General features: G+C 36.2%; 57 protein-coding genes, 9 pseudogenes and 2 riboswitches (1 of these 68 running past the window's edge). Of the genes and pseudogenes, 12 read left to right on the top strand and 54 right to left on the bottom strand.

Annotation, left to right across the window (positions count from 1 at the left end; translation table 11 throughout):
- Positions 1-223: 223 nt before the first annotated feature.
- The 21 genes and pseudogenes from recN to spoIIIAA all read right to left on the bottom strand — a co-directional run bounded on the left by recN (position 224) and on the right by spoIIIAA (position 18,417).
- The gene (recN, locus tag LC087_RS07090; protein WP_226540139.1) at positions 224-1,921 is read right to left on the bottom strand and encodes a DNA repair protein RecN; all 1,698 of its coding nucleotides are present in this window, start codon (positions 1,919-1,921) and stop codon (positions 224-226) included.
- Positions 1,922-1,964: 43 nt separating this feature from the next.
- Positions 1,965-2,414, bottom strand: coding sequence for a transcriptional regulator AhrC/ArgR (gene ahrC / locus LC087_RS07095; protein WP_226540036.1), 450 nt, complete (start codon positions 2,412-2,414; stop codon positions 1,965-1,967).
- 150 nt (positions 2,415-2,564) lie between these two features.
- The gene (locus LC087_RS07100; protein WP_226540135.1) at positions 2,565-3,401 is read right to left on the bottom strand and encodes a TlyA family RNA methyltransferase; all 837 of its coding nucleotides are present in this window, start codon (positions 3,399-3,401) and stop codon (positions 2,565-2,567) included.
- Positions 3,395-5,296, bottom strand: coding sequence for a 1-deoxy-D-xylulose-5-phosphate synthase (gene dxs / locus LC087_RS07105; RefSeq protein WP_226540034.1), 1,902 nt, complete (start codon positions 5,294-5,296; stop codon positions 3,395-3,397). The genes LC087_RS07100 and dxs overlap by 7 nt, the downstream gene beginning before the upstream one ends.
- Before the next feature lie 21 nt (positions 5,297-5,317).
- A complete protein-coding gene (locus tag LC087_RS07110) occupies positions 5,318-5,908 on the bottom strand; it encodes a CNNM metal transporter family protein (RefSeq protein WP_226540032.1) in 591 nt (196 codons plus the stop codon).
- A 739-nt stretch (positions 5,909-6,647) separates the two neighbouring features.
- Positions 6,648-7,535, bottom strand: a pseudogene (locus tag LC087_RS07115) (polyprenyl synthetase family protein).
- The gene (locus tag LC087_RS07120) at positions 7,532-7,768 is read right to left on the bottom strand and encodes an exodeoxyribonuclease VII small subunit (RefSeq protein ID WP_226540027.1); all 237 of its coding nucleotides are present in this window, start codon (positions 7,766-7,768) and stop codon (positions 7,532-7,534) included. Before LC087_RS07120 ends, LC087_RS07115 begins: the two are co-directional and overlap by 4 nt.
- Positions 7,761-9,108, bottom strand: a pseudogene (xseA, locus tag LC087_RS07125) (exodeoxyribonuclease VII large subunit). Before xseA ends, LC087_RS07120 begins: the two are co-directional and overlap by 8 nt.
- Complete coding sequence (gene folD, locus LC087_RS07130) at positions 9,105-9,959, bottom strand: bifunctional methylenetetrahydrofolate dehydrogenase/methenyltetrahydrofolate cyclohydrolase FolD (RefSeq protein ID WP_226540023.1); 855 nt, start codon at positions 9,957-9,959, stop codon at positions 9,105-9,107. Before folD ends, xseA begins: the two are co-directional and overlap by 4 nt.
- 35 nt (positions 9,960-9,994) lie before the next feature.
- Positions 9,995-10,385: pseudogene (gene nusB, locus LC087_RS07135) on the bottom strand (transcription antitermination factor NusB).
- A 154-nt stretch (positions 10,386-10,539) separates the two neighbouring features.
- Positions 10,540-10,932: an Asp23/Gls24 family envelope stress response protein gene (locus tag LC087_RS07140; protein ID WP_226540019.1), complete on the bottom strand. Its 393-nt coding sequence runs from the start codon at positions 10,930-10,932 to the stop codon at positions 10,540-10,542.
- Positions 10,933-10,935: 3 nt separating this feature from the next.
- On the bottom strand, positions 10,936-12,291 hold the full coding sequence (accC, locus tag LC087_RS07145) for an acetyl-CoA carboxylase biotin carboxylase subunit (RefSeq protein WP_226540016.1): 1,356 nt from the start codon (positions 12,289-12,291) through the stop codon (positions 10,936-10,938).
- Between the two features lie 14 nt (positions 12,292-12,305).
- The gene (gene accB / locus LC087_RS07150) at positions 12,306-12,806 is read right to left on the bottom strand and encodes an acetyl-CoA carboxylase biotin carboxyl carrier protein (protein ID WP_226540014.1); all 501 of its coding nucleotides are present in this window, start codon (positions 12,804-12,806) and stop codon (positions 12,306-12,308) included.
- Positions 12,807-13,177: 371 nt separating this feature from the next.
- The gene (locus LC087_RS07155; protein ID WP_226540012.1) at positions 13,178-13,765 is read right to left on the bottom strand and encodes a SpoIIIAH-like family protein; all 588 of its coding nucleotides are present in this window, start codon (positions 13,763-13,765) and stop codon (positions 13,178-13,180) included.
- 78 nt (positions 13,766-13,843) lie between these two features.
- Entirely contained in the window at positions 13,844-14,479 is a 636-nt protein-coding gene (gene spoIIIAG / locus LC087_RS07160) for a stage III sporulation protein AG (RefSeq protein WP_226540010.1), read from the bottom strand.
- Entirely contained in the window at positions 14,480-15,088 is a 609-nt protein-coding gene (gene spoIIIAF / locus LC087_RS07165) for a stage III sporulation protein AF (RefSeq protein ID WP_226540008.1), read from the bottom strand.
- An 11-nt stretch (positions 15,089-15,099) separates the two neighbouring features.
- Entirely contained in the window at positions 15,100-16,335 is a 1,236-nt protein-coding gene (gene spoIIIAE, locus LC087_RS07170; RefSeq protein WP_226540006.1) for a stage III sporulation protein AE, read from the bottom strand.
- A gap of 18 nt (positions 16,336-16,353) precedes the next feature.
- Positions 16,354-16,806, bottom strand: coding sequence for a stage III sporulation protein AD (gene spoIIIAD / locus LC087_RS07175; RefSeq protein ID WP_226540003.1), 453 nt, complete (start codon positions 16,804-16,806; stop codon positions 16,354-16,356).
- On the bottom strand, positions 16,760-16,966 hold the full coding sequence (gene spoIIIAC / locus LC087_RS07180) for a stage III sporulation protein AC (protein ID WP_226540001.1): 207 nt from the start codon (positions 16,964-16,966) through the stop codon (positions 16,760-16,762). Before spoIIIAC ends, spoIIIAD begins: the two co-directional genes overlap by 47 nt.
- Positions 16,967-16,993: 27 nt before the next feature.
- Positions 16,994-17,509, bottom strand: a complete 516-nt coding sequence (spoIIIAB, locus tag LC087_RS07185) for a stage III sporulation protein SpoIIIAB (protein ID WP_226539999.1) — start codon at positions 17,507-17,509, stop codon at positions 16,994-16,996.
- Positions 17,503-18,417, bottom strand: coding sequence for a stage III sporulation protein AA (gene spoIIIAA / locus LC087_RS07190; RefSeq protein WP_226539998.1), 915 nt, complete (start codon positions 18,415-18,417; stop codon positions 17,503-17,505). The genes spoIIIAB and spoIIIAA overlap by 7 nt, the downstream gene beginning before the upstream one ends.
- A 166-nt stretch (positions 18,418-18,583) precedes the next feature.
- Between spoIIIAA and proC the strand changes: the two genes are divergently transcribed.
- Positions 18,584-19,390: a pyrroline-5-carboxylate reductase gene (gene proC / locus LC087_RS07195; RefSeq protein ID WP_226539997.1), complete on the top strand. Its 807-nt coding sequence runs from the start codon at positions 18,584-18,586 to the stop codon at positions 19,388-19,390.
- A gap of 66 nt (positions 19,391-19,456) precedes the next feature.
- On the opposite strand, the gene LC087_RS07200 is transcribed toward proC, so the two are convergent.
- On the bottom strand, positions 19,457-20,074 hold the full coding sequence (locus LC087_RS07200) for an exonuclease/endonuclease/phosphatase family protein (RefSeq protein WP_306020472.1): 618 nt from the start codon (positions 20,072-20,074) through the stop codon (positions 19,457-19,459).
- Positions 20,071-20,388 carry an endonuclease/exonuclease/phosphatase family protein gene (locus LC087_RS07205; protein ID WP_306020474.1) on the bottom strand — a complete coding sequence of 106 codons (318 nt, stop codon included), beginning with the start codon at positions 20,386-20,388 and terminating at the stop codon, positions 20,071-20,073. Before LC087_RS07205 ends, LC087_RS07200 begins: the two co-directional genes overlap by 4 nt.
- Before the next feature lie 455 nt (positions 20,389-20,843).
- Here LC087_RS07205 and LC087_RS07210 point away from each other — a divergent pair, with 455 nt between their 5' ends.
- Positions 20,844-20,975, top strand: coding sequence for a hypothetical protein (locus LC087_RS07210; protein ID WP_264189876.1), 132 nt, complete (start codon positions 20,844-20,846; stop codon positions 20,973-20,975).
- 445 nt (positions 20,976-21,420) lie between these two features.
- Here the strand turns inward: LC087_RS07210 and efp are convergent.
- The 4 genes and pseudogenes from efp to LC087_RS07230 all read right to left on the bottom strand — a co-directional run bounded on the left by efp (position 21,421) and on the right by LC087_RS07230 (position 24,132).
- A pseudogene (gene efp, locus LC087_RS07215) lies at positions 21,421-21,977 on the bottom strand (elongation factor P).
- A gap of 26 nt (positions 21,978-22,003) precedes the next feature.
- Positions 22,004-23,065 carry a M24 family metallopeptidase gene (locus LC087_RS07220; protein WP_226539994.1) on the bottom strand — a complete coding sequence of 354 codons (1,062 nt, stop codon included), beginning with the start codon at positions 23,063-23,065 and terminating at the stop codon, positions 22,004-22,006.
- The gene (aroQ, locus tag LC087_RS07225; RefSeq protein ID WP_226539993.1) at positions 23,062-23,508 is read right to left on the bottom strand and encodes a type II 3-dehydroquinate dehydratase; all 447 of its coding nucleotides are present in this window, start codon (positions 23,506-23,508) and stop codon (positions 23,062-23,064) included. The genes LC087_RS07220 and aroQ overlap by 4 nt, the downstream gene beginning before the upstream one ends.
- 78 nt (positions 23,509-23,586) lie before the next feature.
- Positions 23,587-24,132 carry a YqhR family membrane protein gene (locus LC087_RS07230; protein WP_226539992.1) on the bottom strand — a complete coding sequence of 182 codons (546 nt, stop codon included), beginning with the start codon at positions 24,130-24,132 and terminating at the stop codon, positions 23,587-23,589.
- Positions 24,133-24,665: 533 nt separating this feature from the next.
- Here LC087_RS07230 and LC087_RS07235 point away from each other — a divergent pair.
- Both LC087_RS07235 and LC087_RS07240 read left to right on the top strand, forming a co-directional pair.
- A pseudogene (locus LC087_RS07235) lies at positions 24,666-25,623 on the top strand (DUF1385 domain-containing protein).
- 88 nt (positions 25,624-25,711) lie between these two features.
- On the top strand, positions 25,712-26,002 hold the full coding sequence (locus LC087_RS07240) for an SA1362 family protein (RefSeq protein ID WP_306020478.1): 291 nt from the start codon (positions 25,712-25,714) through the stop codon (positions 26,000-26,002).
- Positions 26,003-26,090: 88 nt separating this feature from the next.
- Here LC087_RS07240 and LC087_RS07245 read toward each other — a convergent pair.
- The 4 genes and pseudogenes from LC087_RS07245 to LC087_RS07260 all read right to left on the bottom strand — a co-directional run bounded on the left by LC087_RS07245 (position 26,091) and on the right by LC087_RS07260 (position 31,633).
- Positions 26,091-26,970, bottom strand: a pseudogene (locus LC087_RS07245) (patatin-like phospholipase family protein).
- 133 nt (positions 26,971-27,103) lie between these two features.
- Complete coding sequence (gene mntR, locus LC087_RS07250; protein ID WP_226539986.1) at positions 27,104-27,526, bottom strand: transcriptional regulator MntR; 423 nt, start codon at positions 27,524-27,526, stop codon at positions 27,104-27,106.
- A gap of 565 nt (positions 27,527-28,091) precedes the next feature.
- Positions 28,092-30,644 (bottom strand): vitamin B12-dependent ribonucleotide reductase, encoded by a 2,553-nt coding sequence (locus LC087_RS07255; RefSeq protein WP_226539985.1) that lies wholly within the window; start codon positions 30,642-30,644, stop codon positions 28,092-28,094.
- A 152-nt stretch (positions 30,645-30,796) separates the two neighbouring features.
- A complete protein-coding gene (locus LC087_RS07260; protein WP_226539984.1) occupies positions 30,797-31,633 on the bottom strand; it encodes a lipoate--protein ligase family protein in 837 nt (278 codons plus the stop codon).
- Positions 31,634-31,826: 193 nt separating this feature from the next.
- Between LC087_RS07260 and LC087_RS07265 the strand changes: the two genes are divergently transcribed.
- Positions 31,827-32,204 (top strand): rhodanese-like domain-containing protein, encoded by a 378-nt coding sequence (locus tag LC087_RS07265; RefSeq protein ID WP_226539983.1) that lies wholly within the window; start codon positions 31,827-31,829, stop codon positions 32,202-32,204.
- Between the two features lie 621 nt (positions 32,205-32,825).
- Here the strand turns inward: LC087_RS07265 and gcvPB are convergent.
- The 3 genes and pseudogenes from gcvPB to gcvT form a co-directional block, all read right to left on the bottom strand.
- A pseudogene (gene gcvPB / locus LC087_RS07270) lies at positions 32,826-34,285 on the bottom strand (aminomethyl-transferring glycine dehydrogenase subunit GcvPB).
- The gene (gene gcvPA / locus LC087_RS07275; RefSeq protein WP_226539981.1) at positions 34,278-35,624 is read right to left on the bottom strand and encodes an aminomethyl-transferring glycine dehydrogenase subunit GcvPA; all 1,347 of its coding nucleotides are present in this window, start codon (positions 35,622-35,624) and stop codon (positions 34,278-34,280) included. Before gcvPA ends, gcvPB begins: the two are co-directional and overlap by 8 nt.
- Before the next feature lie 11 nt (positions 35,625-35,635).
- Entirely contained in the window at positions 35,636-36,724 is a 1,089-nt protein-coding gene (gene gcvT, locus LC087_RS07280; protein WP_226539980.1) for a glycine cleavage system aminomethyltransferase GcvT, read from the bottom strand.
- A gap of 145 nt (positions 36,725-36,869) precedes the next feature.
- A riboswitch (glycine riboswitch) is annotated at positions 36,870-36,961 on the bottom strand.
- A 203-nt stretch (positions 36,962-37,164) separates the two neighbouring features.
- Between gcvT and LC087_RS07285 the strand changes: the two genes are divergently transcribed.
- The 4 genes and pseudogenes from LC087_RS07285 (at position 37,165) to LC087_RS07300 (ending at position 40,719) form a co-directional block, all read left to right on the top strand.
- Positions 37,165-38,838 carry a DEAD/DEAH box helicase gene (locus LC087_RS07285; protein WP_226539979.1) on the top strand — a complete coding sequence of 558 codons (1,674 nt, stop codon included), beginning with the start codon at positions 37,165-37,167 and terminating at the stop codon, positions 38,836-38,838.
- Positions 38,835-39,638, top strand: coding sequence for a YqhG family protein (locus LC087_RS07290; protein WP_226539977.1), 804 nt, complete (start codon positions 38,835-38,837; stop codon positions 39,636-39,638). Before LC087_RS07285 ends, LC087_RS07290 begins: the two co-directional genes overlap by 4 nt.
- A gap of 417 nt (positions 39,639-40,055) precedes the next feature.
- A riboswitch (cyclic di-GMP riboswitch) is annotated at positions 40,056-40,138 on the top strand.
- A 30-nt stretch (positions 40,139-40,168) separates the two neighbouring features.
- A complete protein-coding gene (sinI, locus tag LC087_RS07295; protein ID WP_226539975.1) occupies positions 40,169-40,306 on the top strand; it encodes a DNA-binding anti-repressor SinI in 138 nt (45 codons plus the stop codon).
- An 85-nt stretch (positions 40,307-40,391) separates the two neighbouring features.
- A pseudogene (locus LC087_RS07300) lies at positions 40,392-40,719 on the top strand (helix-turn-helix domain-containing protein).
- A 7-nt stretch (positions 40,720-40,726) separates the two neighbouring features.
- On the opposite strand, the gene LC087_RS07305 reads toward LC087_RS07300, so the two are convergent.
- The 3 genes from LC087_RS07305 to LC087_RS07315 all read right to left on the bottom strand — a co-directional run bounded on the left by LC087_RS07305 (position 40,727) and on the right by LC087_RS07315 (position 42,974).
- Positions 40,727-41,434 carry a TasA family protein gene (locus tag LC087_RS07305; protein WP_306020484.1) on the bottom strand — a complete coding sequence of 236 codons (708 nt, stop codon included), beginning with the start codon at positions 41,432-41,434 and terminating at the stop codon, positions 40,727-40,729.
- Between the two features lie 291 nt (positions 41,435-41,725).
- Positions 41,726-42,205, bottom strand: a complete 480-nt coding sequence (locus LC087_RS07310) for a hypothetical protein (RefSeq protein WP_226539972.1) — start codon at positions 42,203-42,205, stop codon at positions 41,726-41,728.
- 172 nt (positions 42,206-42,377) lie between these two features.
- On the bottom strand, positions 42,378-42,974 hold the full coding sequence (locus LC087_RS07315) for a CalY family protein (RefSeq protein WP_226539971.1): 597 nt from the start codon (positions 42,972-42,974) through the stop codon (positions 42,378-42,380).
- 390 nt (positions 42,975-43,364) lie between these two features.
- On the opposite strand from LC087_RS07315, the gene LC087_RS07320 reads away from it, so the two are divergent.
- Complete coding sequence (locus LC087_RS07320; RefSeq protein ID WP_226539970.1) at positions 43,365-43,649, top strand: hypothetical protein; 285 nt, start codon at positions 43,365-43,367, stop codon at positions 43,647-43,649.
- 369 nt (positions 43,650-44,018) lie between these two features.
- Here the strand turns inward: LC087_RS07320 and LC087_RS07325 are convergent, their stop codons facing one another.
- From LC087_RS07325 to comGA, 12 genes and pseudogenes are all read right to left on the bottom strand, one after another.
- On the bottom strand, positions 44,019-44,198 hold the full coding sequence (locus LC087_RS07325) for a YqzE family protein (RefSeq protein WP_226539969.1): 180 nt from the start codon (positions 44,196-44,198) through the stop codon (positions 44,019-44,021).
- A gap of 57 nt (positions 44,199-44,255) precedes the next feature.
- Entirely contained in the window at positions 44,256-44,747 is a 492-nt protein-coding gene (locus LC087_RS07330) for a shikimate kinase (RefSeq protein ID WP_226539967.1), read from the bottom strand.
- A pseudogene (murB, locus tag LC087_RS07335) lies at positions 44,744-45,662 on the bottom strand (UDP-N-acetylmuramate dehydrogenase). The gene LC087_RS07330 and the pseudogene murB overlap by 4 nt, the downstream one beginning before the upstream one ends.
- A gap of 623 nt (positions 45,663-46,285) precedes the next feature.
- Positions 46,286-46,441: a hypothetical protein gene (locus LC087_RS07340; RefSeq protein ID WP_226539965.1), complete on the bottom strand. Its 156-nt coding sequence runs from the start codon at positions 46,439-46,441 to the stop codon at positions 46,286-46,288.
- 159 nt (positions 46,442-46,600) lie between these two features.
- Positions 46,601-46,975 carry a competence type IV pilus minor pilin ComGG gene (comGG, locus tag LC087_RS07345; protein WP_226540124.1) on the bottom strand — a complete coding sequence of 125 codons (375 nt, stop codon included), beginning with the start codon at positions 46,973-46,975 and terminating at the stop codon, positions 46,601-46,603.
- Positions 46,975-47,460 carry a competence type IV pilus minor pilin ComGF gene (gene comGF, locus LC087_RS07350; protein WP_226539963.1) on the bottom strand — a complete coding sequence of 162 codons (486 nt, stop codon included), beginning with the start codon at positions 47,458-47,460 and terminating at the stop codon, positions 46,975-46,977. The genes comGG and comGF overlap by 1 nt, the downstream gene beginning before the upstream one ends.
- The gene (locus LC087_RS07355; protein WP_226539961.1) at positions 47,402-47,743 is read right to left on the bottom strand and encodes a hypothetical protein; all 342 of its coding nucleotides are present in this window, start codon (positions 47,741-47,743) and stop codon (positions 47,402-47,404) included. Before LC087_RS07355 ends, comGF begins: the two co-directional genes overlap by 59 nt.
- A complete protein-coding gene (gene comGD / locus LC087_RS07360; protein WP_226539959.1) occupies positions 47,709-48,098 on the bottom strand; it encodes a competence type IV pilus minor pilin ComGD in 390 nt (129 codons plus the stop codon). The genes LC087_RS07355 and comGD overlap by 35 nt, the downstream gene beginning before the upstream one ends.
- Before the next feature lie 164 nt (positions 48,099-48,262).
- Positions 48,263-48,376 carry a prepilin-type N-terminal cleavage/methylation domain-containing protein gene (locus LC087_RS19620; protein ID WP_371932658.1) on the bottom strand — a complete coding sequence of 38 codons (114 nt, stop codon included), beginning with the start codon at positions 48,374-48,376 and terminating at the stop codon, positions 48,263-48,265.
- A complete protein-coding gene (gene comGC, locus LC087_RS07365) occupies positions 48,348-48,641 on the bottom strand; it encodes a competence type IV pilus major pilin ComGC (protein ID WP_226540123.1) in 294 nt (97 codons plus the stop codon). The genes LC087_RS19620 and comGC overlap by 29 nt, the downstream gene beginning before the upstream one ends.
- A 14-nt stretch (positions 48,642-48,655) precedes the next feature.
- The gene (gene comGB / locus LC087_RS07370) at positions 48,656-49,690 is read right to left on the bottom strand and encodes a competence type IV pilus assembly protein ComGB (protein WP_226539956.1); all 1,035 of its coding nucleotides are present in this window, start codon (positions 49,688-49,690) and stop codon (positions 48,656-48,658) included.
- Complete coding sequence (gene comGA / locus LC087_RS07375; protein WP_226539955.1) at positions 49,680-50,747, bottom strand: competence type IV pilus ATPase ComGA; 1,068 nt, start codon at positions 50,745-50,747, stop codon at positions 49,680-49,682. Before comGA ends, comGB begins: the two co-directional genes overlap by 11 nt.
- Before the next feature lie 584 nt (positions 50,748-51,331).
- Between comGA and LC087_RS07380 the strand changes: the two genes are divergently transcribed.
- Positions 51,332-51,577 carry a DUF2626 domain-containing protein gene (locus LC087_RS07380; protein WP_226539954.1) on the top strand — a complete coding sequence of 82 codons (246 nt, stop codon included), beginning with the start codon at positions 51,332-51,334 and terminating at the stop codon, positions 51,575-51,577.
- Positions 51,578-51,777: 200 nt separating this feature from the next.
- Here the strand turns inward: LC087_RS07380 and LC087_RS07385 are convergent, their stop codons facing one another.
- Together LC087_RS07385 and LC087_RS07390 are read right to left on the bottom strand one after the other, a co-directional pair.
- Positions 51,778-52,650, bottom strand: a complete 873-nt coding sequence (locus tag LC087_RS07385) for an SAM-dependent methyltransferase (RefSeq protein ID WP_306020494.1) — start codon at positions 52,648-52,650, stop codon at positions 51,778-51,780.
- A complete protein-coding gene (locus LC087_RS07390; protein WP_226539952.1) occupies positions 52,647-53,282 on the bottom strand; it encodes an MBL fold metallo-hydrolase in 636 nt (211 codons plus the stop codon). Before LC087_RS07390 ends, LC087_RS07385 begins: the two co-directional genes overlap by 4 nt.
- A 217-nt stretch (positions 53,283-53,499) precedes the next feature.
- On the opposite strand from LC087_RS07390, the gene LC087_RS07395 reads away from it, so the two are divergent.
- The gene (locus LC087_RS07395) at positions 53,500-53,673 is read left to right on the top strand and encodes a DUF2759 domain-containing protein (RefSeq protein WP_226539951.1); all 174 of its coding nucleotides are present in this window, start codon (positions 53,500-53,502) and stop codon (positions 53,671-53,673) included.
- 253 nt (positions 53,674-53,926) lie between these two features.
- On the opposite strand, the gene LC087_RS07400 is transcribed toward LC087_RS07395, so the two are convergent.
- The 3 genes from LC087_RS07400 to LC087_RS07410 all read right to left on the bottom strand — a co-directional run.
- Complete coding sequence (locus LC087_RS07400; protein WP_306020498.1) at positions 53,927-56,167, bottom strand: hypothetical protein; 2,241 nt, start codon at positions 56,165-56,167, stop codon at positions 53,927-53,929.
- The gene (locus LC087_RS07405; RefSeq protein ID WP_306020500.1) at positions 56,160-57,155 is read right to left on the bottom strand and encodes a hypothetical protein; all 996 of its coding nucleotides are present in this window, start codon (positions 57,153-57,155) and stop codon (positions 56,160-56,162) included. The genes LC087_RS07400 and LC087_RS07405 overlap by 8 nt, the downstream gene beginning before the upstream one ends.
- A gap of 78 nt (positions 57,156-57,233) precedes the next feature.
- Positions 57,234-57,671 carry the 3' end of a glycoside hydrolase family 30 protein gene (locus LC087_RS07410; protein ID WP_264189874.1) on the bottom strand. 900 nt of this gene lie beyond the right edge of the window, so 438 of the gene's 1,338 nt are visible here — the last part of the coding sequence; its start codon lies off the right edge, out of view; its stop codon occupies positions 57,234-57,236.

Raw genomic sequence — 57,671 nt, forward strand, 5'->3', positions numbered from 1 at the left:
AAGTTCAGCCACGTCCTGTGGCTAACGTTGATGCTAAAACTTCCTGTTCATCGCACGTCCTGTGGCAACGTAGATCCACCTCCCTCCTGGAGGCGTCTTCTGGCTAGGCGCTGGAGCTAGACAGCAATGGTAGCACCTTCTTATAAAGGACAAAGTTTATACTTTCTTACTCTGTAAAGAAAAAAAGAACTCCTTTTTAAAGAAGTTCTTTTTTACGTATTTATTATGATAAAGTCGTGTATTTTATTGATTTTGCCATATCAAGCAATTCTTTTGCATGTTGTTTAGAAAGATTGGTAATTTCAGCACCTGCTAGCATTCGAGCAATTTCTGCTACTTTTTTCTGATTTGGTAAGGGTTCAACGTTCGTTGTTGTTCGATTATTATGAATGGATTTAGAGATTAACAAATGAGTGTCTGCCATTGCTGCAACTTGGGGCAAATGAGTAATACAAATGACTTGCGAACTGGAAGAAACTTTGTAAATTTTTTCCGCAATTGCTTGAGCCACTCTCCCACTTACACCTGTGTCTACTTCATCAAATATTATCGAGGTAACCTCTTGATGAATCGAGAAAATACTTTTCATTGCTAACATAATTCTCGATAATTCTCCTCCAGAAGCGATTTTAGAGAGAGGTTTCGCTGATTCACCCGGATTTGGAGATAAATAAAACGCTATATCATCTACCCCGTACTCTTTAAAATGTTCTTTTCGAGTTATAAATTCGATATAAAATTGGGTTTTTTCCATGTAAAGCTCTTTTAACTCTTGATGAATTTGCTTTCTTAACTGGTCTGCAAACTTTTTTCGAAGTACTGTTAAATTGTTTGCTTCTACACGTAAATCATCGGATATCGATTTAAGTTCATCATCCAGTTTGGACAAATGATTTTCACGGTTTAAAATCGTGTCAATTTCCTCTTCAATAACCGAGGCATAAGATAAAATTTCTTCAACGGTATGTCCATATTTTCTTTTTAACTGAGATATTTCATTCAATCGAGATTGTATTTCATCTAGCTTTTTAGGATCAAATTCAAGTTGATCTAACTCATTTCTCATTTGGAATGTTAATTCCTCAATCAAATAATAACTATTAGACATTTGTTCATACATGGTTTTTAATTCTTCACTAATTTGTGACACTTCTTCTAAATGGTTCATTGCTAGCCCTATCCAATCAAGTCCCCGTTGTTCTCCTTGCAGTGCTTCATAACTCACAGTGAGTTTTTTATAAACACTTTCAAAATTAGATAATTTATTTAATTCTTCTTCTAATCGTTCATCTTCTTGCGGTTGTAGTTGTGCATTTTCAATTTCATTTAGCTGAAATTGGATTAGATCTAACCGGTGAACCATCTCTTGTTCATTTTCAGAAAGCGATAACATTTTCTTCTTAAAGCTAGCGTATTTTTCATACAGTTCTTGATAAGCTATAAGTGCAGGTGAAATTTCTTCATGACAAAACTGATCAAGTAAGGAAAGGTGCTTTTCTTGATTCATTAGGACTTGGTTATCGTGTTGACCATGAATGTCAATTAAATGACTCCCTACCTCCCTTAAGATAGAAATCGTCACTAATTTACCATTTATACGGCACACACTTTTACCATTAGATGATATATGTCTTTGCATGACAATCATACCATCCAAAACTTCAATCCCAAATTGCTCACATTTATCAATACATTGATGTTGTTCATTATCCAATAAAAATAACCCTTCTAGTTCTGCTTTTTGCTCGCCATGTCGAACAAACTCAGAAGATCCTCTTCCTCCTGCTAATAAAAAAATTGCATCAATAATAATGGATTTACCAGCACCTGTTTCTCCTGTTAAAACCGTGAGTCCTTTTTCAAAAGAAACAGTAAGGCTTTCGATTATGGCAAAATTTTTAATTGATAATTCTGCTAACAGAATCTCTCACCTCACATATGTATTTCCGAAAGTTCATTTCATATTAAAGCATATCTAATAGACGATTGGATACTACCTCAGTATCCTCTTGTGTTCTGCATACGATTAAACACGTATCATCTCCGCATATCGTCCCTAAAATTTCTTCCCAATCAAGGTTATCAATTAAGGCTCCGATAGCGTTTGCGTTTCCAGGAAGAGTTTTCATGACAAGCATGTGACTGGCCCCTTCAATCTTAACAAACGCATCCATCATTAATCGCTTTAGTTTTTGTAGTGGATTAAATCGTTGATCAGCCGGAAGGCTGTATTTGTAGCGTCCATCCATCATTGGTACTTTTACTAAATGTAATTCTTTAATATCTCTTGAAACTGTAGCTTGAGTAACATTAAATCCTGCCTGCTTTAATAAGTCAACAAGATCATCTTGTGTTTCTATTTCAAGTGCTGTTATTAATTCTCTAATTCTTATATGTCTCTGACCTTTGTTCATGGTGTCACCCCTTGAATATTACTCCCTCAATAACATACTATACAATATCAGTAAAAAAGTACATGCTCTTTTATGAAAGTATACTCAATTTCATCTCCGTCCTATTCAAAAACCATATATAATAAATGACATAAAGAAACAGGAATAAACTTATTCCTGTTCTCTACTCTTTTTCAATTGTAGATGTGCATCTGTTACCACTTTATCGATCGAAGTCGGAAGAATAATGTCACCCTCTTCTTTTCCTTCCCATTTTAAATGAAGAAGGAATTCGATATTCCCTTCCCCTCCTGTGATAGGTGAGAAGGTTAAGTTAACACAATCAAAACCAATACTTGAAGAAAAAGTGGTAATATCATTTAAAACTTCAACATGGGTCTTTTTCTCACGAACGATTCCTTTTTTTCCTACGGAATCTCTTCCAGCTTCAAATTGTGGCTTTACTAATGCAATTACATGCCCCTTTTGTATTAATATCGATTTTAAAACAGGCAATATGATTTTTAATGATATAAATGAAACGTCAATAGAAGCAACATCCGGTAGTCCTTCAGCAAAGTCCAAAGGTTTTGCGTAACGAAAATTCGTTCTTTCCATTACGACAACACGGTTATCTTGACGTAATTTCCACGCTAACTGATTATACCCTACATCTACTGCATAGGAACCACGAGCCCCATTTTGTAGAGCACAGTCCGTAAAACCTCCTGTAGAAGACCCAATGTCTACTAATAGTTTCCCATTAAAGGAAATACCAAAAACCTCAATTGCTTTTTCTAATTTTAAACCTCCGCGGCTAACATATGGGTGCTCCGCTCCTTTAACCGTTAGAGGAATATCAACACTTACTTTTTCACCTGGTTTATCCAGTCTTTCTTCGTTGCTAAAAATAAGTCCAGCCATGATCGAACGTTTCGCTTTTTCTCTAGAATCCATTAAGCCTCGCTCAACCAATAATACATCTAATCTTTCTTTTTTGCTCATAATATTTTTTTTCGGTCCTTTTTCTGTATCATCAATCGTAAATTTTCCATTACCTTCTCTTTTGTAAGATCGATCTCTTCCAGCAATAAATTTACACTCCCATGTTCAACAAAATAGTCTGGAATACCCATTCTTTTAATTAACAATGGATCATACCCATTTTCCTGAGCATGTTCTAACACTGCACTTCCAAATCCGCCTTGCAAAGCTGCTTCTTCGATCGTTAATATTGGTAATCCTTCTTGATAAATTTCAGCTAACATATCCCCATCAAGAGGCTTGATAAATCGGCTATTAACCACACGTACAGATAACTTTAGATTTTTTTCCAGTTGGTCAGCTGCTTCCAGAGCCATTTGAATAGTCGTACCAAAAGTTAAAATAACTGCATCCGATCCATCCCTTAAAACTTCCCATGAACCAATTGGAATAACAGTTAATTGATCATCAAGCTCAACTCCTAGCCCATTGCCACGAGGATAGCGGAGTGCAATTGGACCATCATTGTATTTGATAGCTGTGTTCACCATATGTTGTCCTTCATTTTCATCTTTAGGCATCATAACAACAATATTCGGTACATGTCTTAAAAACGCAATATCATAAATTCCATTATGCGTTTCTCCGTCTGCTCCAACTAAACCAGAGCGATCAATGCCGATAAAAACATTTAAATTTTGTCTACAAATATCATGTACCATCTGATCGTATGCTCTTTGGAGGAAAGTAGAATAAATAGCTAAAAACGGCTTCATCCCCACCGCAGCCAAACCAGCAGCCATTGTTGTTGCATGTTGTTCGGCTATTCCTACATCAAACATACGATCTGGAAATTCTTTCGCAAATCCCTCCAACTTAGAACCAACAGGCATAGCAGGTGTAATCGCAACAATACGTCTATCTTCTCTTGCTAAGTTCCTTACGGTTTCAGCCACTAATTTACTCCATGATGGAGCAACTAGTTTCGGTTTTAGAAAATCACCCGTATCAATTTTATAAGGGCCGGTACCGTGCCATGTTCCTACCTTATCCTTTTCAGCAGGATGATAACCTTTCCCTTTTTTCGTCATGACATGTAATAAGACTGGACCTTTAGTTTTCTTCGCATAGTTTAAGTTTTCAAATAAATCATTAAAATCATGCCCATCAACGGGACCTAAATAGGTAAAACCCATTTCTTCAAAAAACATACCGGAAACGAATAAATATTTTAGGCTGTCCTTGACTCGTTCAGCTGTTGATGCAAGTTTTCCACCTACAGCTGGAACTCTTTTTATTAAATACTCAATTTCATCTTTTACCCAATTGTATTTGCCCGCTGTTCGCATTCTTCCTAGAACATTATGAAGAGCACCAACATTAGGGGCTATAGACATTTCGTTATCATTTAAAACCACAATAATATCCTTTTGTTCATGTCCAATATGATTCAAGGCTTCAAGTGCCATCCCACCTGTTAACGCTCCATCCCCTATGATGGGAACGATATGTTCATTTGATCTTTTTATATCACGAGCAATGACCATCCCCATTGCAGCTGACAAAGAAGTGGAACTATGGCCTGTTTCCCAAACATCATGTTCACTTTCCGCCCTTTTTGGAAATCCACTCAAGCCTTTATATTGCCTAAGCGTGTCAAAGTCCTTGGCACGACCAGTTAAGATTTTATGAACATAGGCTTGATGTCCAACATCCCAAAGAAATTTGTCCTTCGGACTGTCAAAAACTTTATGGAGAGCAATGGTAAGCTCAACGACTCCTAAATTAGGACCAATATGTCCGCCTGTCTTTGAAAGCTTTTCAATAAGAAACTGACGAATATCATAGCTTAGTTGCTCCAACTGTTCCTTAGATAAATGTTTAAGAAACTGAGGGTTTTCAATGTTGGTAAGATCCATCAGGATCACTCACTTTCGACTCTAGTTTCGCTTTTTCTTTTTATCGTTCAATAATACTATATTAAACCTTTCTTCAACAAAATAAAATATTTTGCCCACTTGTAAAATAATCTCCGTAGAAAAATGAATGGCCATCGTTTTACCAAATGCCTTCCCACCTACTGTTAAGGCAGCAACAACACTAGTAAAAATGACGGAAATGATGAATTCATTTAAAGAACCTTCATTATAATGTAAGGCTATAGCTAATTTTGCAATTACAAAAGCAGAAGCAGTTCCACTAATTATACCAGAAATATCACCAATGACATCATTACAGAAGCTAGAAAAGCGGTCTGCATTTCGAACCACTCTGATTCCTTGCCTCGCCCCTTTTACTTTTTTTGCTGCCATTGCATGAAAAGGAACCTCATCAGCAGCGGTAGAGGCAATCCCTAGCATATCAAAGAAGATCCCCATTAACACGATCGCAAGTACAATCATCATTCCTAAAAGGTAGCCTGCACCTTCTAGAATGGATGTTGAAATAACTGAAAAAAGAGCCGCTAACACTAACGTGATAACGGCAATTCCTAAAGTCCACTTTATTGAATGGCGTATTACTTCTCTCATTATCTCTTACACCTTTTATTATAAATTTAGAATACCTTCAAATAAGTATCTATGTAAGCGTTTACACAAATATACATTTAATGAATTTCAATATGTATTTGAAGTGGTCACTTACAGAGTAAAGTTTACGGCTTAGGTCCAGTAGGATTTCCCAAGTAGACACCATGCGTTGCCACTATGGCGGTTTCCCTTTAAGTCCACTTTAGTACTGTCACCAGGTACTAGACTGGATTACCACTTAGTCCGTACTATAATCCTCTATAAATGTCCAATGGAACAGTCTAGGAGATTTCCTCGGCAGCCTTCGACCAGCTCTTAGCCTCTTTTGCAGAGTTGATTTCATATAGTGTCATGAGGAGCCCTTTCATTGGCCACATGAAAAAGTTCCTAAACTATAATCCCCTCAAACTCCACTCAAGGCAGGCTACGCTATCCGTGATCCCTTTTCTAGAAAAGAGACGTAGATAGGTTCATACCCCATCCCATACAGTTTAATTGTACAGAAATGGGCCTCCGCGGAAAAAGGGTCAACGCCCACATGCCGTTGTGGATCGCCCTTCAACCTTAACTCCCAGCATCAACCCAAGGCTGGGCGCCTCAAGCCAACACAAGGAACTTCATCGATGTGCCCTTTAGCGGATTTTTAGGCCCGCCTTCAAAACTGGAGGACTGACTAGAATACTGCACCACTTCAATTGGTAAGTTCATTATATCATGAAAGATACAATATTGACAATTCCTAATGATCCCTATTCGCAATGAGGGCAGTAAATGACTGAAGCAAATGAGAATCAAACGGCAGGTGTTCAAGGATAGAACTTGCTTGTGAAATATGACTGTTCAGTTTGTCTTTACTCCTGGCATGGTTAAAAGAGAAGGGTATGTTGTTTTATCATTATTTGAATCTGATCCTACTGGCTTACCTAAAATTGCTTCAGATCCCTCAACATCTAATATATCATCGCCTATTTGGTATGCAATTCCTACATGATAAGCAAACTCCCTCAGCTTTTCCACTACTTCATCATCAACTTCAGCGATAATAGCCCCTGCAGCCAACACAGAATGTCAACAATTTTGACGTTTTTAGTTCGTGTATATTTTCTAACTGTTTTAAATTCAGTTCATTGTTTTCGGCTTCAATGTCTAACACTTGCCCGCCAACCATTCCGATTGCACCCGAGCACTCAGATAATTCACTAAGTAACCTAACTTTTATTATATCATTTAATAAGGTTGATTTCGCAATGAGGTTAAAGCTCTCTGTAAGTAAGGCATCACCCGAGAGAATGGCCATAGCTTCACCAAATTTTTTATGGTTAGTAGGCATCCCTCTACGTAAATCGTCGTCATCCATACAAGGCAAGTCATCATGAATTAACGAATAAGTATGGACCATCTCAACTGCAATCGCAACATCTAAACCTATATGCTCATCTATATCCAATGAGGACAACACAGCAAGAAGTAAAGTGGGTCTCAATCTCTTTCCACCTGCACATAAAGAGTAGAGCATAGATTCCTTAAGAGAGGAAGGAGCAGAAAGATTCTCTATATATGAAGGGATCTCTTCTTCTATTAAATTTTTTCTCGATCGTAAAAAGGTTAGGAAAGCGTTTTGGTTCACTCGTTTTCATCCTCCTGAAGATGAAATTGAGTCATCTCCCCGTTCTCTTTTAAAATAAAATCCATTTGTTTTTCAACATGTTGCAGTTTTTCATGACAAATTTTCGATAGTCCCATTCCTTCTTGATAATATTCAATTGCTTTTTCAAGCGGGACGTCTCCTTCTTCAAGTTTATTCACAATCTCTTCCAAACTCTTCATCGCTTCTTCAAAACTAATTTCTTTCTCAGTCATGCTCTCTAGCCTCTTTCCCTAAAATTTCTGTTCGTACCATCCCATCTTTTAATTGTATATCCAATTGTTCACCCGTTTTGGTTTCATGAATGCTTTTTACAATCTTTTTATTTTTAAAGGCTATACTATATCCTCTAGACATTATACTAAGTGGATTTAATGTTTCCATTTGACTTCTTATATACTCAAAGGACATTTGTTTCTTATCAATTGCGATTTGAGTATTCTTTTGCAGTTCTTTCAACAAGCGACTAAATTCTAGTTTTGATTGCTCTATTCTTTTATGAGGAGCTACAATTCTTTTTTCTATGTAAGAGAAGGTCTCTTTTTTTCTTTGTATGTTTAATCTGTTTTCGCGCTCAAACCTTTCAAACAGTTGATCAAACTGCTGTTCTTTTTGCAAGAATAATTGCTTTGGATATTTAAAGGCATAAGAGCGCTGGATGTGTTCTAACTGTACCTTCTTCCCATTAAACGTTTCTTTCATTGATCGAAAAAGCCGAGTCTTTCGTTGTTCTATTTTTTCATATACTTCTTGAAGGTGAGGAACAGCTAATTCTGCTGCTCTCTGCTGTTGGTGTAGGGGCTCTTAAGTCCGCTACAAAGTCAGCAATGGTAAAGTCCGTCTCATGGCCTACTGCACTAATCACAGGTATGTCTGAAGCATGTATTTCCCTAGCAACTATTTCTTCGTTAAAAGCCCACAATTCTTCTATAGAACCTCCACCTCTACCTACAATCAGAACATCAATGTCTGGCAATTCGTTGGCCTTCTTGATTTGATTAGCAATTGAAGAGCTAGCATTTACACCTTGAACGAGGGCCGGAAGAAGGATGACTTTGGCTATTGGGAATCTGCGTTTTACCGTTGTCATAATATCGCGAACAGCAGCACCTGTTGCGGATGTCACAACTGCAATCGTATGCGGGAACATTGGAATCGTCTTTTTATAACGTTCATCGAATAATCCCTCTTGTTTAAGCTTTCTCTTTAACTCTTCAAACGCTAAATATAAACTTCCTATACCATCTGGTTCTATTTCTTTCACATAGACTTGATAAGAACCTGCTGGTAAATAAACTGAAACTCCTCCTCTAAGTAGCACCTTCATTCCGTTTTCAGGTTTGAATTTTAAGTCACTTGCATTTCTAGCAAACATAACAGCCGAAATCTTTGCTTCCTCATCTTTCACTGTAAAATAAATATGGCCCCGACTATGTACCTTCACATTTGAAAGTTCTCCCTTTATCCAGATATCTGTTAAATGTGGGTCTACATCAAACTTATGCTTAATATATTTTGTCAATGCCCTTACAGTGACGTATTTCATTTCACTCATTTTCTAGCCCTTTTCTCTGCTGCTTTTACCGTATTGGAAATAAGCATCGTTATGGTCATCGGACCTACACCACCAGGCACGGGTGTAATATGGCCTGCATGCTCACTAGCTTCTTCAAAATGAACATCCCCACATAATTTTCCACTCTCTAAACGATTGACGCCAACATCAATGACAATAGCCCCTTCTTTAATTGCATTTCCTGGCAAGAAATTAGCTATACCAACAGCGACAACTACGATATCTGCTTGCTTCGTAAACTCTTCAATATTCTTGGTTCTTGAATGACAATAAGTCACCGTAGCATGTTCATTCAAAAGCATTTGTCCAACGGGTTTACCCACGATATTACTTCTCCCAATGATAACGGCATTTTTCCCGGAAATGTTTATATCAGAAGTTTTAATCAATTCGAGAATTCCTGCTGGTGTACATGGTAAGAAACAATCTTGTTGAGTCATCATTCTCCCAATATTAATCGGATGAAATCCATCAACATCTTTTTCGGGAGAAATTTTCTCAATCACTTTCGTTTCGTCAATATGAGCAGGTAAAGGTAATTGTACTAAAATCCCATCTACCATATTGTCGTTATTATATCGATCAATTAATTGCAACAAAGTAGCCTCTGTAGTTCCTTCATCCAAATGTTCTAAGGTAAAGTCCACTCCTGTTTCTTCTGCGGCTTTTTTCTTTCCTTTTATGTATGATAAAGAGGCCGGATCATTCCCGACTAAAATGATGATTAATTTAGGGACAACCCCTTGTGAACGAATTTCTTCGACCTTTTTCTTTAATTGAGTTCTCTTATCCTTTGCTACATCTTTCCCACTTATGATTGTTGCTGACATTAAACAGTTCCCCCTAGTTTGAATGGTTTTTATATTTAGTTTATAGTTTCACTAATACTAGATAAAACTCCATTAATAAATCGACTGGATTTGTCATCACCAAAAGTTTTTGCTAATTCTATGGCCTCATTTATGGAAACGTTCGCTGGTACATTTTCTACATACTTCATTTCAAAAACAGCCACTCTTAAAATCGATCGATCTACATTTGCTATTCGATTAATGGTCCCAATCTTTCAAATGATTCGTAATCATTTGATCGATTTCTTGCTGATGTTCAATCGCACCAAAGACAAGTCTGGAAAAAAAATCGTCTCCTTCTTGTCCATCTAGGGCATATTCAATCGCTTTTTTCGGTTCAATTTGTGAAACATCATATTGAAATAAAGCTTGGAATGCTTTTTCTCTTGCTGTTCTACGTTTCATGTTCATAATACTCCTTCTTCTCTGTAAATGTACTAAATAGAATATATCACAATTAGACACCGTTAGCACACACGTGGGTTATTATCTTGAAACAGAATAAAGCCCAACAGGAAATTTTCCCGTTAGGCTTTACGTGTTCTTTCGCTTTTCTTATTTACTCTTCTTCTTTGTCTTCCTCAGAAGAAGTTTCAAACTGCACACCTACAACATGAACATTTATTTCTTTTGTATCTAACGCTGTCATGTTTTTAAGGGACTGGCGAATATTCTCTTGAACCTTGCCTGCAACAGTCGGGATAGAAATGCCAAACTGAACCACACAATAAATATCAATCACAATTCCATCATCAGTTAAATCAACTTTGACACCTTTACCGTGATTCTTTAAACCAAAACGTTCGGCCACACCTGCAGCAAAGTTCCCTCTCATTTGCGCTAAACCTTCTACCTCATTTGATGCAATACCAGCAATGACTTCAATTACTTCAGGAGCAATCTCCACTTTACCAAGGCCTTCTTGACTCATCTCTAAAATATTTTCACTCAAGGTTTACTCCTCCTCCATAATATTATTTAACTCTAAAAATTTGGTATTATACTCATTACTTTTAAAGGAAGGATGATTAAAAAGTTTTAAATGAAAAGGAATCGTAGTTGGAACTCCTTCAATAACGTACTCACTCAAAGCACGCTTCATGCGGTCAATCGCTTCTTCTCTATTCTGACCATAAACGATCAATTTTGCAATCATTGAATCATAATAAGGCGGAATAGAATACCCCTGATACACAGCAGAATCTACCCTAACACCAAATCCACCTGGCGGTAAATACATTTCAATTTTACCAGGAGCCGGCATAAAGTTTTTATATGGGTTCTCTGCATTTATTCTACACTCTATTGCACAACCTGAAAAGGAAATGTCCTTTTGAGAATAGGAAAGAGGTTGACCTGAAGCGATCAAAATTTGTTCCTTAATTAAATCTACACCCGTGACAAGCTCAGTTACCGGATGCTCCACTTGTATCCTCGTATTCATTTCCATAAAGTAATACTTATTTTCTCGATAATCGAAAATAAATTCTACTGTTCCGGCACCCGTATACTGAACAGCTTTAGCCGCTTTAACAGCCGCGGCTCCCATATCTTCTCTTAGCTCAGAAGATAGCTTAGGAGATGGACTTTCTTCGACTAATTTTTGCAGACGACGTTGAATGGTACAATCTCTCTCTCCAAGGTGGATAGTTGATCCAAAATTATCTGCTAGTACTTGAACTTCAACATGGCGAAAATCTTCAATATACTTTTCAATATAGACACCAGGGTTCCCAAAAGCAGTGGCTGCTTCTTGTTGAGTAATGGCCATCCCTTTAATTAATTCTTCTTCATTTTTAGCTATTCGAATCCCTTTACCACCGCCACCAGCGGTCGCTTTAATAATAATGGGAAATCCTATTTTTACTGCGAGTGCAATAGCTTCATCATCACTTTCAACAATTCCTTTTGAACCGGGCACAACTGGAACACCAGCTTCTCTCATCGTTTCTCTTGCAACATCTTTTGTCCCCATTTTAGATATCGCTTGTGAAGTGGGGCCAATAAAAATGATGTTGCAATCATGGCAAAGTTCTGCAAAGTCAGCATTTTCAGCTAAGAAACCGTATCCGGGATGGATGGCGTTACAATTGGTTAGTTTAGCTACACTGACAATATTAGTTAAATTCAGGTAGCTCTCTTTAGACGATTGAGGACCAATACAGTATGCTTCATCTGCAATTTGAACATGTAGAGCATCTTTGTCAGCTTGAGAATATACAGCAACTGCTTCAATGCCTAGTTCTTTACACGCACGGATAATTCGAACAGCGATTTCTCCTCGATTTGCTATGAGTATTTTTTTGATCATCATTAAAACTCCCTTTATTCAGGCTTCACTAAAAATAATGGCTGACCGTATTCAAGCAGTTGACCATTCTCTACTAAGATTTCAACAATTTCTCCTTGAACCTCAGCTTCAATTTCGTTAAATAGCTTCATCGCTTCAATAATACAAACAACAGAATCCTTTTTTACTTTAGATCCTACTTTGACATAAGGCTCCGCTTCAGGTGAAGACGCTGAATAAAAGGTACCTACCATTGGTGAGGTAATCTCTTTCAAATTTTCTTCTGATCTCGCTATTTCCTTTTCTTTTGGTTGATTGTTTTCAACTGCTTTTGGTTGATTCGATTCGTTTTTTTCTTCAATAGGTGGAGTCGGTATTACTTCTTTCACTTGCTGTTGGGTAGCATTTTCACTTCTTAGGACCACTTCCCCTTTTTTCATTTTTACCGTTGTGCCTTCATTTTCATATGTAAATTCGTTAATCGTTGATTCATCAATTAGTTTGATAAGTTCTCGAATTTCTTGTACTTTTAACATTGCTTTGCACCCCTTTAAAGTATATGTAGGTTATTCGTTACTTCATGCATTTGTCGAGAATTTACCATATGTTTTGGAAAACTTATGGTAGTACATCAAAATCTTTTTTTGATAAAATTATAATCTAGTACTAAAGTCTACTACTATAACTACACTATACGATAACTACTTTTTAAACTCAAGAATAAAAAAACTTGTGTGTGTACCAACATCAAAGGTTTTATTAATTTTTGCTCTCTTTCCATTATAAGCTATTTTTTATTTTTTTTAAACGCTATCATTCCCAAGGTTTATTGATAATTTCATAAATAACTTCAACAAGAAAAAAACCGCATTTAGCGGTTTTTTTCTTAAAGTTCCATTAATTCCTATTACTTCTCAACTTCATATTGAACGGCTACATCTTGGATATCTTTTATTTCTGTTTTCACAAGCTGGATAATTTTATTTGCATCTGATTTTGATAGTTCATTAGACTTAACCGTTATACGTACATTGCCTTCACTTGCTCTTACAAGCGCTTCATCATACCCTTGTGACTTAATTAACGTCTCTAAAACTTTTTCTTTAGATGAAAGATCGTTTAACTCTCTCAATTCATCATATGCCTTATTTTTTTCTTGTGTTGTTGCCTCTGCTGATGCCACAACAGCTTCTAAATGTTCCTCACGTTCGCTTCTTTGTTCTTCTAATTCTAAACGAAGTGAATCAAAGACACTCTCACTTGATTCGCTTGAAATGATCGTTCCATCCTCCAATTGTTCTTTCCCTTCTCCCATCACATCTTTATCCTCTTCGCTTTTTTCTTGATCGTCTTTCACTAAATCTGTTCCTTTAGCTACTTCTTGATTAATTTGTTCAGGTGTAGCCATATCTTTTGGTGTGTTAATATAATAGATCGAAAGAACAATCACTAAACTCAACATTGTTAATAACCAAACCGTTTGTTTTTTTAACATTCTTAAATCCTCCTTATTTTTAAAAATAAAAATATTTTTTTGGTATGAATAATAATCGTTTTCTAAAACAAACCCCTGTCAATTTTTAGGTTGAACAGCTACTCGATGACTAGGTACATCTAGTGCTCTAGTGACAGCTTCTATGACCATTCTTTCAATCGCTATATTTTCAACCCCTCGTGCCACGACTAGCACACCAGAAATTGTTGGTTTTTCCATGCGGATAACTACAGGTTCCTCTCCATCTCCTTGCCTAATAATAACGACTTGTTCCTCGTTTGTTTGATCATCTACTTGTCTTTCCCCACCTTCTCGATCTGTTTCCTTTGTCGTTTGGTTTTGCGAGATACGATTTTTCTCAAGAACCTTTGAATAAGTAGAATCGACATTCACCATTACCGATACATCCTCTACTCCCGATATTTCCTCTAACATTTTTTTAAGCTGTTCCTCGTATGTTTTCTCATATTGAAAGATCTCTTGCTCTTCTGCTACTGCCCTTTCACTCGGAACTTGCGTGGTTTTCTTTTTTGCTGATTCAGCGATTGAACTGTCTTGATTTTGATCTTCACTATTAGCAAGGTTAATTGACATAAACAGAATCCCAATGAGTAGAACGATTAATAAATATGAAACCTTCTTATTTTTTTCCCCTTCTGTTTTATGAAAACCATTCTTTAATGACTCGAAGAAATTTGATACTTTATTTTTCATTCATCTTCCCACTCCCCTTTCAAAATGAACAGCAATGAGTTGTGAATCGATTTGCCACGTTTGTGATAAAACTTGAATGATTTGATTCTTCTCGGGATGATGTTGATTTTGTTCTTGAGGCCTAGAAACATCTATGTCAATTTCTTCAACCACCTCTATCGATTGATTTTCTACTTCATTTAAGTAAACATCAATTTTGTTAATATCATCTTGTGATTGAATCGGTAGATTTTTTTCTTCTATTTTTATAGAGGTTATTTGAAGATCATAATCTTCTATCAACTCCCTTTCTACCGCCATTTTCATTTGTACAGGCATTTGTTCTAATGTATATGCACGTTGGAAGTCTTGTATTTCTTTTTTCTGATTTTCAATAGAAGTTTTTGTTTGGGAAGTCATCGTGGGGTCGATCGTGTTTTCTGTTATCAATTTTGAGAGATCCATAGAAAACACGTTAAAAATAGGGGAAATAATAATAACCATCAATAGAAGACTGGTGACCATTTTGACATATTTCCTCATGCTTGAACTTGGCAAAAGCATATCAAGAATGATCGCAATTAATATAAATAAAATGATATTAGCAATCCACTCAGATAAAAAGGACACACCATCTCCTCCTATCGGACCATCAAGGACATATTTCCAGCTGCTATAATCACTGTTATACTTAGGAAAAACATTAACGACACAATCGCTAAAGCGGCAAAAATGTAAATAATGCTCTTACTAATAACATCAAGACAAGTAATAACAGGCCCTCCCCCTAGGGGTTGAAGAATAGCCGCTGCAAATTTATAAATAAAAGCAAGCGTTAATACTTTAATAGCAGGAAAAGCAGCAATAAATAATAAAATTAAAGCACCAGCAATTCCTATGGTGTTTTTTAGTAACATTGAAGCACTTAAAACCGTATCGGTAGCATCTGTGAACATTCTCCCAAGAACCGGTATGAAATTCCCTGCTATAAATTTAGCGGTTCGTAACGTTAAGCCATCCGCAACAGCTGAAGAAGCTCCTTGAACAGAAATGACGCCTAAAAATACAGTTAAAAATGTTGCCATAAGACCGATTCCTATATTCCTTAATAGCTGAGCCAACTGAGTAATTTTATATTGATCAGTCAAGGTACTTACAATATAGAGTAGTGCGGATAAAAAGATAAGTGGCAAGACAACCTTTTCTATTAGGATTCCACTCGTATTCATTAAGAAAATAAGAATAGGATGAAAAAAAGAGGCAGATATAACAGCACCTGAAGAAGCCATCAATGCAAGCAATAGCGGGATTAAAGCAATTAAAAAGTTGGTCATCCCTCCAATGGCTTCAAGCGTATAAGAATTTGCCACCTGAAAACTGTTCAAAGCTATAATGATTAACACCATATAAACAATTGAATAGGCAACCTTACTTACAGTGCTTTGTTGAAAAGCATTTTGTAATAACTGCAACATAACACTAAAAATAGTTAAAATAATTAGCATTCCTAAAAGCTTTCCATTCGCTATAATTTCGTGCATGAAAAATCGAAAAAATCCGTTCATCCATTCTTTAGCAGTAAATTCCTTCTCACCTGTTAAAAATTGAGTTAAACTCCCTTTTTGACTTTCAGGTAGAAACCCTCCATATTGATGAATAATATCATTCCAATATTCCGTTATTTCTGTTAAATCTAAACTTTCGACTTGTTGTTCTACTAATTGATCTGTTACATAGGTCTCTTCTTGTTTTAAAGTCTCTTCATCCTCGTTGGCTTGTACACTTACAGGTAAAACGAAAAATAAAATCATTACTACTAATAATAAAAGTGAATATGCAAAATCATAAAACGATAATTTATAAAATTCGCCACTCAACATATCACCTCTCTACTTCTATAAATTAGGAATCATATTAATAATGGTTTCAATTAACACTGTAAGTATTGGAATAGCCATTGTGAGGATAATAATTTTCCCACCTAACTCAATTTTAGAAGCGATCGCCCCTTGTCCAGCATCTTTTGTAATTTGTGAACCAAACTCTGCGATATAAGCAATTCCAATGATTTTCAAAATCGTTTCAACATAAAGGACATTGACATTCGCTTTCGTTGCAAGTGTTTCAATCATATGGATGATTTCAAAGATTTTATCCACTAAAAAAAGAAAAATGACACAGCCAGCAAAAACAACCAACATAAACGCAAACGTTGGCTTTTGTTCTTTCACAATTAAGGAAAGGAAGGTAGCAATTAAACCTAAACCGACGATTTGAATTATTTCAATAACAAATCCCCCCTTAACCTTGAAACAAAAAGACCGCTTTGATCTTCGTGAATAAATCATCTACAATTGATGCCACCATAAATAAAATATAGATAAATCCTATTAGGGTGACCCATTGTGCATATTCTTTTTTTCCCATTTGATCAAGTATCGTGTGCAAAAACGCAACGACAATTCCTATCCCAGCAATTTGGAATATCGTATTAATATCTACACCCATATCACATCCCCCTAATGATCAATTGACCTATATTAATAAGATGACGATCAATAGACCTGATAAAAACCCAAGACTCTTAACCATCTTTTCATACCTAGTCTGTCTTTCAATCGCATCCCCTTCTTCTCGTTCTAGATGATTGAGTGCCAACCTTATGTGTTTTTGTTGGGAGACAATATCATGTTGACCAAGAGTCTTTCCAAACTGAGTCAAAATTTCATATTCTCCTTGTTTAAATGATGTTTGTCTCCAAACTTCTTGTATACTTTCCTCCCATGCATCCATCACATTTGTTTGTTTAGACTGGAGCTTATGAGCGAAAGAATCAAACATCGTTGATAAAGGTTTTGGAATTTGCTTCGCTATTCGCATCGTTGCTTCAATTAAAGGTGTATGCCCGTATAATATCTCTACTTCTAAAGATTGTAGTGCGTTTTTTAAATATCGAAGATGCTTTGGGCGTTCTTTTAGTTGTTTTGCTACTTCAAACCCAATCCAAGTCGTTACCGTTATAATTAAGATGGAGCCAATGAGCTTTAACACCTGGGCATCACACTCAAACTCTTTCCTTCACTATCCATAACTTGTTGAATCGTTCCTGGTCCTTTTCTATTTGATAGTTCAACAACACGATGAAAAACTTTTTCGTCTAAAAGAGGTCTTATTGTTGGCCTTTTCATTAAATCTTTTATACTTTCGCCATGAGCGGTCACAATAATGGTCACTCCTGTATTGACAGCTTCCAACATGGCTTCCGTATCTTCTTTTCTGCCAATCTCATCAACAACAATGCAATCGGGACTCATTGAACGGATGAGCATCATCATCCCTTCTGCCTTTGGACAACTATCAAGCACATCGATCCTCTCACCGAAACAATGTTGCGGAACCCCGTGAACGGATCCTGCAATTTCCGAGCGTTCATCAACAATTCCCACCTTACTGGGAGAAATTAGAGATGACCCTGAACTAATGAATCGTGCTATGTCTCGCAACAATGTGGTTTTTCCTGTTTGTGGGGGGCCGACAATTAGTGTATTCAACCATTTTCTTTCATGTAAAAATGGGATTAATGGATTAGCTATGCCTATTTTTTGCCTAGCTACACGTATATTGAAAGAAGTAATGTAACGTAAGGCTTTGACTTGTCCCTTTTCGATGATGACTTTTCCTGCTAATCCAACTCTGTGTCCTCCCTCTACGGTGATATAGCCTCTTTTCAACTCTTCCTCTAATGTATAAAAGGAATAATCACTTAATTCATTTAAAAGTTGAGTACGATCATTTTGAGAGAAGCGGTAGGAGAACAAATAAGATTTCCCCGATGATATCATTTCGACAGGTCGATTAATTCTTAACCTTATTTCTTCTATTCTATTAAGCAAAGGCTGAGAGAAATGCTCCATTTCTTTTACTAGCTCTTTTGGTAATAATTTGAGCACCTCTTCCACACGCAATCCTCCTGTTCATTCTGGACTTGTTGAACAACCTCTTTTAGGCTTGTTTACTTTAAATGTATGCTACTCCACCCTTATTATGACCGTTAGAATCTTTAAAGTTAGTGATAGATCATATAACATGATATACTTTTCAATTAGCTAGGAAGGAGGATTTGATTTGAAAAAGACAAAAATTTTATTTTGTGGGGCAGGACGTATGGCTACTGCCATCATTTCACGGCTATATATGAATACTTCTTTTGAAATTGTTGTAACGAACCGAACAGATAAAGAAAGACTTGATTGGCTAGAGAAAGAATATAACGTTCAGTCTGTATCGCATTGGAAAGAAGCGATTCATGATTCAGACGTTATCATTCTTGCCATTCCACCAGATATACACAATGAAGTATTATCTGAAATGAACAGTTATATTAATGGTCAATTGATCGTAACAGTTGCTGGAGGTTTTGGTGTCAAAGCATTAGAGAAGGCTTTACCTGAAAAGACTCCAGCCGCTTGGGTGATGCCAAATACCGCGGCTAAACTTGGCGAGTCCATTACCCTTTATACATGTGGTGACGATGTATCGTTAAAAGAAAGAAAGATCCTTAAAGATATTCTTTCCTCAATTGGAGAGTATGAAGAATTTTCAGAAGAACAGGTCAAGAACTTAACAGCGATAACAGGTAGTGCACCTGCCTTCGTTTATTATTTTGCTGAGGCGCTTGTCGAATCAGCCATGTCTTATGGAGTTGAAAAAGATAAAGCAGAAAAGCTTGTCGCTCAAATGATTCATGGTTCTTCTCTTATGCTCAAAAAAGAGCTTAATCCAGTCATGTTACGAGATCAAGTTTCTTCCCCTGGTGGTTCAACATCCGCGGGAATTGACTCTCTACAAAATGATTTGTATAAAAGTATAGTTCACCGTGCCATTACCGAAACAACACGTAAAGCAAAAAAAATAGACAAAGATGAAAAATAGACAAAAAGCAGCCAAAAATAAGGCTGCTTTTGTTTTAAAATAGTTTTGAGAACACACTCACCATCATTATTTTATATAAATATTAGAGCTTATTCCAACATGATTTGATGGCCAAAGACCGGTTCGCGTTCTAGAAGACAAATCAATTCCTACTCTTGAAATACTTTTTATGTTTATATCTTTTTTGTTTCTATAGAAAATATAAATATCTCGTCTTGACAAAGTTGAATTAACATTTAAAAGATCATAGGTCTGACTAGAAGTAAAACCTTTATTTTTTCTTATTTGGCTCCATGCATCAATAAACCCATCATCTAACAACCTTGCGTACTCGGCAGAATCAGGTGAAAATTGCAAATCACCCGTTAGGAGTGCTGGTAACGCTGTATTAAGCGGTCCTCCCAATAATTCATTGATCTGTTCCATGATACTAACAGTCACAAAAGCTAGCTGAGTATTAATGATCCGTACCGTTTTTCCGTTCCTTGATACATCGATGGAAGAGTACGCAGCAAATGGATTATCTGTAAAAGTTTTAGAAACAATATTCGTTATTTTAATGTCTGCTCCTTTACGAACCAAAAAAACATCAAAATCTCTTAAACGAACTCGATTACCATTGGTTGATGGATAAGATTCATCTGCTTTTCCGGCAACTGTTACAAGTTCATAAGGAACGTTCATCTTTTTTTTAACGTGCAAAGTAATATATTTAAGAAGTCCGTTACTACTTTTGACGCTTTTGTTCCTTGAGGTGGAGAAAGAGTCCAGATTGCTACTTCTTGCAAGCCAATAATGTCTGGATTAATTTCTTTTATCTGTTTTGCAATTGCTCTTGCTCTTACTGGAAAATTCGTAGCTGAAAATTGTCGGTAAACTTCTTCCGTGATTTTAGGAAGCTCTTCCTTAGTTGGTGGGGGGAAAAACAACGGTACAATATTTGCTCCTAAATAAAGGTTCCATGTTAAAAAATTTAAATTAAATCCTTTTTGTATCATTAAATCCTCCTTAATAGAGTTCGATTTTGCATTCTTTTATATAATATGTGGTAGTTAACAAAAGGGGGGTGGACGTGTGCGGATTATTCGAAGAATTAGGTACACATTTTTAGATCTATTTTTATTTTGATGCAACTATTTTTTTATTTACAGCCAATTACCATATATCACTCTCAACTCCTATTTCCCCAATCTATGGGGATGACTAGCCTTAAAAATAAAAGTTAAAAGCAAATACTCACACTAAAATCAAGGTGGGTTTTTTCCATTGGTGTATTCGTCTAAGCAAAATAATTAATGTTACATAAAATAAAATTTATAAAAATAGGAGGTAAAAAAAACTGTATATGGATTCATCAACATCAAGTTCAATATGGAATTGATGTTGTTGTTGTTAAATCGGAAACACAACTATCAGTTTCACTCTGGCGGTCTTAAATGAGGAAGCAGAAGCGTTGGAACGAGGTTTACAAATTCAATTTACTTTTACAGACCCTAATGCTCTTGATGACATCGATATTCTCGCCGTCATTGATGCAGAACAAACACCAATTGAGTTCGAGAATGTTTTTTCAGGTCAGACCTAGGCGTGGTTGAACCTAATACAAGTCTAACAACATTGAGTAAGAAAATTTCAAAGTTGTTTTGTTCGTGTTTTTTGTTTGTTTTTTTTAGTTATGAAATTGATTTTCTTTTGAGCATAATAATAAAAAAAGGGTTTATAGTGCGTGTTCAAAAAGTAGGGGGAAAAGGGCCGAGAAGAACGAGGCGACGAAGCTACGAGCACCATAGTGTACGTACAGATGGCGGATCACAGGCTAAAAGCAACCACGTCGTGTGGTTAACGCCTGAGCTATCACATCGTGTGCGTCGAAGGAGCGTAAAAGCAATCCAACAAAGTTATTCAACCGACATTTTTTCAGGACTTTTTGAACAACCTCTTATAATGAATAGATTTTTTAAACTTCACATTAAAAACCGACTCGTTCTCTTTTACCAAAAAGAATGCGAGTCGGTCTATTTGATTGATCACTATGCTCTTGAAACGTAAGAACCGTCTGTTGTGTTAATAATCAAAACATCCCCTTCGTTAACGAAGAAAGGAACGTTAACAGACAAGCCTGTTTCTACTATTGCTGGCTTAGAACCACCGGAAGCTGTATCTCCTTTAATTCCAGGTTCTGTTTCTGTGACCGTTAATTCAACTGTGTTAGGTAACTCCACTCCTAACGTTTCCGCTTCATACATCATAATGGAAACTTCCATGTTTTCCTTTAAAAACTTTAACTCATATTCTATTTGATCTGCTGGCAATTCAATTTGCTCATAGTTGTTCATATCCATGAACACATGCATATTGCCATTAGCATATAAATATTGCATTTTTCTCGTATCAATTTGAGTTTTCCTACTTTTTCACCTGCACGGAACGTTTTTTCTTGAATCGCACCTGTACGGAGATTGCGAAGCTTGGAACGAACAAATGCTGCTCCTTTTCCTGGTTTCACGTGTTGAAAATCAAGTACTCGCCAAATCCCTCCATCTACTTCAATTGTTAATCCCGTTCTAAAATCATTTACAGATATCATGTTAAAATAATCCTCCTAAAATCTATTTACAGTATAATTAACTCTTTTGGTGAATGTGATAACGATTCGTTGCCACTCTCGGTTATCACCGTATCGTCTTCGATTCGAACACCACCTATACCAGGAATATAGATTCCTGGTTCAACCGTAACAACCATCCCCGGAACTAATTCTTCATCTGAACGACTAGAAAGACCCGGTCCTTCATGAACTTCCATACCTAGTCCATGACCAGTTGAATGTCCAAAATAGTCACCATAACCCATTTCAGTTATGTAATCCCTTGTAATCGCATCCGCTTGCTTGCCTGTTAAACCAGGTTTAATTTCCTGCATGCCTTTTAGTTGAGCATTTAAAACGACATCATAGATTTCACGCAATTTTTCGTTTGGTTCACCAACAGCCACTGTTCGTGTAATGTCAGAACAATACCCTTTATAGTAGGCTCCAAAATCGAGTGTCACAAACTCTCCCGACTGAATGGTCTTATCACTTGCAACCCCATGAGGAAGCGCGGAACGATGACCAGAAGCAACAATTTTATCAAACGAGGAAGAAACAGCTCCGTTTTTGCGCATAAAAAATTCTAACTCATTTGATACATCCGTTTCTTTTACACCCGGTTTTATGTATGACAAAATATGATCAAAAGCATCATCTGCTATTTGTACAGCTTCCTTTAATATCTTAATCTCTGCCTCAGACTTAATCAAGCGTAACTTTTCCACCGCTTTTGAAACCGGAGCAAATTGAATATCTTCCATTTCCTCTTTGTAGGCTGAGTAAGTCGCATAGTTAAGTGAATCTTGTTCGAATCCTAATTTTTTAATGCCTGTTTTACCAATAAATTTTGCTACTTCTTTTATAAGAGATTGCTTATGTTCTATGATTTCATACCCTTTTACTTGTTCAGTAGCTTGCTCCATGTAGCGAAAGTCTGTAATAAAAGCTGCATGGTTTTTTGTAATAATTGCCACACCTGATGATCCTGTAAACCCCGTCATATATTGACAATTATAAGAATTCGTAATTAATAACCCCTCTACTTCTAACTCATCTAGGCGCGTTCTTAATCTTTCTAACTTCATTTATTTACTCCCCCTATTCTATTTTTCAGTGCTAATACGGCTAACTTATATCCATAAAAACCCAAACCTATAATTTGGCCAACCGTTACAGGTGCTGTAACAGACTGATGCCGAAATTCTTCTCTGGCATGAATATTAGATAGATGTACTTCAATGACTGGGATAGAAATGCTTGCGATAGCATCACGAATCGCAATGCTATAGTGTGTATACGCTCCAGGATTGATAACCACACCATCAAAAAGCTCTTCACTTTCATGTATCTTATCAATGAGAATCCCTTCTACATTCGATTGAAAAAAAGCAATTTGACATTGATTCGATTTTGCAAACTGCCTGAGTTCTTTTTCTAAATCTATTAACGTTTTTGCACCATAATGATTCGGTTCTCGAACACCTAACCTATTTAAATTAGGACCATTAATTACCAAAAACTCACTCACCCAATTGCTACCTCCTGAAAAAGAAAAAAGTAGAATGCACAGATAAGAACATTCTACCATACTCTATTTGCATTCTCATTATTGTTCCACTTCTTTTCCTTGATGATTTTGAATTTCATTCGCTTCAAAAGAGATAGAATAACCTACAAAGACGCCAAAAAGTAAATAGGTGCAAATAGTTGTTACATTCGTATTAATCCCTATTTTTGTAATCGGCTCCATATCTGGAAATAACGGCTTTAATACAATGAAAACAAAGCCCCATAATACAAGCCCATACATTGCACCGACCCATATAGACTGAAACCTTTTTAACGTTACATAGTACAATAATGCAACTAAAATACTAACTAATCCAATCGCTAGAATTCCTAACAAGTGCCCCAGTGTTTCATATTTCCAATCACCAACGGCAAAGGGAATAAGAATCATATTGGGACCAATTGACGTAAAATTAAAAATATGCGCAACATAAGCTAAAAAACTCCAAAAGACACCACCAAAAAAACCAGTAATCATCACACGGCTAACAAACGATAAAGGTGGCTCTTGTTTATTTTGCTCAAGCTGACCTTCCTGCTTTCCTTTTTCACGACTTTTTTGAACTTCTTGTTGATTGGTCATATGTAGTCACCTCACAAATAGTATGTCCGAAAAAAAGACGAGCATGACAGTAGATAAAAATGACTATTTTACAATTTATTTGTCCATACTATAGGTTATAAGCATCGAAACTACCAAAAGAATAAAAGGATTATTTACTAGAGGTTTACAGAAAACTCTTGTAGAATATATACTATTAAGATTCATATAATCTAACTTAGAACCTTTAAGTGCGTGTTCAAAAAGTAGGGAGAAAAGGGCCGAGAAGAACGAGGCGACTCCTTAAAGGAACGCAGGCTAAGTTCAGTCACGTCCTGTGTCAACGCCTGCGCTAGCCCGTCCTGGGCATCGAAGCACCACAGTGTACGTTCAGATGACGGATCACAGGCTAAAAGCAACCACGTCGCGCGAGTTAACGCCTGCGCTAGCACATCGTGTGCGCCTGAGGAGTGGAATAGCGAGACAACAAAGTTATTCGACAGCAATTTTCCATGACTTTTTGAACAACCTCTTTAAGTGAAGATACACTGAAAAAGAAGGTAGGTAGGTGTCAAATGACAAATGAAAGCAAACCTGTTTATGGGGGGCAAGCAGTGATTGAGGGCGTTATGTTTGGCGGGAAAAACCATTACGTAACAGCAATCAGACGAAATGATCAAACATTGGATTATTTTCATCTTCCAAGAAAACAGCAACCCATTTTATCATTCTTCAAAAAGATTCCTTTTTTAAGAGGGATTGTTGCCATATTAGAAGCTAGTGCAAATGGGTCGAAGCACTTAAATTTCTCATCAGAGCGTTATGATGTGGACCCAAGTGAAGATTCAACGATTGAAGAGAACCAGCAACAATCAAAGTTAACATTGATTTTAGGTATTGCCGTTGTTGGAATTTTATCGTTCATATTTGGGAAAGTCATATTCACTTTAGTACCTGTTTTTTTTAGCGGAACTCTTTAAGCCTATTTTCCCAAGTGATTCAGCACAAGTCTTTATTGAAAGTCTGTTTAAACTTTGTTTACTTTTGGGCTATATTTACGCGATTTCTTTTACACCTTTGATTAAACGCGTCTTTCAATATCATGGTGCCGAACATAAAGTGATTAATACTTATGAAAATAATCTTTCTCTAACTGTTGAGAATGTTCAAAAACAAACAAGGCTTCATTATCGATGTGGGAGTAGTTTTATTTTATTTACAGTGATTGTTGGGTTCTTTATCTATTTACTCGTACCAACCGATCCTCTTTGGCTTCGGGTTGTGAATAGATTGGCTTTAATTCCTATTGTTTTAGGCGTCTCATTTGAGGTTTTACAATGGACGAATAAATTGCGTGAGATTCCTTTTCTTAAGTTTCTTGGCTACCCAGGTTTATGGCTACAATTATTAACAACAAAAGAACCAAATGATGATCAAGTTGAAGTGGCGATTGCTAGTTTTAATGCATTACTTAAACTAGAAGAAAAATCTGCACAAGAACAAATTAACCTTAAAGATACACAAATTGGGTAGGATTTATTTAGAAAACGACATAAATTTGGTCTGAGAATGCTAGATTTTTAACTCTTTCAATAAAGCTGTTGGGTGGAGGTGGCTTACATTGAATAAAATAATAACCTATTGGATTTTTTTACTGATTATTTCTTTAGCAACCATTGGTTTGCTGTTTTCAATCCTGTATGATACGAAAAATTTTTTTAGTACACTATTAGTATGGATAATTGTGATTAGCATTATTTTCTTAGTGATCAGATTTATTATGAGCAAAAACAAAGGAACGGAATATCAATCCTTTGTTAAAGCTGCAAAAAAATCAAAAAAACGACATAATAAGAATAGACCTTCTGTTAAAAGAAGAGAATTTAACAAGAAGCTCAACTCCTGCCATTAGAAAACGTCGAGATCATAGTCATTTAACTGTCATCGAAGGGAAAAAAGGCAAGAAAAAAAATAAGGCTCTTTTTTAAAATGTGTAAAATCTAATATGTCCACCTTAAAAAGAAATCGGTTGTTTTTCGGTACCCTAAATTGATTAACACCGATTTTTTTTTCGTCTGTCAAATCAAATTCTGTTGTTAAAGAGTGATCCATTGGGATAAACACAATGTTCTGTTCATGCCTTCTTGATATATGCCTTGCGTCATGCGCGTCCTTCATTGTCGTAAATAAAGCTCCAAACATCTCAAAAGCATTAGTAATTTTATTTCCTGGCATTTCTTCTGAATTTTGACTAAGTTTAATACCTAAAACAGGTCGCTGCCTCTTTTCTTCATCGAAAAGCCATATTGGAAAATTACTTAACACACCGCCGTCCACAATAATATGTTCTTCTCCTTTATTGACTAGTTTTACCGGACGAAAGAAGTAAGGTAAACTACAACTCATTCGAACAGCCCTAGCAACAGAAAATTGATTTGGATTCAGACCATAGCTTGATAAGTCATCAGGAAAAACGACTAAATTCCCTCTCGTTAAATCTGATGCAATTATTTTCAAACGATTGTGAGGCAAGTCAGCAAAAGTATAAATTCCTTTTTTATTTAAGCAAACACGAAGCCATTTTTCTAGCTCTTCTCCCTTATACAAGCCCAATTTCCAATAAAACAGCAGCCATTTCGTAAATCGAAGAGGCCAAATTTTGTGATGTCCATTTAAAAAATTCTCCACTACAATATCTTCCATTAATTTCTCTATTTCTATGCTTGAATAACCTGCAGCAATAAATGAGGAGATAATTGATCCTGCACTCGTTCCAGCTAACCTAACATATCGAAACCCCTGCTCTTCAACAGCTTTAAGAGCTCCAATTAAAGCAAATCCCTTGATGCCTCCTCCCGAAAAAACACCATCAATGTCCATTGAAATCCCCCCATACGTTACTTAACACTATTTTAAGTAAAGGTTATAGGAAAAAGACCTTTTTCACACGAAAAAAGATGAACATCTTGGAAATCAAGTCTGTCCACCTTTTTAATATCTGCATCACTAATATTTATTCTTTCTCATTTCTTGTTTGAACTTCTTTAAGGGAATTCACTCTCTGGTCATCTTCTTCAAAATAATCTACGAGATCTCCAATTCGTGCGATGGCATCCCAACTAATATGATGCTCAATTCCTTCCACATCATTATAAATTTTGTCCTCTTGCACACCAATGATTCTCATAAACTTTTCTAACAACTCATGGCGATATACAAGACGTTCACCAATCTTTTTCCCCTTTGCTGACAAGGCTAATCCTCTATATCGTTCATAATTAAGATAGTCATCTTTATCTAGTTTTTGAACCATTTTTGTAACGGAGGAGGGATGTACAGACAAAGCATCTGCAATGTCCGATACACGGGCGTATCCTTTATCCTGAATGAGTAAATAAATTTGTTCTATATAATCCTCCATGCTCGGTGTTGGCATGTAATTCCCTCCCATAAAGGTATTGTTCATCATTAACTGTTATGCAAGGTAAGCTAGTTAACCTTCATTTATGTATAAATATTTGTTAACCTTTCAATCTATTCATTATGTAGTTTTAAGAGGTTGTTCAAAAAGTCCTGAAAAAATGTCGGTTGAATAACTTTGTTGGATTGCTTTTACGTTCCTTCGACGCACACGATGTGCTAGCGCAGGCGTTAACCAAACGACGTGGTTGCTTTTAGCCTGTGTTCCGTCATCTGTACGTACACTGTGGTGCTTCGATGCCCAGGACGGGCTAGCGCAGGCGTTAACCACAGGACGTGACTGAACTTAGCCTGCGTTCCTTTAAGGAGTCGCCTCGTTCTTCTCGGCTCTTTTTCCCTACTTTTTGAACACACACTTTAAGTAATTGTATTTATTTTTTGTTGAGTCATAAAAGCTGGAAAGCGCTTTTAGTCAACCAACTAAAGTTTACACTACATCAAATAGCAAAGCAAGTTGTTATTGATGATCCTTCTTTTACATGGAAAAGGAATCGAGATGGCTCGATTCCTTTCAATAATTATCACAGTCCACATTTAAGCTGAGCGCCACACTTCACACATGTGTTGCAACCACCAACTTCTTCTACCGTTCCTTTGCGACAAACAGGACAAGTGTTCCCTACTTCATTTCCAATCAATACATTTGTAGAACGTACATCTTGCACCGTGTTCATTAAGACCACTTTTTCTGTTTTTTTGTCAAACACCATTTCATCCATCGTATTTTCTTCTGCCTTAAGCGTTAAAACTTGTGAATCACGACTACCATCAACGTAGACTGTCCCGCCTTTGGCACCGCCTTTATACAAACGTTCATAAACCTTCTCAACTTGTTCTACTGAATAACCTCTAGGCGCATTAACCGTTTTACTAATGGAGCTGTCAATCCACCTTTGAATCACACATTGAACATCTGCATGAGCTTCGGGAGATAAATCCATTGAGGATATAAACCAATGTGGTAAGTTTTCTGGATCAACCTCTCTGTTAGCAGATAAATATTCTTGTACTATATCCGCTTTTACTTCAATAAACTTTCCTAAACGACCGCTCCGATAATAAGAGAAAGAAAAATATGGTTCTAATCCAGTCGAGACACCAACCATTGTTCCAGTTGAACCTGTCGGCGCAACAGTTAGGAGATGTGAGTTACGAATTCCATGCTCCAAAATTTGTTCTCTGATTGCATGAGGCATTTTTTGCATATAACCCGATTCAGTAAAAGCGGTTCTCAAACGAGCCGTTTCTTCATCGCTCTTACCTACTAAAAATGGAAAGCTCCCTTTTTCCTTCGCCAATTCAACTGAAGCTTGATAAGCTGTTGTCGCAATCGTTTCAAATACTTGGTCAATTAATTGGTTTCCTTCTTCTGAACCATACTCTGTTTCACAATATATGAGGAGATCATGTAACCCCATAACACCAAGACCTAGCCTTCTTTCTCCTAAAGCTTGTTGTTTATTTTCTTCTAGAAAGTAAGGAGTGGCATCAATAACGTTATCTTGAAGTCTTACTCCAACTGAAACCGTCTCTTTTAGTTTTTCAAAATCCACTTTTTTATTTTGTTTATCCGCCATTTCAGCCAAGTTAATCGCTGCGAGGTTGCACACAGAAAATGGCGCTAGAGGTTGTTCACCGCATGGATTAGTTGCTACAACTTTTTGTCCATAACTTTTAGCATTCGTCATTTCATTTGCATTGTCAATAAAGAAAATACCTGGTTCAGCAGAATAAGTGGCGCAAATGTTAATTAAATTCCAAAGCTCTTTTGCTTTAATTTCACGATACGTGCGAATCGCATATCCCATGCCTTCCCACTCTCTGACATCCCCAACTTCATGCCACTTTTCGTTATAATCCTTCATTTCTTCTTTGGTATACTTTTCAACATCAGGAAAACGCAGCTTGTACATATCGTCATTTTCAACTGCCTGCATAAATTCCTTTGTTAAACAAATCGATATATTAGCACCTGTTAAGAAATCCTCTTGGTGTACACTATACTTTCCACCTTCACGTAGCATGGATTCTGCTTCAGCAATCACCTGCTCCGTAAATCCTCCTTGACCAGGAACAGCCTTGAAATTGACAATGCCTTGGTACATGTCTCTCTCTTGCTCCTTGAGAGGTGTAAATTTCAATTTATCTTGAGCTGCTTTCTTGATTTGATCATCGTTTGTACTTTCAACTAAAAAGCGTAAAATTTTTGGGTTTTGCATCTTTGAAATAATAAACTCAATGATATCAGGATGCCAGTCCGTTAACATAATCATTTGTGCACCTCTACGTGAACCTCCTTGTTCGACAAGGTGCGTCAACTTGGCAATATCATCTAGCCATGAAACGGAACCAGAAGACTTTCCATTAACCCCTTTAGCTAACGTATTTCGAGGTCTTAGCGTTGAACCATTTGTTCCTACTCCGCCTCCCCGACTCATAATTTCCATTACTTTTTTCCTATGTTCTGAAATACCTTCTCGTGAATCTTGAATATAGGGCATCACATAACAGTTAAAATACGTTACATCTGTACCAGTTCCCGCCCCATAAAGAACACGACCTGCTGGAATAAAATTTTTATTTTTTAATTGTTGGTAAAACTTTTCATACCATTCATTCTTTTTCTCTTCCGTATTTTCTACTGCTGCTAATCCCGTTGCATTCCTCCTAGCAATTTGTTCATAAAAAATTTCTAAAGGCTTTTCAATGACATTTAGCGACCGTTTAATTATCCCTGTCTCTATTTCTTCTTGCGTGTCTAATGAATGACGAAATTCTTCCTCTACTAAGACAGTAGCGGTTTTCTCAAGCCAATCAATCGCTTGGATGATTCCTAATCCTCTCGCAGGAAATTTCGGATCTTCTTTTATCGTTAACACAACAAAATCCCCACTTGTTAACGTAAGTTTCTCCGTATCCTTAAAAGAATATCGATCGATCATCACGAGTCGAGAAACACCGCTGTGGGTAATCTTCATGTCTTCTTCTATAGGGTGAACTTGCGAAAATTGACGAATGTCCTTGTTTAGTTTGTTCACATCAATGGTATTCTTTATTATTTCTTTCACAGCCATGACCAAAACGCTCCTTTATCAATCTATACAATAAAAATCAATATGTCGTATTATAGATGATAGTATATCACAACATATTGATTGTAGGTAGATCTTTTTTTAAGAAAAATAGATCTATTTCATTATGTAAATCGACCATTAAATGCAATTGTTTAACGTTTAAAATTCCATTCATCACTTGCATATTTTTCTTTAGCTAACTTTTGTACATAAAATTTTTCTTTTTCATTTAATTCGTAAGGTTCGAGGTTAATATTCAATCCTAGTTCGAACCCTTTTTTAAATGCTGTTTTAGCTTCGTTGATAGAAATCTCCCTTTTAGCCAAATCATTTGTTGCTACTGCTTTATTTTTAAACCCTTGTTTCATTCGTTCTTTCACACGTTCATTAGGGAAGTTGAATAGATCGAACAATTGATCCTCATCCATATTTAATAAAATGGATCCATGTTGTAAAATCACACCTTTTTGTCTCGTTTGCGCACTACCTGCTACTTTTCTCCCTTCTACAATCAATTCATACCAAGATGAAGCATCAAAACATACAGAAGAGCGTGGGTTTTTCAATCCTCTTTTTTCTTCTTCAGAGCGAGGAATGGAGAACTCTGCTTTTAATCCTAATTGACGAAATCCTTCTAAAATGCCCTCAGAAATGACGCGATAAGCCTCAGTCACAGTTTTGGGCATTTGTTCATGTTCTTCATGGACAATGACACTATACGTCAGTTCTTGATCGTGTAAAACGCCTCTTCCCCCTGTTGGACGACGAACAAAACCTAACTTCTGATCCTTCACTGCTTGAAAGTTAATTTCTTTTTTTGCTTTCTGAAAATAACCAATCGATAAAGTCGCAGGATTCCATCCATAAAAACGGATAGTCGGCGGTATCAACCCCTGACTATGCCAATCTAATAGTGCTTCATCTAACGCCATATTAAACTCAGGAGAGCAATAACCGGAATCAATATATCTCCACGTTTCTTTTTCCATTATAATCACCTTCTTTTTGGGACTTTTCCGTTCATTTACTATAGCCAAATCACTTTTATATGTAAAATAAATAGATTCATGGTTGCAACCGATGACAATTTCATTAAGGTTTTATATAATAGAACGTGGGCTTTAACATTTGACTTAAAAAATACCACTTAACATACATTACTGTAAGGAGCGAAATGATTCAATGGAAATTTTATTAATACTTGTTGGTGCTTTACTCATTTATTTACTTGGAACTTTTCTATACCAAAGAAGACTCCTAAAAAGACTTACACAAGAGGAATTTATTGAAGGCTATCGTAAAGCACAGCTCATTGATGTTAGAGAGCCGAACGAATATAAAGCGGGGCATATTTTAGGTGCAAGAAATATACCAATGTCTCAATTACGTCAACGTTATCAAGAAATCCGCCCGGATCAACCTGTCTACTTATATTGCCAAAATACGACTCGTAGCGGAAGAGCTGCGCAAATGCTTCGTAAAAAAGGCATTAAAGACTTGTATACATTAAAAGGCGGATTTAGATCGTGGACAGGGAAGGTTAAATTCCCTAAGAAATAACATAGCTAAAATTCAATTTTCTATTGAAAACACAAAGCTCTGTAGAAGGATGCTTTTATCCCTTTTACAGAGCCGCCTAAAAACACATGCAATGGTCACAACCTTTATTCTATTACACTTCTCACTCTAACTTAAAGAATTAAATACAACTAGCACTTGTGGACTACTACCTATACTAAATGTTTGGAACGCTTTGAATGAAGAGACATTAATAATAGTTAGTACATGTTATGTACTAACTTTAAAAAGGGTTCCAAACAGGCGCTAATAATTAAAAATAGACAGGTAAGAGCACAAGGCCAAAAACCACTCCGTTTTATATCATCTTTCACTTTTTACATCTCACTACATTTTCCTTCTACTTTTGCAAACTCCACAAATCTCAGGTGGAACAGACGTATTACATTTATTATTTTTAAAGAAATTATCATCATCATCAACAATATCCACTTGGTTGTTAACGACACAGTTAGAGACAATTTGATTATTTGTTGATGACTCTTCTAAGGAGATTCCCCTCTCCTCATTGAATATAGGTAATAGTCTGATAGATGAGAGTAAAGAAGATATAAAAAACCCCTTGTATGAAAAACATTCACACAAAGGGTTACTTTCTTATTCTTACTTCTTTTGATATCTTAACACTGGCTTTCTTGCTGCTTTCGTTTCATCTAAACGTTTTATCACAGTTGTATAAGGAGCTTCCTGAACAACTTCTGGGGATTCCTCTACTTCCTTAGCAATTTGAATCATCACATCAATAAACTCATCTAACGTCTCCTTTGATTCGGTTTCCGTAGGTTCGATCATCATACATTCCTCGACGTTTAGTGGGAAATAGATGGTCGGCGGATGAAAGCCAAAATCCAGGAGTCGTTTAGCAATATCAAGTGTTCGTACTCCAAGCTTTTTCTGCCTTCTCCCTGATAGGACGAATTCATGCTTACAATGCTGATCATACGGTAAATCGTAGTAAGGAGCTAGCTTTCTCATCATGTAGTTAGCATTTAAAACTGCGTTTTCCGTAACAGCCTTTAAGCCATCAGGCCCCATTGAACGGATATACGTATACGCCCTGACATTAATACCAAAATTACCATAATAAGGTTTCACCCGTCCAATTGAGTCAGGACGGTCATAATCAAACATGAATTGATCATCTTTTTTCACCAATACTGGCTTTGGCAAAAATGATCTTAAATCTTCTTTTACACCAACAGGTCCCGATCCGGGTCCCCCACCACCGTGCGGACCAGTAAAGGTTTTATGAAGGTTTAAATGGACAACATCAAAACCCATATCTCCTGGTCTTGCCTTACTTAACACAGCGTTCAAATTAGCACCATCATAGTATAGTTTTCCGCCAGCCTCGTGTACGATATTTGCCATTTCGACAATCTCTCGTTCGAATAATCCTAAAGTATTTGGGTTTGTTAACATTAAAGCAGCTGTATCCTCACCGACGACCCGCTTTAAATCTTCTAAGTCTACAAGACCATTTCCTCCTGATTTCACCGTTACGGTTTCAAACCCTGCTACGGTTGCTGAAGCGGGATTGGTTCCATGAGTGAATCAGGAATAATCACCTTCGTTCTTTTCGTATCACCATTAGCTTCATGGAATGCCCGAATAATCATTAAGCCCGTCCATTCACCATGTGCCCCAGCAGCAGGTTGAAGCGTAACTTCATCCATCCCTGTAATCTCTTGTAAATGAACTTGGAGATCGTACATAAGCTCAAGTGAACCTTGTACCGTCTCTTCTTCTTGCAACGGATGAATAGAAGAAAAGCCTGGTATTCTAGCAATATGCTCGTTGATTTTTGGGTTGTATTTCATCGTACAAGATCCAAGTGGATAAAAGCCTGAATCAACCCCGTGATTTCGTTTCGATAAAGCAGTATAATGACGCATTATATCAAGCTCAGATACTTCTGGTAAGCTTGCAGGCTCTTTTCGTATAAATTGATTAGGGAGAACGTCGCTAAGGTCAACTGTTTCAACATCTAACTCAGGTAAACTATATCCTATACGACCTGGCTTACTCACTTCAAAGATCAGCGATTGTTGTTGGTTATTCATGACGATCCCCCATTTCTTTTAAAAATTCACTAATTTGTTCCTTCGTCCGTTGCTCCGTAACAGCGATAAGCATATGGTTTTCTAACTCTGGATAATCACGTCCAAGATCATATCCACCGATCCAACCTTTCTTAATCAATTTTTGATTGACTTTTTTAATAGAAGAAGGAAGTTTGACAACAAACTCGTTAAACATCGGGCCAGAGTAAACAACGTTTAACCCTATCTTTTTAGCCAATGTTTTAGCGAAATGGGCTTTTTGAATATTTTGAAAGGCAATTTCCTTTACTCCTTCTTTTCCAAGCGCTGTCATCGCCACACTTGACGCTAGTGCATTTAACGCTTGGTTAGAGCATATATTTGACGTAGCCTTGTCTCTTCTAATATGCTGCTCCCTCGCTTGTAAGGTTAACACGAAACCTCGATTTCCTAATTCGTCAGTCGTTTCTCCAACCAGTCTACCCGGGACTTTTCTCATCAGCTTTTTAGTGACCGCAAAATACCCACAATGTGGACCACCATACTGAGCAGGAATCCCAAAAGGTTGTGTATCCCCTACTACAATATCAGCTTTAAACTCACCAGGAGGAGTCAGCGCTCCTAAAGAAAGAGGATTTGCAGAAACGACGAATAAAGCTTTTTTACTATGAACAATCGACTCAATCTCATCAAGTCTTTCTATTTGACCAAAAAAGTTAGGGTATTGAACAATAACAGCTGCTACATCGTCATCCATTTCTTTTTCTAGATGGTTTTGATCGGTAACCCCATTATCATGAGATATCTCAATCACTTCAATATTTTGCCCTTTTGCATACGTAGACAAAACGGCTCTTGATTCTGGATGAACCACTTTTGAGACAAGGACTTTTTTCTTTTTCGTATGACCAGCTGCCAGCATAGCTGCTTCTGCTAATGAAGTTCCTCCATCATACATGGAGGAGTTGGCAATATCCATCCCTGTAAGCTCACAAACCATCGTTTGAAATTCAAATATAGCTTGAAGCTCCCCTTGAGATATTTCAGGCTGATAAGGAGTATAAGCTGTGTAAAATTCCGAACGAGATAACACATGATCCACTATGACAGGAGTATAATGATCGTAAACTCCAGCACCCAAAAAGGAAGGGTGCGTGCGTAAGTCTTTATTTTTTCCCGCAAGTTTTGTTAACTCTTTTACTAATTCCGTTTCTGACTTTGCTTTTTTAATATTGTATGGTCCTGTATAGCGAACGTCTTCAGGTATATCCGCAAACAATTCGTCTATATATTCGATGCCTATTTCTTTTAACATGTCCTGTTGGTCTTGCTCTGTCATTGGTAAGTAACGATGCTTCATGATCCTTCCCCCTATGTGCGCTTATAAAAAGGTGTTTTGACAACAACCGCTTTTACTCGTTTTTTTCTTATCTCTACTTCTAGCTCTTGACCAAGGTCCGTGAATTCTTTTTCTAAAATTGCCAAACCTACATTTTTTCCTAAGGTAGGAGATTGCGTTCCAGAGGTCACTTCTCCTGCTAGATGATTATCCACCCAAACACTGTAGCCATGGCGAGGGATTCCTTTCCCTACCATTTCAATTCCTACTAATTTTCTTGGAGGACCTTCTTTCTTTTGCTTTTTCAACACTTCTTGACCAATGAATGCAATTGATTTATCTACCTTTACCGCAAAACCAATCCCTGCTTCAATCGGAGAAATGATTTTTGACAACTCTTGCCCGTAAAGGGCTAAATTCGCTTCAAAACGAAGCGTATCTCTCGCCCCTAAACCACATGGAACCACATGTTCATTTTGTAATAGATCTTTCCATAGAGCAGGTGCATCCTCTGCTGCACAATAGATTTCAAAACCATCTTCCCCTGTGTAACCCGTTCGAGAGACTAGCGCATCGATTCCATTTAGACAAATGTTCTCAAAAAAATGAAAAAACTTAATAGTAGATAAATTTGTATCGGTAAAAGATTGTAATACCTCATTGGCAAGTGGACCTTGCAAAGCTAGCTGAGCCATATGATTAGATACATTCGTAATCTCAACGTTTTCTTCCCTATGCTCGTTTAACCATTGAAGATCCTGTTCAATATTAGCCGCATTTACGACAAGGAGATAATCTGTTTTTGATTTTCGATAAACTAACAAATCATCAACTGTTCCTCCATCTTCGTAACACATAGCCGTATAAAGAGCCTTGCCATCTTTAAGCTTACTCATATCATTAGTCATTACTTTTTGCAAGAAGAGAAGGCTTCCTTCCCCTTTGACTTCAAATTCACCCATATGGGAAACATCAAACAATCCAACTTTCTCTCTAACAGCGCGATGTTCTTCTTTAATAGATGAAAATTGTACTGGTAACTCCCATCCGCCAAAATCAATCATTTTTCCACCTGATTCCTTACAAACAGAAAAAAGTGGTGTTCTTTTAAGTTGTGCCATTCTACTTCCCCCTTTTTTAAACATCAAAAAACAGAGACTAAAACAAACATACTGTTTTAAACAGCATGTGTTTTAAGTCTCTGTCCCTTCACCTGAAAGTTTAATCCCCTTTGGTGGTTTGACTAGCAAACACTCTCCAGAGCCGCGTCAAACAAGAGTCTTTTTGCCTGAGAGATTCACAAACGCTTGCTCCTTCGGCGTCCCGCAATATAAAAGGCCCTCTCCCCTTGCTATCATTCGCACATATTCATAACAACATTGGATAAAATAACGTTTAACATATTTCTTCGTCCATCGTACCACTTTTCAATTTAATCATCAATTATTATTTTCCTTAATAAAAATTATCATTCAATTATAAACGTACGCCTTTATCTATTTATATTTCCAAATAACAACAAAAATAACGATGTATATTCGCAAAAAACGGAGGGTTTAAGGTGAATAAGATCCGAATATCATTCGATCAAGATTGGAACGAAGAATTTTCAAAAAGATTAGATGAGGATGGCCCTTGGTCAAACTGGGAGTTATTTAATCTATCCTTTAAAATAGGAAACCATGTCTTAATACCTTCCTTTAACGGCCTTCAAGCTCCTAAATATTTATCTCAATTTACTCCTCTAGAGCATCAGCTTAAAGTGGCAGAGAGGGTAGTCGAAGAGATGCATGGAAAAGCCATATTAGCAGATGAGGTTGGTTTAGGAAAAACGATTGAAGCTGGGCTTATCTTAAAAGAGTATATGATAAGAGGACTAGTTAAGAAAGCTCTTATACTTGTACCTGCTTCGTTAGTATCTCAATGGACAAAGGAGTTATTGAGTAAATTTCACATTCCTGCTGTAGAACAAAAAAAATCTTATGTATGGGACCAGTGTGACATTGTCGTCTCCTCTTTAGATACGGCAAAAAGAAGCCCTCATAAAGAGATAATTTACAAACAAGATTACGATATTGTCATTATTGATGAAGCACACAAATTAAAAAACAATAAAACAAAAAACTATCAGTTTGTCGTAAATTTAAAGAAGAAATATTGTTTACTACTTACCGCAACTCCTGTCCATAACAGAGTAGAAGAAATATTTAATCTTGTCTCCTTGTTAAAACCAGGTCACTTAGGAAGTGAACAAACTTTTTCTAAAGTGTTCTCAGCAAAAGAACGAACAGTGAAAGAAGACGATCAATTGAAAGAACTCATAAATAAAGTAATGATTCGCAATCGTAGAAGTGACACTGGTGTTAAGTGGACTAACAGACATGTCGAAACCACTTGGATCACCTTTTCCCCATCTGAAGTTGCTTTATATGATGCCATCAATTCTGTACGACATGAATTTAAACAAACGAGCACCTTTTCCCTCATCACTTTGCAAAGGGAAGCCTGTTCAAGTCGGGAAGCTGTTTACATGACCTTAAAAAAAATGCTTGATAAAAAAGAGAAGGAAGCTCTACCACTGCCAATCACGACAATTGAACACTTACTTACAGTAATTGATCAAGTTTCTCAAAATTCAAAAGCAATTAAAACATTAGAACTCATAAAAAAAATAAATGATAAAGTGATTATCTTTACCGAGTACCATGCGACTCAATTTTATTTACAATGGTTTTTAAAGCAACACGGAATTACTTCTGTTCCTTTTCGTGGAGGATTTAAACGAGGAAAGAAAGACTGGATGAAGGAGTTATTTAAAAACCATGCTCAAGTGTTAATTGCAACCGAAGCAGGAGGAGAAGGAATCAATCTGCAATTTTGCCATCATATTATTAATTACGATTTGCCATGGAATCCTATGCGTGTTGAACAAAGAATCGGAAGAATCCATCGTTTTGGCCAAGAGCATGATGTCCACATTTACAATATGGCAACGAAAAATACAATTGAAGAGCATATTTTAACCCTTTTGTATGAAAAGATTCATCTTTTTAGACGTGTCGTTGGTGAACTTGACCATATTTTAAAAAAAATTGACGTAAATGAGTTCGAAAATCATTTAAAAGATATTGTCACTTCTTCAAAGTCAGAAGGGGAACTTAAAGTGAAAGTAGACAACCTTTCAGCAATCGTATTTCAAAACGAGGACCAAGAATTTAAGGAGGCTAATCTATGAAACAAACTGAAATTCACCAATATCTTCTGCAATTTTTTAAAGCTAATGATTGTAACGTTATTGAACAAACGGACGGCTCTTTAGCTGTGCAGCTTACAATAGATATGGATAAGCAACTAATGAACCGCCCTTTTTATTGGCACTACGTTGAAAAAACGGGAGGAGTCCCGCAACCAAAAAAATTAATATTAAAGACGAATCATCAAAATGAGGATGGGGAACTAATCCATTTCGGTTCTCCAAGACTAGAGCAAATGTTTAATGCAACGAAACAGCTTGGTAGATACATTCGTATGTATGAGACAATACAAAATAAACATGAAAACATTCCTCTTCAACCGTGGTTAAATGTCAATGTAGTCATTTCATATATTTGCGACAAAAAAAAACAACGAAGTCTTTCACTTGGTTTAAACTTAATTAACGGAATAATAGTTGAAGAGTTCTTCAATCAACTTCATTCAATTTCCTTAACACCAAAAATACCGAACTTTTGTTTCACGACGCCTGGATTAATCAAACCGAAAAGCGGACTTGTTCGATTACAAAAATATATAGAAGATAACTTACGAAAAGAGTCTGATACATGGGCAAAAGAGGCACTTCAAAGATGGCAACAAGATCTTTCTCTTTTGGAACATTTTTATGAAGAGGTAGATGAAAAGCCCGAGGAATATCAAGTTGAAAAAAAATCTCTCCAGAAACTGTATGACCCTCATATTGAGGTTTCCGTTCAAAACGGAGGGATTTTTTATTTATCTGAACGGTTTCACCAATTATTGTTTACATCTACTTCGTAAAAATAGAAATGCTAATAAACACCTATCGTTTTAATGAAATTAACAAACAATAAAACGAATTCCCTAACCTTTATCTGACATAAAAAACCAGTATTGATATTGATCATTTTTTTACCCTACCTCATGATAAACGAACAAAGACTATTACCGGAAAAATATCCTCCATAATCGGAGATAAACTTTCAGAACTACTATTTATTCAATAGTTAAAAACACCTACTCTAATAATCACACCAATGGGGATTCACCCTAAGTTGTTTCCTTTATCATAAGACAAATAGTCCAAAATCACACGATTTTTCAAGTGAAAAGAAGAATCACTATGACTTATTTCCCCTTTTCATTTATTCGACAATATTCTTCACTACTTTTGCTCTATATTTCTTATAATAGAAAGTACAGGTTTATTGTTTATTATTCAGTAAAAGGCAAACCGTTTGAAAGAGCGGGACGCAAAGTCTCAGATCTAAAGCTCTTGCTATGATGGCTGGACTACCTGGAATACAAACTGTATTTTAGGAGGAGAAATCATGGAACAAATTCAACAGCTAGATGAAGAATGGGTTGAACTAATTTTATCAGCACGATCAATCGGTATGACATACGATGAAATAAAGACCTTTATTCACAATCCTCAATTTTTTCAACAACAGCTAAAAGATAAATAAAATTTTCACAAATCGACAAACCCAACAATTTTTTATAATCCTCTAACCTCCTATGTGTTATAATAACCGAAGGCAGGTGTTTAATATGATAGGGGAACGTATACGTTATTATCGGAATGAAAAGAGACTCTCTCTCTCTGAACTCGCGGAAAGAGCAGGAGTAGCCAAATCTTATTTAAGCTCCATCGAACGAAATTTACAATCAAATCCCTCTCTTCAATTTTTAGAGAAGATTTCAGAAGTATTAAATGTTTCCGTTAACTCTTTAATTGAGGAAGAGCAGGAAGATGATCACAATTTAGATTCGGAATGGAGAGAGCTTGTCCAAGAAGCAATGAAATCTGGGAGTTTCAAAACAAGAATTCAAACAATTTTTAGAATTCAATAAATGGAAAATGAATAAACCCCAATAAAAAAGCATTAAGACCATAGTGATCTTAATGCTTTTACTAATTCACTTTGTTCTTTATAAAGAACAAAACTCCCTAAAAAAAAGACTCTTTTCTCGTTTCTTTTTGCTATTTGTAGAAATATTCCGAAAATTAAAAGCATAAAGCCAACTGCTAGTATATTGAATGATTGTGTAGCCGTTTGTGGGAGCCAACCTGATTTGCTAGGATCTCCTATAAGTCCTCCCCCATCTCCTCCACCATAGCCTAATGGGTCTGGAGAAAAGAATTGTAGTTCTATTTCAGATATAAGTCCTTGAAACTCATTTCCTAATTCATAAGGAACCGTAATGGTGAAAAATAATTCTTCCGTCTGATTCATTTTTATCATTCTAGGCTCTAATCCTGTAAAATCACTAAGCTTCCCCTCGTATAAAACCAAATTTTCATGAACAACTTTTAAATCAAGCTGTTCATAAAATTTTTTTGACCCTTTTGATCGTTTAGCCGTTGCCGTATATCGGAAGTCTGCACTACCTTGATTTGTCACAGAGATTGAGCGAGGCATCCAATCCCCCGGCTTAACATTGTCCACATTTATAAAAACTTCTCCACTACTTGAAAGATCTGTCGTTAACTTAATAGGTGGTAATTGCTCCATTCCTTGTGCGCTAGGAATATAGAAGAAAATTGCACTCATAAAGGAAATAAACAGTATGATGTATTTCTTGTTTGCCATAGAATCACCTTCTTTTACAATTCTATTTTCTATCCCTCTTGTTAACTTGAGACTTTTACGTTATTATATTTGTCACTCTAATCCTTACCCATTAATTCTAGTATTGTAAAAATTGTTGAGAACTGAAACCTTTGGTTCATCACCTGATGCCTTTGAAATAATTACGGCAAATAACATAAATAATAATAGTGCAAATATTAAAAAGGTAACGAGACGACTCTACCACTTACTAATTTCCTTAATCTCTACTACTCTCTATCTAACTTGTTATTTTGTTTTTCGCCTTTATCTTTATCCATCAATCTCTTCTTTTACCGGCTGCTCTTGATTAGATTCATGCTCGACTGCTTGTTCGTCTTCTACATTATTAATATCATCGTTTGTTTTTTCATCTAATTTTTCTTCCGTTTGCTTATTCTCATTTTGTTTATCTTCCACTGGCTGTTCCTGATCAGAGCTCTCCTCTTCTTCATTCTTGACTTCATTAGTTGTTTCTTCATTTAGGTTTTCTTTCGTTTGTTCATTTTCATCTTCTTTCTCTACTCCATTTGGTTGCTTATCTTTTTCCTCTGATGTTTCCTCCACTACATCTGATTGATCTTCCACCCAGTGCCCCGCTGTAATTTTCCCAGTTGTTTTTTCTTGATTACTAATATAGGCAGTCGTTTGATCCGTTAAATAAAATGCAGAAAAAATCAGCAAATACCATATACTAACTAGTTTCATTATTAAAAAGAGTGCGCCATTTAATCGTTGATGCTTTTCATTCATGTTTTACCGCCTCCTTACACCTTCATAGTTCTTACTGTATGTGTGAGTTCAAAAAGTAGGACAAAAACTTGTATTTGTGATAGTTGCTACCTAGCTTTTTCAACTCATACGTTTTATGTAAGAAAGAAGGTGGATTTAGAACCCACCTTCGTATCTTAACCTATTGTGATCCTTATCTAGCTTCACCGTCAGCTTGCTTACCTTCAAACGTCCAAGTTAACTCTAAAGAATCTCCCTGGAAAATGTTTTGATCTTTTCCGTTATCAACAAACTCAAATTGTACATAGAATAAGTCATCCGTTCCTGGAGCTAAATGACCTCCACGCTCATCAAACCATGGGATAAATACTTTATTTTCAAGAGCATCTGGGCTCATAGCTTTTAAATCTTTTAAGCTAGTTGAATAAATAACTTCATCCGTTTTATCAATGTTCCATAGGAAGTTAACTTGAATGTGCTCTCCGAAATCTTCTGAACCGTTGTCACCTTTAGCATCCGTAACAGCATAGTCAGTCGTAAGTAAAATTTCAGCAATATCAAGAGATCCATCATTTTTTAGTTTGAATGAACGTGTCATCCAGTCACCAGGCTTGATGTTATCTACATCGATAATTTCTGTTGGTTTTGCATTTAAATCTAATGTACCCGCAGCAAACGTACCAGTTGTAGTTGCTGTGTCGCTAAAGTAAGCGTATGTACCTCCACCGATTAAAGAAATACCTAAAGCTGCTGATGCTACTCCTAAACCTAACTTCTTTTTTAAACTCATGAATAAATTCCTCCTCTTAATAATTGGGTTTGCTTCTTATGCCAACTTCTCAAGGATGCTAGTTCTTCTCCAAGAACATTTCGTTCTCTTAAAAGAACATCTACTCACAGTATAGAGGATAGAAATATATTTGAAAAATGCGAAAAAAGCCTATTTTTCGTTTTAACGAACGATTCTTATGGGGTAAACTTACTTATTCACTTATTTACTGAAAATATCTCGATAAAACACAACAATCGTTCTTATTGAAGAACAAACGTGTCCAAAAGAGATCTTGAACGAATAAAATTAATTGATTATTCTTATATTAATAATGAGTTTTCAATTTAATACTCTCCTGTATAAAGTGATTTTGGGGATAGAAACGACAGGTTTTCAAAAGGTGGTTTTATGAAAACAATTATCCATGCGCTTTTAGTCATGTTATTTTTAAACACAACAATAGGGAGTAACAACGAACTTCATTCCAAAGCGAAACAAGAAGTTGCGAAGCAATTCCCTTTTGCTCAAGTAATCGCATGTTATCAAACGTTAAATCAGGAGAAGAAACTGGAAACAATTAATCAATTTCTATGTCAAATGACCTCTCCTTCAGAACGCTTTCAAGCAATAGTAACATTCAAGTTAAACAAAAAAAGTGGAAAAATAAAAGAAACGACGATTTTCAGGTATTAAAAAGTTTAAGCAAGTGTAAATTTAAACACGCACTTTAAGTGCGTGTTTAAAAAGTAGGGAAAAAAAGACGCTGAATAGAAAAGCTGAAGCCCTTTGCTCACATCCGACCAGCATAAGGAGAACATAAGGTGAAGGTGTTCTTTACCTTCACTAGATGTTTGACTTATGACCTCGAGGATGTAAGGGCCGAAACTAGACAAGAACGAGGCGGTCTGCTTAAGGAACGCAGGCTAAGTTCAGCCACGTCGCGAGAGCAATGCCTGCGCTAGCACCTCCTGTGCGTCGGAGGAGCGGAAAAGCAAACCAACAACGTTATTCAACCGACATTTTTTTAGGACTTTTTAAACAACCTCTTTAAGGAATAAACCGTTATTTCTTCTTCCTTTTCACAAACAGCTCGATGGAAAAAGGAATGATTCCAAACCATTTCGTTAACAAAGGTTCAGATTTCCGTCTTTTTTTACGATCTTTCTTTCTTACAGACTTAGGTTTGTCCATATATTTCACAAATTGCTCCGTTACAAATTTAATATAATCATTGGTAGACATAATAGACACCTCGTAAAATTCAATTGGTATCCTTAGTATGCTCCTGATATTTTATATTTAAACTAACTTAGCAATCTCCTCAGCAATTTGAAATGGTTCCTGATCATCCGTATTAATAATATAATCTGCTTCTTGGTACAAGTATTTCCTCTCTGCCAAAAGGGTTTTTAGTTTATCATATGAATGATTTCGAGCAAGGGGGCGATTTGGGTCATGTTGAATTCTTTTATAAAGAGAATGGAAATCAGCTTGTAAATAAATGACGATACCATTTTGCTTCATATATTCACGGTTTTCACTAGCAACTACTAATCCTCCCCCCGTCGTCACAACACAATCTCCTTTCGGAAGCTCTTTTAACACTTGAGATTCAATGTTTCTAAAATATTTTTCACCCTCTTGTTCGAAAATTTCAGGAATTAGACGTTTTTCCTTTTTAACAATTGCTTCGTCAGTATCAATAACAGGACAATTCAATAACTTTGCTAATTCAACACCAATCGTTGACTTACCCGCTCCCATAAATCCAGTTAAATAGATCACTTTCATTCAAGATCTTCTCCTATTATTTTTACTTCAGTTTCTAAATCAACACCAAACTTATCTTTCACTGTTTTTTGAACATATTGAATAAGATTAATATAATCCGTGGCAGTCCCTTGACCTATATTCACCATAAACCCTGCGTGTTTTTTTGATACTTGAATACCACCGATTTGTTTCCCTTGTAATCCTGAATCTTGAATGAGCTTTCCTGCAAAATATCCTGGAGGACGCTTAAAAACACTTCCACACGATGGATGCTCTAATGGCTGTTTCGATTCTCTCTTAAAGGTAAGGTCGTCCATCGTTTCTTTAATTATTTCATACATTGCGTTCTTTAAAGAAAACCGAGCTTCTAATACAATATATTGTTTTTCGGCAATATTACTTTTTCGATAAGCTAATTCAAGTTCTTTATTTTTCAATGTTACTATTTGCCCACCTTGAGTAATAACAACAACACTTTCGAGTACATCTGACACTTCTCCCCCGTAGGCACCGGCATTCATATAGAGTGCTCCCCCCAACGGTCCCTGGAATACCGCAAGCAAACTCTAATCCTGTTAAACTTGCTTCAAGGGCATAACGAGAAACATCTATTATTTTTGCTCCACATTGTGCAACGACTTGCTCTTCTTCATTCGATATCTTTGTCAAGTTACCAAAGTGAATAACAATTCCCCTTATCCCCCCATCTTTAATAATCATGTTTGAACCATTACCAATAATAGTAAGAGGAAGGTTTTCTACTTTCGATACTTCTAAAATCTTTCGTACATCCTCATAAGTCGTTGGGAAAACAAGTATATCAGCTTCTCCACCCGTTTTTGTAAAGGTATAGTTCGTTAACGAGTGGTGCACTTTGACATGTTCAGGTAATAAAAAATCCAGGAGCTTTTCTTTCACTTTTCCGATATTCATCTGCATCATCAACCTTCTCTATCATTCAAATTATGAGCATCTATATATTATATAAAGATCTGCACATTAACGTACGTACATCTAATCGCAAAATTATTATAGCATACGAATAAGGAGATGGAATAAGAAAAGCGCAAGCGCCCGTTTAGCAACGAAGGGGCTTGAGCACTCCATATGAGATAAAGGAAACACGAAAAGCCGAAGGCGGAGGATCTACTAAGTTCAGCCACGTCCTGTGGCAATGTAGATCCACCTCCCTCCTGGAGGCGTCTCCGTTGACTTATCAAAGAAATGGAACATCATCTAAAGGCGCCCACGTCCTGTGGGCAACGATGATGCTAGCACTTCCTGTGCGTCGAAAAACTTACGAGTTGCTGGGCAATGGAGCTAGACAAAAATAAAAGCACCATCCGAATAAGGACAGATTTTTATACTTTCTTACTCTGTAAAAAGAAACCAATTATGCTAATACACAATTGGTCTTTAGATAGATTTTAAAAAAGTTTTTCACTTTTCATTTCTGATTATAAAATTCATATTCTAGATTAAAAATACGGTTGTTCAATATGTTCGTTTTACCATCTATATATTTTATAAGATTCTCATTATACCTGCCGAGATTTTCAATATTTTTTTTGAAGCTCATCAGCTTTATTCTCGATCCGTTGACTAGTTTCTGTTAAGGAACATAGTTCAATATCGATTTGGTCAAACCTAATGTTTGTTGTATCTTTTAAATTTTTTATTTCTTTCAGTATAAGGTTTAAGGTGTTTTCCACTTTCGTTCCCCCCTTACTTTAATCTGAATAAACTTTTCCAGTAGGTACAATTACTCATTTTAAACGGTCATTTTTATTTGATGTAATATTCATACCCCATGATATGATGAAGTACCACCTTTAAGAGGGGATTTTATTTACCATTTCTTTGGATCAACATTAAATCTCCCAATCCGTCCAACGAACTATTTCCTTCTTGTTCACATCCCAATCGAATGAAATTGAATACCTAATTCCACTCATAGTTTTACATACTATTTCAACTTGATAAAAGTCATCACTGTCTTCCCTATATTCAATCTCTATCACCCCTTCATCCACCTCTATTAATCGATCATCTAGTCTTTCACTATTGAAATCTTCCATTGTAATGGAAACCGCTTCTACCATCATGATTCGAAGCTTATAATACTCCTTCGTATCTTCATAGAAGGCTGCTTCACGTTGAACCATCTTCACTTGAAATGCAATGAGAGATAGGCACATAAAGCATAATGCTACCGTTAGTGGGTAACTATATCCCTTTTCATTCATCACGATTCAGCCTCAAACTGATTATACAGCCTTATAGTCGCTTCATATTCAGTTCCTCGTTCATTCGAAACCTTTAATATCACTCCATTCTTTACTTTTTCACATGAAAACCCATTAATTCTTTGCAACATAATGTCATGTCCAGAATTATTCACCTTTCTTCTAATAATATTTCCGTATTTCTCAATTGTTATTTTCTCTCCTGTCACATCGTAAAAAGTAAATGAAGTTGTGTCCACACTTAACTCTTTTCCTCCAATCATTTCTCTTTGAACTTGTTGCAAAAAAACATTCCACTCAAATGGTTGAACATCCGTTGATAAGGCAGTTATTTGTTTTAAATATGGGAATAAAATGAGAAGAGAGGAGAGGATAATCGATGTTATTAGTAAATTGAGAAGAAGATGGGCATAAGTATAACCTTCATCATAAAGGAGATTTTGTACATATTTCCTGTATCTTATTTTCCCTTTCCCAATAAACACAAAGAATTTCACCCTCTTCTTTTTGTTGAATTGAAAACTTGCTTCCTATTCGTTCTTTTTTATCGAGGATTATTGACCGTTCATAAAGCTTTTCTTGTTTTACTTCAAATAATATTCGGTACGCTTCAATTGTTTTTTTCATTTCCATCCTTTCTGAATATAAATGACTTGAGACGGGTATGAACACACAAACGGTCACCAACCAAATACTGAATGACATCATCGTTTCTACCAAACTATAACCTAGTTCACAATTTGCTCCATTTAAATCTTCCTGATCCAAGATAAAAAACCACCTTATATTTTTCACCATTAATATTAATTCCTAACGTACCACTTTGAGATAAACTCCCTGCAGTTGTAAACTTAATTCTATAACCAATTGAGGTTCCTTCAAAAAAAATATCGTCACTTACCATCCTTTCGAATATTTTCCCTTCGAAATAATGGCCTTTTGAATAATAACGGTGATGATCGTTATCAAAAATAATTCGAACAGATTCTCGGTTTAACAAAGCATACTGTTGCGCGTAAAGAATATCTCCTTCTAACAAGTTAAAAAATGTTTCCGCTTTTCTTTCTGAAAATAATTTTTTCCCGCTTGTCCACATCATCAAAGAAATTAGGCTCTTCGCCATTTAGAATGATCATATAGTATTTTCAAAGGCGGACAAGGGAGTGAGTTCAATTGATCGCTCAGTATTCTCCACCTGTTACAAGTTGAAAAAACCAGCTCTGTAAGGAAGAATACACCTTTTTATTAATTGAGTTGATTTCAGATGTTTAGATTTAAGCACTTACTTTACACTGTAAGTAGCGAAGAAGCAGAAATTATTGAAACGACCAAGAGAACGAGCATCATTTCAACAAGAGTAAAGCCCCCTTGTTTATTGAGATTCAACCGAACCATCCTCATTCACTACAATAGATGAACCATCAGGGCATGATGCATTATCAGTTATATAACCTCCTGTGATAAGTTGCTCTAAGGTTGGGACTTGGTCATTCTCCATGTCATAAGCGACCACTTGCGCTTGAACCATATTCACTAACCCTTCACACCCTTTCTTTTGAATGTTTTGATTATGTTTCGTTATATTAGGAATGGTCATTATAAGCAGTATTGAGATCACTAATAAAACAACGAGCATTTCAATTAATGTAAAACCTCTCTCATCCAACATGTTAGCTCCCCCTATACTTGATTCATCATTTGATACATTGGCATCATTAAAGATAAATACACCATTAAAACAATCGCACCTAAGCCAATAAAAAGAATTGGCTGAAAAAATGCACTCCATTTTTCAAATCGGCCTTCGGTCTGTTCAATTAAAAGTTGACTGTACGTGTAAAGTTCTCGATTTAATTGACTATTTGCTTGTCCGTAACCAATAACAATTGCTAGTTCATGATCAAAATACGGACTATTTTCTACTACAACCTCTAGCTTCTCTCCATTTCGAAGTTTTTTAATAATTACCTTTGCTATATCTTGAAACAAAGGTAATATAGACTGCTGTTTAAATAAATGTAAACTTTCATAGATCGAAAATCCATTAGTCAACAAACTACTCATCTGTATGGAAAAATAATAACTGATAAATCTTCGTGTGATTGTTTTCACCAATGGTATTTTCAAAAGAATAGTAGCTTGTTGTACAGCTGTTTTTCTCTTAAATAAAAATTTGTAATAGAACAGAAAGGCTCCCCCTGTAAAAGCGACTATATAAATTGATTTATTCATCACAAAAAAGAAAATGAAAAGTGACTGAATTCCAAGGGAAGGTTCAATATTCATCGTTTGATAAACTTGCTCGAATTGAGGCATAATGAAACTTTGAATCATAAATAATATGATCGACATGAAGAAAAGTAAGAAGAGAGGATAACGACCTATTTGCTTTACCTTTTCAATCTGTATGATTTTCCTTTCAATCATTTTCGTAGATTCCTTTAAAGCAAAAACTAAATCCCCATGTTTTTCAGCAAAATATAAATAGCTTAAAACATCAGGACTAAACTTTATCCTTTCCAGACATGTGCGAATAGCCTCACCCTGTGACATCCAGTACAAACACTTTTTTAGATCTCCTTTTTTGGACTTAGACATGCTCACGCTCAAGAGCCTTATTGCTTCAGGCAATGTATAACCTTTCTTTAGCAATGAGCAGACTCTCTCTAAAAATTGCTGTTGATCTACTAGGTTCCAGCTTTTCTTACTCTTCATCTGCATAAATCCAGCGGTTATAGGATGATTGTGTTAAATACCCTAATGACACTCCTTTCTTCATCGCATCCTTTAATGTTAAATAGTTATACGAAACTCTTTCACCTCTTACTTCCCGAATTGAGGACGTTAAATTTTTCCCATATAATAGCTCAAACACACCCAATCTTCTTGTTTTTCTTAAAGATTTGCAAAATGGTGTACAACGCCCTTCACAAAAAGGGCATACTAATTCCACAAGCCTTTGCGCACTTACAGCAATTAACGTTTGTTCAATTTCAGATAAACCTACACCAAACTCTAAAAGACGATAAATGGCTCCTCTTGCATCTCTCGTATGCATCGTTGATAGAACTAAATGGCCTGTTAAGCTCGCCCTAATAGCTATTTTAGCTGTTTCACTGTCTCTTATCTCACCAACCATAATCATATCCGGATCGTGTCTTAATATTGCTTTAAGTCCAGCAGAATAAGTCATACCCGCCTTTTCATTCACTTGAACTTGCAACACTTGATCACTTTTTGTTTCCACAGGATCTTCTAGGGTAATAATGTTACGATGAAAATGCTCCTTTGCATAATGTAACAATGAATATAGAGTTGTCGTTTTTCCAGACCCTGTAGGACCTGTAAAAATGATGAGACCGTGTGAATAATTGATTAAAGATAAAAGCTTGTTCGTTGTTGTTGGAAATAACGATAGTTTTTGAAGCGCAGGGACCATTTTTTGTGGAAAAATGCGAATGACTAAACTTTCATCATTTATGGTAGGAAGTGTGGAAAAGCGAAGGTTTACTTGTATTGCTTTTGTCTTAAATGAAAGACTTCCATTTTGAGGCTTTCTTTTTTCCCCAATATCCATGGATGACAAAAATTTAAAATAAGCAATCATTCTTTCTGCTCTTTTTTTGTTCATTGTGTGCTTTTCAATGATGTCGTCATCGATTCTTAGTTGAATAAGGGCATCATCATCACGTGGAATAATGTGAAGATCGGATGCATTTACTACACAAGCTTCCTCAATCAATTGTTCACTCAATTGTTCAATTGATAACATTTCGTTTCTCCCTCCTTCAACACCATACTAAAACAAAATCTCCTTCCTTTCGACCTATCCTTTGATAATCTAATTTTTTCTAAAAAGCAAAATTATCTTTTTAGAAAGAATGGCAATGAAAAATGAGAGAAAAGAGTATATAAAATTAATTTTCTCCATAAGAAAATTGACTCTTGTCTACTTTTTTTTACAGGTAATTGTCTTTATCAAATGAACAAACCAATTTATGAACTTTTTATAACATTCGTGAGACATAACACTTATTTATTCACAGAATATTTACAGCACGTGCTGGCTACATTATAATAAGAAAAGTAATGTATAGAAAAGCGGAAGCGTCTTTTTAGCGACGAAGGGTATTGAGCACTCCGCATGCGATAAAGGAAACACGATATGCTGAAGGCTTCGATGTTGACTTATCCTACAGAAAATGGAACGTCAACTAAGTGCAACGTTGACGCTAGCACGTCGTGTGCGTCGGAGTCGCTGGGCGCTGGAGCTAGACAAGGGTAAGAACAATGTCCTAATAAGGACAAAGTTTATACATTCTTATCTTTAAAGAAGGTACAAAGGGGGGAATACATATGGACCGTATGTATCGAGTACTTGGTTTCTGGACGGGAATAATTGCCATAATGTTTTTTGTAGGAGATATGCATACCGTTTCTGTTCTATTTTTAGCTCAAACAGGATTCTTTGTCTTATTGTCTTATTTAAAACTATCTGAAAGAATGTATATATACATTTTTGGTGCTTACTTAACCGTTTTCTTTGTCGGCTTCACGTATTGGACGACATTCATCATGGTTCCAGGAACAGGCGGACATTAAAAATCACCCTATATTAGGGTGATTTTTTCTTATGTATTAAGACATGAAAATGCTGACTTAATGAATCTCCTGCAATAAAAGAACGGATAGCCCTGTTTCTTTTTTGTTGAGGGGAAAAAGGATCTATTGCGTTCGGTTCCTCAAGTTTCTTTAAAATTCCTCGTTCCAAAAGGAATTTGTTTTGGCGGTGATGATAAAGCTCACTCCACCCGAAACGTTCGAGCCTTTTTTTTATATAAATCTATAAGAATGTGAGAAGTGATGTCGTGGCTAAAAGGTTCATCTAAAAGGTTCGTTATCATTTGATGGTTTTTATAACCTCTTAAGCTTCCATCTTTTAAAGAAGAATCGTATAAATCACGATGCTCATAGCCATAATCAATCGTCATGAGTATACCGTGATCAACCGCTAAGTTTACCCTATATAGCTCATCGAGCATTTTTAGTGACAGCTCTATGCGATGTCCTTCTAAAATGGGAGTTTGATAGTTCTCAATTATTTTCTCAATTCTTTGATTCTCTAATGGGATTAAAACCTCCTTTAACTGTTCCTCTTGGGAGGTGATAAAAACTTCAAATAGTTGTCCTTCTTTTCGCGTAACGACATGAACAGGAAGAGCATCTAACCACTCGTTCGAAAAAATCATTCCTGAAAATTTGTTAGGAAGTTCTCTTTTCACTTGGACACTATATTGGGTTGCCTTTTTAAACTGGAGTTGATGATGAGGGCTTTTTTCGATCGCGATAAACATTGATTTCTCATATATTTCTTCTGATATCTTTTTCAACCATTCCTTGAACTCTTTAAAAAATGCCCCATTTCCCGCTCCTATTTCACAAAAAGCAGGTTGTATATGATGTTCTATAACCAAATAGACGTAGTATTCAGCGATCATTTCCGCAAAGATAGATGAAAGAACACTGGATGTTACATAATCACCTGATTTTCCGATTTTTTCTTGTTCCTTTGTGTAATAACCAAATGTTTCGTGATACAAACAAAGTTCCATATACTTTGCGAACGAAATTTTCCCACCATACTTTTTTATTTCGTCAAGTATGATTTGTTTCATGAAAAACCGTTTAAAAATGGATTAGTTGCCATTTCCTCATCTACTGTTGTTTCTGGTCCATGCCCTGGAAGAACGATCGTATCTTCAGGAAGTGAGAGGATATGTTTTTCAATACTATTTAATAACAGGCTATGATTTCCCCCTGGAAGGTCTGTTCGACCAATACTTCCTCTAAATAACGTATCCCCACAGAAAACCACATCTAATTCTTCATTGTAATAAGAGACACTTCCTGGTGAGTGACCTGGTGTTTCATACAACTCAAAGTGAAAGTCACCGATCGTTAAATCTTGTTGTCTTTTTATTAATTTATCTGCTGGACTTGCCTTTATTTCTGCACTCATGAAAAATTGAGAACCATTTAAAATCGGATTGGATAACCAATCTTTTTCATTTTCATGAAGGTAAACATCAATATCCCAATGCTTTTTTAAATCCGTAATCGCTCCAATGTGATCAAAATGAGCATGTGTTAACAAGATGGCTAAAGGAGTTAAGTGACGCTTTTTAATCATAGCGACTAATCGCTCACCTTCAGCTCCTGGATCAAAAATGACACATTTTCCTTCGTCATCTTTTAAAATATATGCATTTGTTTGTAATTGCCCTAATGGAACCCTCTGCCAATCCACTAAGAACACCCCGTTTCTTGTTTATTCAATATGTATATTACGTTACTTTCCTCCCTTCGTCAAAAAGGAAAAACTCACTTCCACCGCTCATGACAAACTTGTGGCAAATCCTTTATTACCTCGACAAAAAGAAAGAAAAACGATAAAATGTAAAAGATATATCTTATTTTTTTTACTCATACTTACTAATATAAATGAAGCAAAGGGGGCGTTTTAAGTGGGTTTAATTATTATCTTTTCTCTTGTGACACTTCTATCTGTTTACGGACTATTTCGTTCTGTCATTGAAAAAAATGTGCTCGCTATAATTTTTGCATTTGGGACAGTTGCTGTCTTTGGATGGTTTACGGTGATGACCATTTTAAAGCACGGATATCCAACGGCTCATTAATAAGAAAAGCGCAAGCGCGCGATTAGCAACGAGTGATAAGGAACGTCAACTAAGTACAGTCACGTCCTGTGACTAACGCTGACGCTAGCACCTCCTGCGCATCGGAGTCGCTGGGCGCTGGAGCTAGACAATGATGATAACACCTTGTTATAAAGGACAAAGTTTATACATTCTAATCATTTAAGAAAAGCACACGCTTAAAACAAAAGTACCTCCTCAGATTTTATTCTGGGAGGTACTTTTGTTCATCTATTTAGATTAACGTACAATGAATCTCTGCTACTTCACCATTTCTTACTTCTTTAGCTTCCTTTTCTAGTAGCATAGATCCTTCAACTTCTTTTTTACGACCATCATAATAAACCAATTGATAAGATGAAACTTCTGCCTTATTTGAACCAAACGTATCTTTCTTGTTGGCATTTTTATAAACGACTTTCGTGCTCCCTAAAAATGAGAACGAAACCGTACCTTCGGCAGTAAACAACCAGTTCGGTAAAGCTGGCTTCAGTGCCATCGTCAAGTTTCCATCCTTCATTTGGAAAACTTTATCGCCAGCCAACATTAATTTCCACATGCTTAAAAATTCGGCTGTCGATCCACTTAAACGTGCAACAAACCCTTTCCCATGTGTTAACGAATCGGGATTATTCGAACTAGCAATAAATGAAGAGTTTTCAAGAACACTTCTTCCATAAACATTCGGATCAAGGAAGGGGATTAAAGATGTTTTTATCTCTTCAAAAAACTCAGCATGTAACCCAGTTTTCAATAAAGAAAGTAAGTACTTATAAGACATGTGTAAAAAGACAGATTCTCTTTCAAGCCAACCTGGTGTAAATGCCTTAATGCGTCCAATCTCAAAAGATTCTTCGTTTAGACTAACGGACGTTTTATACATTTTTAATTGTGCATCAAATAAATCAGTCTGTTTAACCGCTTCATGTGTCTTTTTAGCTATATCTTGATTGTCAAACGTTTTAAACGCTCTAGTTGGTCCTTCTAAAAAGTAAGCTAGCGGCTTTGGTTCACTCAAACGATTAATTTTTACTTTTGGCAAGCCATAATGACTTAATATTTCTTTACCTTCTTTATCTGTCACCACTTCAAATTCTTCTGCATCAAACGTTAAATAAGTTGGCGTTAATCCTTTTCCAAGCTCCTCCGCTTTTGAAATCCCTCTGTTTAACTTTTGTAACATAAGAGCAATCACTTTTTTAAAGTCTTTTAATTCAAATGTATTTTCTTCTCCTACGATTCCAAAACGGATTTTTTCACGATATGCTTCTCTTAAGGTTGATGCTTCATCCCAATATTGATAATCTGTAATTTCACCGCATAAGTTTTTCTCGACAGCCGTATTTATCTCTTGTAAATATTCGGCTATTTCAATTGGTAGATCGACTTTGACATCCTCATGGGAATCAATGATTGATTGAATAAATAGGACGACACGTTTTAGTTCAAACGTTTCACTAATACCAGAACCAAGCAAGCCTGGTAAACCGTTCAAAGCATCATTCCAACCTGGTTTATCAGCTTCCATTTCAATCCCGATTCCAGCTGGATCTAACGTGGCAAACTTATTAACTGATAAAGAAAGAAGTTTAGTGAAAAGGTTTGTCGTATAAATCTCTCCCTGTCCACGTTTCGTTTTAAGCCAGTTTGTTTCATTCATGTTCGTTCCTTGTTGAGTCATCTTTTCATGATCTTCAATGACAGAGCCATACTGTCTCACTTTTCCTTTAGAGAGAACATATTTTTCATTTCTCGGTTGAACAAAAGCAGGACTATCAAAAAACATATATTCTTTGTCTTCAAAGAAAGCTTCTTTTAACATATCTGGATAAATATCTAAGTAGCTATCAATTAAATCCATATTATACGTCCAATGATCGACCCAATACCCTTCTCCAAAGCTCGCTTCATAGTTTTGCTTAGAAAGAGCGAATACATCGGCAAAAAACGCTTCTTCACTTGTTAAGTACTGTAAATTTCGACCTGAAATAATTTGATGAATGCCACCTGGTGTAAATTTTCCGCTTAACAAATCAGCCAAGTTCTGATTAAAGCCCCCAAAGTGTTTTTCTAACAAAGTCTTAACTTGTTCTTTTTCTTTAAGTTCAAACGAACAACCTTTTACGGAAAGTGGATTGTATCCATCCGCTTGAATGAAGCTAAAAAACATTTTCATATTAAAGGTTTTGACTTTCGGATTAAAGAAAATATCATTTCGCCTATTTTGGTTTGCGTCCCTGAAGTTCCCATTTCCTTGCGAGTAATATTCAGGAGCAATCGTAAAGAAGTTATAATCCCGTTCTAAGTCTCCATGCTTTCTTGAGAAGAGGTGATAAATAAAACCATCTTCTTTATTATCTATGATATGAGGATAGCCACCTCTTAACAAGTTATCAAGATAGCTTTGCCTAGCGTATTCATTAAACAAGTCAGAAGAAGTTGCCGTATCAACTGCACATGTTAATTCTCTAATCATTTCGCATGCAAGTCTGCTGCTTCTCATTCATGAAATTTACGTTTATAAGCTTCTCAACTTGAGACTCAATAATAGAAATATCTTTCACATGACCAATGACGGTATTTATCGTCAGAGCTTCTTTAGAAGCTATTTCTTTTTGCACAGGAGTGAACCCACAAGGTACTTTGTTTGCTGTCACTTGCTCCATCTTCATTACATTTTGTAAAGATGAAGAAACAAAATTTATAGGATGTGTAAGTGAAGTATCCTGTCCAAAAATAAGGGTAGCGTCCACAATAGGTGTTATAAGCTTCTCATCATCAGTAAAAGAATAATAAAAGTGCCCACCTTCCACTTCCGTTACTTCCGCTTCATCACCAATACTTGCCCTTGCATGATAGAAAGGAATGTTGTTTTCAGTGTTATACACTTCCATCCAGCTTCTCATTAAGTTACCAACTTCTTTATACATTTCATTCGTAACTCCGTATGGTAAGATTTCTGGTAGCCCATCTAACACTTCAAGATTTAGAGGATGATTGTTTAAGTTGGTGACCTCCACCTTACGAACTAATCCTGCAAAATTTTCTTCCGGCATGTTAAAGTATTGAACGTACACCTTAAATCCATCTTTTTCATTCACTTCTTCAATTGTAAGTTGATTCGCCTCAATATACATTTTTCTCCTAATATGCGGGGTTTCACCTATAGAACTAAATGGTTCATACACCTTACCATCTTCCTTAAATTTGATAAAGGTTCTGAATCCGCTGTTATATACCGATTTATAAGCAATATTAGCAGGAGAGAATTCCATTATTGGAGAATGTTTATCCTTCACTCCAAAACTACAGATTCCTTGTCCTCGGTTTACATAAAAAGTCCACATCGGAATTCCCTTTTTCCCTGCTATCCCTGGAAGAAAGCTAGAAAAAGGGCTCGTACGGTCAAAGTTTTCAATGACAAATCTTTTTTGTTGATCAAAAGAGTATTCATTGGTTGACATATATTGAACTCACCTTTCGACATCTTAATAGTATTTTTAAAAACAGGCCGGAATTTGATAAGATTCCGGCCTTTTCATTTAATTTAACGTATACGTTGCAATTGAATGCGCTGGTAAAGATGCTTCACAAACTCCATTTTCTAGTTTCATTGAAAACGATACTTGTTCATCCGTTTCATTCATAACAACCATTACAATTGATCCGTCTTTATTTTTGAAAGCAGTCGGTGTTAACTTCTCATTGGTATTGGTCAATTTAATACGAACAGCACCCGGTCTAATGAATTTGCTGAAATGACCAATATAGTAAAAAGAACTATTATAGTGCAGCTCATTTGTTTTCGTATCCGCAATGATAGGAGAATCACAAAGGTTGCCTACATGGTTAGGACCACCTTCTTCGTTTAAGACAAGGTTCCAGTCTAAATAACCTTCTACCCAATTATTTAAATCCCCAATGATATTACGACCATAACGTTCACCCGTAATCCATTGTCCTAAGTGAACGCTACCTTC

Source organism: Bacillus carboniphilus, assembly GCF_020524035.2.
In the GTDB taxonomy this organism is placed as follows: domain Bacteria; phylum Bacillota; class Bacilli; order Bacillales; family JAIVKR01; genus Bacillus_CC.

Excerpts from the sequence above, each read along its gene's own strand:
- ahrC (WP_226540036.1), bottom strand. The coding sequence starts at position 2,414 with ATGAACAAAGGTCAGAGACATATAAGAATTAGAGAATTAATAACAGCA.
- dxs (WP_226540034.1), bottom strand. The coding sequence starts at position 5,296 with ATGGATCTTACCAACATTGAAAACCCTCAGTTTCTTAAACATTTATCT.
- LC087_RS07110 (WP_226540032.1), bottom strand. The coding sequence starts at position 5,908 with ATGAGAGAAGTAATACGCCATTCAATAAAGTGGACTTTAGGAATTGCC.
- LC087_RS07120 (WP_226540027.1), bottom strand. The coding sequence starts at position 7,768 with ATGACTGAGAAAGAAATTAGTTTTGAAGAAGCGATGAAGAGTTTGGAA.
- folD (WP_226540023.1), bottom strand. The coding sequence starts at position 9,959 with ATGTCAGCAACAATCATAAGTGGGAAAGATGTAGCAAAGGATAAGAGA.
- accC (WP_226540016.1), bottom strand. The coding sequence starts at position 12,291 with ATGATCAAAAAAATACTCATAGCAAATCGAGGAGAAATCGCTGTTCGA.
- accB (WP_226540014.1), bottom strand. The coding sequence starts at position 12,806 with ATGTTAAAAGTACAAGAAATTCGAGAACTTATCAAACTAATTGATGAA.
- LC087_RS07155 (WP_226540012.1), bottom strand. The coding sequence starts at position 13,765 with ATGTTAAAAAAACAAACGGTTTGGTTATTAACAATGTTGAGTTTAGTG.
- spoIIIAG (WP_226540010.1), bottom strand. The coding sequence starts at position 14,479 with ATGAAAAATAAAGTATCAAATTTCTTCGAGTCATTAAAGAATGGTTTT.
- spoIIIAD (WP_226540003.1), bottom strand. The coding sequence starts at position 16,806 with ATGATTTATTCACGAAGATCAAAGCGGTCTTTTTGTTTCAAGGTTAAG.
- spoIIIAC (WP_226540001.1), bottom strand. The coding sequence starts at position 16,966 with ATGGGTGTAGATATTAATACGATATTCCAAATTGCTGGGATAGGAATT.
- LC087_RS07200 (WP_306020472.1), bottom strand. The coding sequence starts at position 20,074 with ATGAACGTTCCTTATGAACTTGTAACAGTTGCCGGAAAAGCAGATGAA.
- LC087_RS07205 (WP_306020474.1), bottom strand. The coding sequence starts at position 20,388 with ATGATACAAAAAGGATTTAATTTAAATTTTTTAACATGGAACCTTTAT.
- LC087_RS07220 (WP_226539994.1), bottom strand. The coding sequence starts at position 23,065 with ATGAAGTTAGAAAGATTAAGAACGCGCCTAGATGAGTTAGAAGTAGAG.
- LC087_RS07230 (WP_226539992.1), bottom strand. The coding sequence starts at position 24,132 with ATGACCAATCAACAAGAAGTTCAAAAAAGTCGTGAAAAAGGAAAGCAG.
- mntR (WP_226539986.1), bottom strand. The coding sequence starts at position 27,526 with ATGCCAACACCGAGCATGGAGGATTATATAGAACAAATTTATTTACTC.
- LC087_RS07255 (WP_226539985.1), bottom strand. The coding sequence starts at position 30,644 with ATGGCTGTGAAAGAAATAATAAAGAATACCATTGATGTGAACAAACTA.
- LC087_RS07260 (WP_226539984.1), bottom strand. The coding sequence starts at position 31,633 with ATGGAAAAAGAAACGTGGAGATATATTGATTCCGGTTATTGCTCTCCT.
- LC087_RS07265 (WP_226539983.1), top strand. The coding sequence starts at position 31,827 with ATGGAAATTTTATTAATACTTGTTGGTGCTTTACTCATTTATTTACTT.
- gcvPA (WP_226539981.1), bottom strand. The coding sequence starts at position 35,624 with ATGAAGCATCGTTACTTACCAATGACAGAGCAAGACCAACAGGACATG.
- gcvT (WP_226539980.1), bottom strand. The coding sequence starts at position 36,724 with ATGGCACAACTTAAAAGAACACCACTTTTTTCTGTTTGTAAGGAATCA.
- LC087_RS07290 (WP_226539977.1), top strand. The coding sequence starts at position 38,835 with ATGAAACAAACTGAAATTCACCAATATCTTCTGCAATTTTTTAAAGCT.
- sinI (WP_226539975.1), top strand. The coding sequence starts at position 40,169 with ATGGAACAAATTCAACAGCTAGATGAAGAATGGGTTGAACTAATTTTA.
- LC087_RS07305 (WP_306020484.1), bottom strand. The coding sequence starts at position 41,434 with ATGGCAAACAAGAAATACATCATACTGTTTATTTCCTTTATGAGTGCA.
- LC087_RS07310 (WP_226539972.1), bottom strand. The coding sequence starts at position 42,205 with ATGAATGAAAAGCATCAACGATTAAATGGCGCACTCTTTTTAATAATG.
- LC087_RS07315 (WP_226539971.1), bottom strand. The coding sequence starts at position 42,974 with ATGAGTTTAAAAAAGAAGTTAGGTTTAGGAGTAGCATCAGCAGCTTTA.
- LC087_RS07320 (WP_226539970.1), top strand. The coding sequence starts at position 43,365 with ATGAAAACAATTATCCATGCGCTTTTAGTCATGTTATTTTTAAACACA.
- LC087_RS07325 (WP_226539969.1), bottom strand. The coding sequence starts at position 44,198 with ATGTCTACCAATGATTATATTAAATTTGTAACGGAGCAATTTGTGAAA.
- LC087_RS07330 (WP_226539967.1), bottom strand. The coding sequence starts at position 44,747 with ATGAAAGTGATCTATTTAACTGGATTTATGGGAGCGGGTAAGTCAACG.
- comGG (WP_226540124.1), bottom strand. The coding sequence starts at position 46,975 with ATGAATGAAAAGGGATATAGTTACCCACTAACGGTAGCATTATGCTTT.
- comGD (WP_226539959.1), bottom strand. The coding sequence starts at position 48,098 with ATGGCGAAGAGCCTAATTTCTTTGATGATGTGGACAAGCGGGAAAAAA.
- LC087_RS19620 (WP_371932658.1), bottom strand. The coding sequence starts at position 48,376 with ATGAGGATGGTTCGGTTGAATCTCAATAAACAAGGGGGCTTTACTCTT.
- comGB (WP_226539956.1), bottom strand. The coding sequence starts at position 49,690 with ATGAAGAGTAAGAAAAGCTGGAACCTAGTAGATCAACAGCAATTTTTA.
- comGA (WP_226539955.1), bottom strand. The coding sequence starts at position 50,747 with ATGTTATCAATTGAACAATTGAGTGAACAATTGATTGAGGAAGCTTGT.
- LC087_RS07380 (WP_226539954.1), top strand. The coding sequence starts at position 51,332 with ATGGACCGTATGTATCGAGTACTTGGTTTCTGGACGGGAATAATTGCC.
- LC087_RS07385 (WP_306020494.1), bottom strand. The coding sequence starts at position 52,650 with ATGAAACAAATCATACTTGACGAAATAAAAAAGTATGGTGGGAAAATT.
- LC087_RS07400 (WP_306020498.1), bottom strand. The coding sequence starts at position 56,167 with ATGATTAGAGAATTAACATGTGCAGTTGATACGGCAACTTCTTCTGAC.
- LC087_RS07405 (WP_306020500.1), bottom strand. The coding sequence starts at position 57,155 with ATGTCAACCAATGAATACTCTTTTGATCAACAAAAAAGATTTGTCATT.